Source organism: Alteromonas sp. ABH4_454 (genome assembly GCF_056311775.1).
In genome coordinates, this window is the sequence record NZ_CM149972.1 from 1 (window position 1) to 57,671 (window position 57,671).

The following is a 57,671-nucleotide window of genomic DNA, read 5'->3' on the forward strand; positions in this document are numbered from 1 at the left end:
GAAAGCAAAAAACCCGCCGTTAGGCGGGTTTCTCTTAATGGGACCTGGCAGTGTCCTACTCTCACATGGGGAAGCCCCACACTACCATCGGCGCTAATACGTTTCACTTCTGAGTTCGGAATGGATTCAGGTGGTACCGTATCGCTATGGCTGCCAGGAAAAAACTGGTAACAATTTGGGAAAGATAATATTAATTCAATCAGTGAGTAACTACTTTTCACTCTACTTACTTTAGCTTGTCTACAACACGCAAAAGCCTAAAGCTTTTTGGGCGTTGTATGGTTAAGCCTCTCGGGCAATTAGTACAGGTTAGCTTAACGCCTTACAACGCTTCCACACCCTGCCTATCAACGTCATCGTCTATAACAACCCTTCCAGAACTTAAAGTTCAGGGATGACTCATCTTTGGGCCGGCTTCCCGCTTAGATGCTTTCAGCGGTTATCCGTTCCGAACATAGCTACCGGGCAATGCGATTGGCATCACAACCCGAACACCAGCGGTTCGTCCACTCCGGTCCTCTCGTACTAGGAGCAGCTCCCATCAATCATCCAACGCCCACACCAGATAGGGACCGAACTGTCTCACGACGTTCTAAACCCAGCTCGCGTACCACTTTAAATGGCGAACAGCCATACCCTTGGGACCGACTTCAGCCCCAGGATGTGATGAGCCGACATCGAGGTGCCAAACACCGCCGTCGATATGAACTCTTGGGCGGTATCAGCCTGTTATCCCCGGAGTACCTTTTATCCGTTGAGCGATGGCCCTTCCATACAGAACCACCGGATCACTATGACCTACTTTCGTACCTGCTCGACGTGTCTGTCTCGCAGTTAAGCTAGCTTATGCCATTGCACTAACCTCACGATGTCCGACCGTGATTAGCTAACCTTCGTGCTCCTCCGTTACTATTTGGGAGGAGACCGCCCCAGTCAAACTACCCACCAGACACTGTCCACAACCCCGATAAGGGGCCAATGTTAGAACATCAAACATACAAGGGTGGTATTTCAAGGACGGCTCCACACAATCTAGCGACTGTGCTTCAAAGCCTCCCACCTATCCTACACATGTAGGTTCAATGTTCAGTGCCAAGCTGTAGTAAAGGTTCACGGGGTCTTTCCGTCTAGGTGCGGGTACACAGCATCTTCACTGCGATTTCAATTTCACTGAGTCTCGGGTGGAGACAGCGTGGCCATGGTTACACCATTCGTGCAGGTCGGAACTTACCCGACAAGGAATTTCGCTACCTTAGGACCGTTATAGTTACGGCCGCCGTTTACCGGGGCTTCGATCAAGAGCTTCGTCCGAGGACTAACCCCATCAATTAACCTTCCGGCACCGGGCAGGTGTCACACCCTATACGTCCTCTTACGAGTTTGCAGAGTGCTGTGTTTTTAATAAACAGTCCCAGCCACCTGGTCACTGCGGCCTCCATTTGCTTACCACGCGAAGTGTTCACAAACAGAGGCGTACCTTCTCCCGAAGTTACGGTACAATTTTGCCGAGTTCCTTCACCCGAGTTCTCTCAAGCGCCTTAGTATTCTCTACCTGACCACCTGTGTCGGTTTGGGGTACGGTTCATATAATCATAAGTTTAGAAGCTTTTCCTGGAAGCAGGGCATCAACAACTTCACTCCCTTGGGAGCTCGTCTCGTGTCTCGGCCTTGAAAACCCGGATTTACCTAAGTCTTCAGCCTACGCACTTTCACTTGGACAACCAACGCCAAGCTTGCCTAGCCTTCTCCGTCCCTCCATCACTGATTATATAAGTACGGAAATATTAATCCGTTTCCCATCGACTACGCATTTCTGCCTCGCCTTAGGGGCCGACTTACCCTGCCCTGATTAGCATGGGACAGGAAACCTTGGTCTTCCGGCGTGGGAGTTTTTCACTCCCATTATCGTTACTCATGTCAGCATTCGCACTTGTGATATGTCCAGCAAGCTTTACAACTCACCTTCATCCACTTACACAACGCTCCCCTACCCAGCATGTAAACATGCTGCCGCAGCTTCGGTATATTGCTTAGCCCCGTTACATCTTCCGCGCAGGCCGACTCGACTAGTGAGCTATTACGCTTTCTTTAAAGGGTGGCTGCTTCTAAGCCAACCTCCTAGCTGTCTATGCCTTCCCACATCGTTTCCCACTTAGCAATATTTTGGGACCTTAGCTGGCGGTCTGGGTTGTTTCCCTCTCCACGACGGACGTTAGCACCCGCCGTGTGTCTCCCGGATAGTTCTCATTGGTATTCGGAGTTTGCAAAGGGTTGGTAAGTCGGGATGACCCCCTAGCCTTAACAGTGCTCTACCCCCAATGGAATTCGTCCGAGGCTCTACCTAAATAGATTTCGGGGAGAACCAGCTATCTCCCGGTTTGATTGGCCTTTCACCCCCAGCCACAAGTCATCCCCTGACTTTTCAACGTCAGTGGGTTCGGTCCTCCAGTTGATGTTACTCAACCTTCAACCTGCTCATGGCTAGATCACCGGGTTTCGGGTCTATACCTAGCAACTAAACGCGCAGTTAACACTCGCTTTCGCTACGGCTCCGCTATTCGCTTAACCTTGCTACTAAATATAAGTCGCTGACCCATTATACAAAAGGTACGCAGTCACCCCGAAGGGCTCCCACTGCTTGTACGTATACGGTTTCAGGTTCTATTTCACTCCCCTCACAGGGGTTCTTTTCGCCTTTCCCTCACGGTACTGGTTCACTATCGGTCAGTTAGGAGTATTTAGCCTTGGAGGATGGTCCCCCCATATTCAGTCAAGATAACACGTGTCCCGACCTACTCGATTTCACTGTAAAGATTGCGTCGTGTACAGGGCTATCACCTTGTATCGCTCCTCTTCCCAAAGGATTCCACTACATTCAATACAGCTTAAGGGCTGCTCCCCGTTCGCTCGCCGCTACTAGGGGAATCTCAATTGATTTCTTTTCCTAAGGGTACTTAGATGTTTCAGTTCCCCTCGTTCGCCTCGTTACGCTATGTATTCACGTAACGATACCTGTAAACAGGTGGGTTTCCCCATTCGGACATCTGTGGCTCAAATGCATTTTGTCGGCTCACCACAGCTTTTCGCAGACTTACACGTCCTTCTTCGCCTCTAACTGCCAAGGCATCCACCGTATACGCTTCGTCACTTAACCATACAACCCCAAACAGCCTTTTGACTTCTGTCTAAGTTATGTCGCATGCATGACAAGCTAATCGGAAGAATTGCCTTGCTATCAATAAATTGATAACAAGCAATTCAGTCAAGTAGAGTAAAAAGTTCATCTTTCGATTTCTCAGTTACTCAATTTTGATTGATTACTATTAATATCAGCTTTCCAAATTGTTAAAGAACATTCGATGTTTCCTGCAAAAGCAGTACTTTCATCTTTAGAGTAAAAAACCCTAATCAATGCTTACTGAAACAGTAAATATTCATTAGGATTTCGGGTCCAACGTGACACGTTTCTACCTTTGTTACCTTCCTTTCTTAAAGCAAGGAAATGGTAGGCTTGGGCAGACTTGAACTGCCGACCTCACCCTTATCAGGGGTGCGCTCTAACCAGCTGAGCTACAAGCCTTCAGTACTTCGCTTATGCAAGCTCAGTATCAAGTAGATGGTGGAGCTAAGCAGGATCGAACTGCTGACCTCCTGAATGCAAATCAGGCGCTCTCCCAGCTGAGCTATAGCCCCATAAACTTGTGTCGTTCTTCATTTTAAACAAGACTATCTGTGTAGGCACTGCATCAAGTGCGTCTATCGACGTAATGGTAAGGAGGTGATCCAACCCCAGGTTCCCCTAGGGTTACCTTGTTACGACTTCACCCCAGTCATGAAACACAAAGTGGTAATCGTCCTCCCGAAGGTTAGACTAACTACTTCTTTTGCATCCCACTCCCATGGTGTGACGGGCGGTGTGTACAAGGCCCGGGAACGTATTCACCGCAGTATTCTGACCTGCGATTACTAGCGATTCCGACTTCATGGAGTCGAGTTGCAGACTCCAATCCGGACTACGACATTCTTTAAGGGGTCCGCTCCACATCACTGTCTCGCTTCCCTCTGTAAATGCCATTGTAGCACGTGTGTAGCCCTACACGTAAGGGCCATGATGACTTGACGTCGTCCCCACCTTCCTCCGGTTTGTCACCGGCAGTCTCCTTAGAGTGCCCAACTTAATGCTGGCAACTAAGGACAAGGGTTGCGCTCGTTGCGGGACTTAACCCAACATCTCACGACACGAGCTGACGACAGCCATGCAGCACCTGTGTCTGAGTTCCCGAAGGCACCAATCTATCTCTAGAAAGTTCTCAGCATGTCAAGTGTAGGTAAGGTTCTTCGCGTTGCATCGAATTAAACCACATGCTCCACCGCTTGTGCGGGCCCCCGTCAATTCATTTGAGTTTTAACCTTGCGGCCGTACTCCCCAGGCGGTCTACTTAGCGCGTTAGCTTCGCTACTCACGACTTAAAGTCACAAACAGCTAGTAGACAGCGTTTACGGTGTGGACTACCAGGGTATCTAATCCTGTTCGCTACCCACACTTTCGCACATGAGCGTCAGTCTTTGGCCAGGGAGTCGCCTTCGCCACTGATGTTCCTCCAGATATCTACGCATTTCACCGCTACACCTGGAATTCCACTCCCCTCTCCAAGACTCTAGTCTGCCAGTTCTAAATGACCATCCCAGGTTGAGCCCGGGGCTTTCACATCTAGCTTAACAAACCGCCTGCGTGCGCTTTACGCCCAGTAATTCCGATTAACGCTCGCACCCTCCGTATTACCGCGGCTGCTGGCACGGAGTTAGCCGGTGCTTCTTCTGTTGTTAACGTCACGGCTAGCAGGTATTAACTACTAACTTTTCCTCACAACTGAAAGTGCTTTACAACCCGAAGGCCTTCTTCACACACGCGGCATGGCTGCATCAGGGTTTCCCCCATTGTGCAATATTCCCCACTGCTGCCTCCCGTAGGAGTCTGGGCCGTGTCTCAGTCCCAGTGTGGCTGATCTTCCTCTCAGAACAGCTAGAGATCGTTGCCTTGGTAAGCTTTTACCTTACCAACTAGCTAATCTCACTTGGGCCTCTCTTTGCGCCGGAGCCGAAGCCCCGTTTGGTCCGTAGACATTATGCGGTATTAGCAGTCGTTTCCAACTGTTATCCCCCTCGCAAAGGCAAGTTCCCAAGCATTACTCACCCGTCCGCCACTCGTCAGCGATGTGCAAGCACATCCTGTTACCGTTCGACTTGCATGTGTTAGGCCTGCCGCCAGCGTTCAATCTGAGCCATGATCAAACTCTTCAATTAAATATATCGAAATATGAATCGTCGTTGTGACACTCTTAACGAGTGCCCACACAGATTGTCTTGTCTAAATTTTTAAAGAACATTCACTAGAAGCCGTTGCTTCTTAGTGACTCACCCTGTTCGAGTGAGGTGCGCATTTTACATCGTTTATTTTCGATGTCAACCATGTTTTTAAACTTTTTATTTGCTTGAAAACTTGGTTTCGCACTTGTTGCTAAGTTGGCTTTGTTTTTCTCGAAGCCCCCTCAGAACGTGGAGCGCATTATAGATACCTCTTGAGAAAGATCAACACTTAAATTGGTTTTTTTTGCTTTTTAAGGCCATTTTGATGTTAACCGCTCATTTCTGCATCATTTCTCTGGGCTCAATGCATCTTTAGACTAGTTTTTTCACATTTTATTGTTCAAATTGTTACAAATGAGTAAACTATGTACAGCCTCCAGCACCATAATAAACAATAGAAAGGTAGGTATATGAAAGTAGGCTTTATTCAATGCGCTGTTATTAGCGCTATTTTTGCAATTGCAGGGTATTTGTTATTTTCTTCTGCTAGTTTAAACGTCCATGTTCCACTTACCGTATCTGCAGCTCTGCTGATAAGCGGTATCGTTACTCCTTGGCTAGCGTCTCTTATTCAAAGTCCATCTTCCTCAGATGCCAGAGCACACACCAATAACGGATCAGTCGAAACTTTATATGTGGGTAATTTACCCTATAGAGCAAATGAAAACGCTGTAAAGGAGTATTTCAGTAGCTTTATTGAAGTGCAGTCGGTTCGTTTAATGAAGGATCGCAAAACTGGAAAAAGAAAAGGTTACGGTTTTATCGAGGTTGTCACAGACGACCTTAGTAGTGTTATTGATAAAACTAACGACTCAATCTTTCAGGAACGAACGTTAAAAGTTCGACCTGCGAAAGACAAAGTTGAACACGCTTAGTTCTTAATTCGTAGTTTTTAGTTATGTAAAAAAAGCCCGGTAAGCTTTCGCTTCCGGGCTTTTTATTGTCATGAACATTAGCTCTCGCTGGTTTCAGCAGATTGGGGAAGACCTTCCAACAAGGTTTGATTAAATGAACGAAATCTATTTATAGCGGATATAAGGTCAGGAACCTGAACATCTTCCATCTCGTTAATAATACCAGCTATTAACGCATTATAGTCTTCACTACTTTCTAACTTACTTTCTGCGTTAGCAAAGGTATCCATCATCTTCTCTAGATATTGAGCGATTGGACTAACCACATTACCGTACTTCGCGTTTTCGCTTTTATCTTCGATATAGTGCTGAATATTTTCGTATGTCTTTAGCACTTCGGTTTGCGTAGTCCTATTTAACTGTAGTGCGTAACCAACCAACTCTTTATCATCAAAGCCTAAACTCAGTGCTTCTTCAAATGCCTTGTCTATATCACCACTATAGAAGGTATCAGCTAGATCCTGCACCTGCCCAACTAAATCAGCTATCGATTCCAACTCATCTTCATCAAGTTCTCCTTTCAATGAAAAACTAATGCCGCTTCGCTCGAAATATTGATAAGAAGTTTGCTCAGTGTAAGACGCTGAAAAATTGCTTTCACTTTGCTCACCACTACCGTCAGATTGCTCTTGAGATGCCTGAGCCTGAAAATTAAGTTGCTGAGAAGCCTGGAAAGAACGCAGGCTTTCAAAACTAAAGCTCACTTCATCACCATCTTTAGTTCGAATCATCAAACTACCGCTTTTTTCGTCCGATGCTGCAACAGCTTCCACCGAAGACAGCTGGACAGCATTAGGCTGCTGGCGTCCAAAGATATCGGTTTCTAGATCATCAATACCCGTATCAATGAGATCCCGGCTTTTCGTTATACCTTGCTCAATCTCTTCATTCATAAACCCAGCAAGATCTTTTTCAGCCATTGCGAAGCCGCGGCTTACTCCTTCTCTTGCTTGGCTAAATAGCCCGGTCAGCTTTTCTTCGCTGGCACCTCCATCGGCTGCGCCGCGAATAACGCTGCCCACGAACTTAAGTACGTTTCGGGCTACTTTTTCAAAATCGAATAAACCGTTCGACTTTTCTTCAAGATTTTTCTCTTTCGTTTCTTGTGGTCTTTGCCCATCTATTTCCAACGCTTGATTAATATTGCTACTTACCACGCGCAAGCCGATACTCGTCTGGCTACTTGAAACAGATACTGAAGCCGCTTGTTGCTTCGAGAATTCAGCGGCTTGCTGCAATCCGTCTTGCTGCAGCTGCTTTTTAAGCGCTTCATTCGGGTGAACCGTTGCCTTTTGATCCGCTTTCTGATCAACCTTTTGGTCTCCCATAAAAGCTTTAATTTGACCCACGTTCATAATTTGATCCTCACTATCCTCATTCTTATTATCGGCAAAGAATCAATATTGTTTAATATTAATACAGCATTTTTTTCTAAAAGCTATTTAAGCAATTACGCATATTAATAATGAAGAAGTCGGGAGCGCTTGTTGCAGTTATTTTTTAAGGGACTACAATTCGCGACCTCAACAATGAATGGAGAATTTTATGACCACCACTGAACAACAACGCTATCACGATCAGTTAGACGAAAAAGTAAATCGTCTCACCGCGTTGCTTTCTCCATTCAATGCCCCGGCGCTTTCTGTATTCCCCTCGCAGCCAACACACTACCGCATGCGCGCAGAGTTTAGAGTATGGCATGAGGGCGATGACTTATTTCACATCATGTTCAATCAGGAAACGAAAGAGAAGTATCGCGTAGATAGTTTCCCTCCTGCTTGTAAAGCAATAAACGATGCGATGACACTTTTGCTTGAAGAAGTAAGACCAAACGAGACTCTAAGAAAAAAGTTATTTCAAATCGATTACCTTTCTGCGTTGTCTGGTGAACTTGTTATAAGCCTTCTATACCATCGTCAATTAGATGAAGAATGGCAAGTGGCAGCAAGAGAACTAAAAACGACACTTGAAACTCACTTTCCTAAAGTAAACATCATTGGTCGCGCTAGAAAGCAAAAGCTTATTATCGACAACGATTTTGTAATTGAGCGTTTACCAGTAAACGGACGAGAATTCGTATTCAAGCATATAGAAAATAGCTTCACTCAGCCCAATGCCGAAGTGAACTGTAGCATGATTGAATGGGCTTTAGATTGTGTTAAACCACTCTCTGGAGACTTACTAGAAATGTATTGTGGTGCCGGTAACTTTTCACTTCCGCTAGCACTTCACTTTGATAATGTCGTAGGTACCGAAATAGCTAAACCTTCAGTGCAAGCAGCTCAGTTTAATATTGAGCAAAACGAGCTGAGCAATGTAAAAATTGTAAGGTTAGCCGCCGAAGAATTCACACAGGCTATGAAGGGCGAGCGTACGTTTAGTCGCTTAGAAGGCATTGATTTAAGCACTTATAATTTCACCACTGTATTGGTTGACCCTCCAAGAGCTGGATTAGATGAAGACTCGCTAAGAATGATTCAGGATTACGATAATATTGTGTATATCTCGTGTAATCCTGAAACTTTGGCGCAAAACCTTGAGCTTTTAGGTGAAACTCACAACATTGCTCAATCAGCGCTATTCGACCAATTTCCTTTCACTCATCATATTGAGGCAGGCGTTCTACTTACACGCAAAGTCTAGTTTGCGTGTAAGTCATTTTCTACTACTCCTTGCCTTGTACAAGAACGTGATGGCTTACTGAGCCGTCAGTTCTTAGTTTTAGTAGTGGAAGGTAATCTGGGTCAGACATAAAATCGAGTGCGCTTTGTTTTGAAGGCCACTGTATTATAACGCGAATGGCGGGTTCTTCTCTCTCGCCTTCTAAAGTTTGATGATTCGCACTGTTCGCTAGATATTTTCCACCGTGCTTCGACACGACATCCGCGGCGAGTTTTACATAGTGCGGGATCCACGCTTCATCGGTAGGTGTAACTTCTAAAACTGAATAATACATATCTTGCTCTCTTTTCTTGAAATTAACTGGTTGAACCCAGCGTTATCGTATTGAGAGCTTAACAAGCTATATTCCGTGCAATAAGAAGGCTTATGCCAGAATCTGTTTCGTGAAATACTTGATAATACTTCAGCGCTACGCTTTCTGCGTAGCGCCTATTTGAACAAAGCGAAGTTGCGCTTTCACTCTTTCACCAATTTCACTTCTAAGCTTATCATCCGCTTCTAATGCTTCAGCTCCGGCACTGAATACCAGTCTTACCATGGCATCGGCTTGTAACTGGGCACAGGCGTATTCCACGCCTTGCTGTTCGATAATGTAGTCAGTAAGTTCATCGATGAAATGTTGAATTTCTCTGAACACTGCTAGTCGGTAAGCAGACGACGTACCGGTATGCTCTCGCAGTAATAAACGAAATACGTTTGTGTTGGCCGCGATGAATTCCATGAAGGTTTCCACAGAGGTATGAATGACGCCGCCACCTGAAGCAATGCGCCTTCTAGCTTGACGCATAAGCTGACGCAGCGCTAAACCCGCTTCATCCACCAGCGTTAAACCCAACTCGTCCATATCTTTAAAGTGTCGATAAAACGACGTGGGAGCAATGCCAGCTTCTCGGGCGACTTCACGCAAGCTTATTGCCGATAAACTGCGGTTTTCATCTAGCAATGAAAATGCAGCATGGATGATATTTTGGCGGGTTTTTAATTTCTGTTCTTGTCGGCTCACGATAGACTCACTTAATTACTCTTTTATAGTCTATCGCAACCCGAGCCTCTTGGAGAAGTTTAAATTAACTCATAGCCTAGAACAGGCTTCTCGACATTCCACCATCAAGCACAAAGTTTTGACCGACAGTGAACTTAGCAGCCTCAGAACTAAGCAGAGTAACGAATTGGGCCAAGTCATTTGGATCTCCTAACGAGTTTGTAGGAATGTCAAACAAGTCCAAGGTCATCTTGTGTACCATTTCAGGCGTAATATTATCCGCAGCGCCTTTTCCATATTTTTGTTCAATTTTTTCTTTGTGTGGTAGCGCTAATTCAATCATCCCTTCTGTCGCGTACATGCCTGGCAGCACATTATTTAAAATCACACCATGTTTTGCTAAATCTCTTGATACGACTGACGTGTAGTTTGCTAATGCCGAGCGTGCGGGCCCCGACATTAAGCGCATTTCCAGTGGATGTTTCGCGGCCACCGTAGCTATATTAACTATTCTTCCCCAGCCTCTTTCCTTCATGGGCTTACTGAATGTTTTTATAAGCTCTACTGGACCAATAAGACCAAGCTTTATTGACTCAAGCCAATTCTCTTCCTCTATATCGCCGTATTCCCAAATAATAGGGGGTGGAGATATAGTAATGATAAGAATATCCGGGGTTTCGCAAGCTGCTAACAACTTTGCTCTGCCCTCTTCGGTTGCATGATCGGCGACCACAGCAGTAACTTCTACACCGTATTGCGCTTTAATTTCTTCTACTGTGTCGCGTAATCGCTGCTCTCGCCTAGCAGATATAATCAGATTAACACCTTCTTGCGCTAATGCTATGGCACTAGCCTTTCCCATACCTGCACTTCCACCAGCAATTATTGCCGTTCTTCCCGATATATTTGTGTTCATAACTCGTCTTCCTAGAATTAGTAGCATCTGAAGTATCGAGTAGCATTATGGTGGGCTACCTTGACTCAAAGTAAGTGCAAGAGTGGCCATCTCACAGTGCCAAAAGGACAACATGCCTGCTAGGATGTATAGCTTCGTCAATGAACTATACCAATGACTACTTATTTATGCTCCCGCCAATATATGGGAGATACACCAGTCCAAGTTTTGAACGCTCTTGAGAAGTTAGAGGGGTCAGAAAAGTTAAGTTGAAGCGCGATTTCTGCAATAGAAAGTCTTGTCTTCAAAAGCATGTCTTTTGCAAAGTTAGCCTTTTCTTCATTGATGATCGATTTAAAATGTGTACCACATGAAGATAGTGCACGACGCAGCGTTCTTGGCGAAACGTAAAACAGTGCGGCAGCTTCGTCTAAAGAAAGGGAAAATCGATCGCTTTCTTTTATATGTTTCCGTAAAGCTGTTACGACATCACTACCCTGACGGAGATTACAAGACTGCTCTGCGCACAAACTATACATTGCCTTTTTTGAAAAAGAATCGGCTGTAGGTAAAGGAATGTTCAGTATCTCGCTATTGAGATAGATACGCGTTGAGGACTTATCAAATAAAATGGGTAATCCCTTGGGCAGAAATACATCACAATGGGTTTTCGGCGTCGCGCACTGCATTTCGATTTTTTTCACCGAATTATTTATAGGAAGGCAAAAATAAATAATGTTTAGTACGGCACTTACCGCCGCCGCAAGTAAAAAGTAGTGTGAGTGAGAAAGTGTGACCAGAGGCCTTACTTCTAAAAAGCTTTCGCTTACGTGCTCGTCAGTTTTTACAACAATAGCAACACTGAAAAGTGAAGTTCGTAAGTGAAGAAATTGACTTATAAACTCAAGGGCGTCTTTTAACGATTCGCTACTAAGCGCTCCATAACCAACAGTGCCTAACGTCGTTAGATTAATGCACTGGCCGAAACTCCAACCAATATGTTCGTTTTGGGTAACGTTTTGAACATTTTTGATAAACTGCTGATGTGCTTTGAATGACAGTTTGATATTTTCAGATTCAAAGTCACTTTCTTTAATACCGCACCCAATAAGTAGTTCCTCAGGATCATAGCCTTCGTCGCGTAACATAAGGTACAGGACCTTAGGAAAGTAAATGGGTAATACTGCTTCAGTGTGAGTAAAAACGTTTTTTCTCATTATTAATTCAAGTAGCCAGACATCATACGATATCCTAGACTGGCAAATGCCTTATGTTAACAGAGAGTTAACATTGTTCACCTGTTTTGAATTAACCTTGGCCAGAAATGACTACTCATTTGATGTTAACTATAAGCTTTGCAAAGAAGAGATAACCACATTGAAGAAAACTATCAAACCACTGATGCTTCAAGCCATCTCAAGCGATTGGCTTTTACAACTTCGAAGACGACTTTTTAAGATAAAGCGCGCAATGCTTCGCAGTTCAGCTCAGCTAGCAGTTTATTTAAAGATAGATGACCCTTACTCATTTTTGTTACTTCAGGCGTTACCGAGCATAGAGCAAAGATTTGACATAAAGTGTGTAATTAAAGTTATCGATTCAACTGATGATGTTATGTTTCCAGAACCCACTCTTTGGGAACAACATGCTCTCAAAGACGCAGAATTACTGGCTTCGCTGTACAACTTTTTGGCAGTGCCTACTCTCAAAAGCGAACTCGAGAAGCTCACTGCCGAAAGAAAGCGCGCATATACCATTGAGTTACAAAGTGCTATTAACGATGGAAGAAACTGGCCTGAACTTATTCGCACAGTCCTAGAGTTTTGGAATACAACTGAAGGCACACATTTAACTGACTTGGTAAACACTGCCGAGAAAAACAACGCAATAGAAGAACAAGTAAAGGCTAATACCGCTGAGCTAAGTGAACGTGGTCATTATTTACCCGCTACAGTTTACTATGACGGAGAGTGGTACTGGGGCGTGGATAGATTAGCGCATTTAGAGCAAAGACTTACCGAAGAGAAGTTGAAGTGCGCTAATGCAACGCCAGTAACTTTTAGCAAAACATACAACCTAAAAAGAGAGCGGCCAGGCATAACAGTACTGCCAATGGCTATACAGCATAATGAAGAAACGAGTCACAAAAAGCCTGTAGAGTTATTTTGGTCTGCTCGAAGTCCATACTCCCACATAGCACTATTAGAGGGAATATCTCTTGCGTGTACATATCAAGTTCCATTGGTTGTTCGCCCCGTTCTGCCAATGATGATGCGCGGCCTGTTTGTTCCTTTCAAAAAAGCACTTTACATATTTCTAGACACAAAACGCGAAGCCCAAAAATTAGGATGGCCTTACGGAAAATTGGCAGATCCACTTGGTGACGGTGTTAAACGTTGCTATGCACTGTTGGACTTTGCACGCGACAACGGACACTTTCTACAGTATCTGCTCGCCTTTTCAGAGTGCGTAAATGCCAAAGGCATTCGCGCAGAAACAGATAGAGGATTAAAGAAAATCGTTGAAAAAGCGGGATTAGAGTGGGAGCAAGCAAAACAACACTTGGACAATGAATCTTGGCTTGGCGAAGTGGAGAGAAACCAGCGTGACATGTATTCCAAGGGAAGCTGGGGGGTTCCGGTGTTTCGCTACGGCGATATTCAGGTGTGGGGACAAGATAGGCTTTTTGTTATAGAAGACGCAATTAAAAACGACCAGGCAGACTGAAGACCAGTATAAAATCATCTCTTTTATAAACAAGGGTTAAGCGTTAATTCTCACGTTTTAGCTACGTTTTTGCCACCCTCGGCTATAATTAAACTTTACACATGTAAGCAGAACTTATCTGGGTTTTGCTTGCCTGAAGCCTCGTAAAACGATAAATTAGCGAACAGTTGTAAGCCAAGTTGTATAAAATGAAAAAACCTCCTCTTATCCTAACGAATGTGCTGGTATTTATAATATCGGGCGCAATTGCATTTATAGGTGTGCCGCTTTGGGTGGCATATCAGGGTATCGATTGGGCAGAAATCGGTACCGCTATATTCCTATTCTATTTCACCGGTATGTCGATAACTGCTGGGTATCATCGCTTGTGGTCACATAAAACCTACGATGCCAACATTGTAGTTCGTGTCGTATTAGCGATTGGTGGGGCGATGGCACTGCAAAATAGTATTTTGCACTGGTCGTCAGATCATCGCGTTCACCATCGCCATGTAGATGACAACGACAAAGACCCCTACTCTGCAAAGAAAGGTCTTTGGTTTGCACACATCGGCTGGATGTTACGTGAGTATCAAGCTAAGCGTTACGATGATTACAGCAACTGTAAAGATCTACAAAAAGATAGCGTTGTGATGTGGCAGCACAAATACTACTTGCCTATCGTACTCGCTGCTAACTTTGGTATTACTGGTCTGTTGGGTTACCTGAACGGCGACGTTATGGGCATGATCTTGGTGGCCGGCGTACTTCGTCTAGTGCTAGTTCACCACGTAACCTTCTTTATCAACTCACTTGCTCACTTCTGGGGTAGTCAGCCTTATACCGATAAGAATACAGCACGTGATAATGGCGTTTTAGCATTCTTTACTTTTGGTGAGGGTTATCACAACTATCACCATATTTTTGAGTACGACTACCGCAATGGCATTCGTTGGTACCAGTTTGATCCTACTAAATGGCTTATCAAAGGGCTGTCTTATGTAGGTTTAACGTCGAACCTTCGCAAAGTACCTGAAGAGCGCATCGAAAAAGCTCTGGCGGCCATGCAGCTTCAAAGGGCAAGTGAAAAAGTGTCGTTACTACCGAATGCGGAAGAAATGATGCACACTATTCAAGAAGAGTACGACCTGCTAATGCAGCGGATGAGTGAGTACTACGCAACGAAAAAGCGCGTTATGCGCGTTAAGAAGCGTACACTAAAACGCAGCATTGAAGGGTTAGAGCTTGCTTACAAATATAAAGAGATGAAGCACGCCTTTGCTGTTCAGAAAGAAAAATGGACCCAATTGCAGAGTTTGTCGCTTCAAATGGCGTAGCATTACCTATTCTTTTAGCTGATCTGATTAAACCAAAAACCACATAAGTATCTGCTTATGTGGTTTTTTTTGATCTATAGTTGGGATGACACTTCAAGTAAGGTAGTTATACTAGAGTTTGTAAGGTTGGCATAAACAGCTTAGCTTTAGACTAAGTTCGGTGTTCAAGCTACATCATAAACTGAATTATGGCGGTTATTGTGATTTCAGACGCCACATCATAGAAGTAATAATACGGGAAGATAACATGGCAACGAAGCAAAAAACTGAAGCTCCGTCGTATCATTACGATGCGATTGTTATAGGCACTGGCCCCGGTGGAGAGGGTGTTGCAATGCAGCTTGCCAAGGCCGGTAAAAAAGTGGCAGTGGTAGAACGCTACGAAGCTGTTGGCGGTGGCTGTACTCATTGGGGCACTATTCCCTCTAAAGCGCTTCGTCACTCAGTCAGTCGTCTTATTGAATACAATACGTCTCCCCTATTTGCCGACAACCACTTAAGTAAGAGCCTTACGTTTTCAGACATCATGAGCCATGCTAGCGGTGTAGTTAAAAGCCAAACTCGCCTGCGTTCTTCTTTTTATGATAGGAACCGTGTTACGCTGTTTCATGGCGAAGCCAGCTTTGTCGATGCACACACCTTGGAAATAACACGAGAAGATGGCTCGAAGGACACAGTCACAGCAGCACAAATAGCAATAGCCACAGGTTCGCGCCCCTATTGCCCGAAAGATATCGATTTTAATCACCCCCGTATTTATAACTCTGACACCATCTTATCTCTAGATCACGATCCAAAGTCCATCATAATTTATGGTGCAGGTGTAATTGGGTCGGAATATGCCAGTATCTTTAGAGGCTTGGGAGTAAAAGTCGATCTGGTTAATATGCGAGACCGTCTATTGTCATTCTTAGATGACGAAATCTCTGATGCGCTAAGTTACCACTTATGGAACAACGGCGTACTTATTCGTCATAATGAAACCTACTCTTCTGTCGAAGCTACCGATGATTCAGTAATTTTAAACTTAGAGTCAGGTAAGCGCATGCGGGCCGATTGCTTATTGTTTGCTAATGGCCGTACGGGCAACACAGATACTCTGAAACTTGAGAATATTGGTTTAAAAGCTGATGGTAGAGGCCAACTTAAGGTTAATGAAAGTTATCAAACCGACGTAGACAATGTATTTGCTGTTGGCGATGTGATTGGTTACCCAAGTTTGGCATCTGCAGCATATAACCAAGGTCGATTTGCCGCTGAGGCAATGCTCGGCATAAATACACATTCAGCGTTAGTAGAAGATATTCCGTCAGGTATCTATACCATCCCGGAAATTAGTTCGGTAGGTAAGACAGAACAAGAACTTACTGCAGCCAAGATACCTTATGAGGTGGGAAGAGCCCAGTTCAAACATTTGGCCAGAGCGCAGATTGCATCAACACAAACGGGTAGCCTTAAAATTCTATTTCACCGGGAAACGAAAGAAATACTGGGTATTCACTGCTTTGGTGAACGTGCCTCTGAAATTGTTCATATCGGCCAAGCCATCATGCAACAAAAAGGTGAAGGCAACACCATAGACTACTTCGTTAACACTACATTTAACTATCCGACCATGGCTGAAGCCTATCGTGTTGCTGCCATCAATGGGCTAAATAGGATTTTCTAACAGATACAAAAAAGCCGGCGAAATTGTCGCCGGCTTATATGCGTTAACTAAAAATTAGTTACGGTTCGCAGCAAGCGCGTTAAGCGAGTCTTTATGTGCTACGATGTCGATGTGCATATTTTCTTGATCGAATGTCATTGTTGCAATAGCGTAGTCACCCTGACTTTCGCTTGCAATGTCGATCAGCTTTGCTTGTGCATCACGGAAACGAATGTTATTGCCGATTTGATCCGACATACATTGGTTATTCATTTCGAATGTTTTCGCATCCATGCAATCGAAAAGCTGGTTTTCACCAGATTCCGCATGCGCAATACCAAAGGCTGCTGATAGAGCTAATGTTAGTACTACTTTACGCATGTTTCTTCTCCTGTGCTACAGTTTACTACTGTCACTATTAAACATACTGTATATACATTAGATAGTCAAATTCAGATCATACAATTGTGACAAAAGTATTACAGAAAGAAATAATTGGAGAAAATTTTGAAAGGCCACGATGAGTTGGTGACCAAAGCAAAGAATTGCACACTGTGTGCGCCTCATTTACCTCACAAACCTAACCCCATTTTTAACACTTCACCATCCACAAAAATTCTTATTATTGGGCAAGCACCAGGGCTTAAAGCTCACGAAAGAAGTATTGCGTTTGACGATCCCAGCGGAGATCGCTTGCGAGAATGGCTGGCTGTATCTAAAGAAACTTTTTACAACCCGCGCTTAATCTCGGTGCTGCCCATGGGGTTTTGCTTTCCAGGGTACAAAAACGGCGCTGATGCCCCACCTAGAAAAGAGTGTGCACCTACGTGGCACGATGAGTTTATCAACTACTTAAAGCCTAAAGTCACGCTTTACGTAGGTCGATACTCGCAGCAGTATTATTTACCCCAGTACAAAACGTTGACTGAAGCCGTAAGCGCCCCAACAAACACACACTTTGTTTTACCTCACCCATCTGGCAGGAATAACAGGTGGCTTGCTAAAAACCCGTGGTTTGAGCTAACTATACTTCCCAAATTGGAGCGCGCTATTTCGTCAGCTTTATCTGATTAATCGTGTGTGTCGAGAAACGCTAGAAGAGCATCGAAAGGCATGGGCCTTGCGTATAAATAACCTTGGGCCTCATCACACCCTAGTTTAATCATGTAGCTTGCTTGCTCTCGTTTTTCCACACCTTCGGCAATGGTGAGTAAACCCAGTTTGTTTCCTAACGTTACTATGGTTTCCGCAAGCACTGCACTAGCACCCGGTTTGATGTCTTTAACGAAAGAACGATCGACTTTCAAACGATCTAGAGGAAGCTGCTGTAGATAACTCATGGAAGAAAAACCCGTGCCAAAGTCATCAATAGCGATTTGAACACCAAACTCTTTCAACGTACGCAAAGCATCAATCACTATTTGCGGCTCGTCCATTACCACACTTTCGGTTATTTCGAGCTCTAAAAGACTAGGGTCACAGTTGGCTTTGGAAAGTGCATGTTTCACTTTTTCAACAAATAGCCTATCTCGAAACTGGGGAATAGAAATGTTTACAGCAACCCTAAGGTGTCCGTATCCCTTTTCTTTCAGCTCTTGCAACCGGCGACATGACTCCTCGAGCACCCATTCACCGATATCAACAATAAGCCCAGAGTATTCAGCAAGAGGGACAAAAACAGCTGGAGAGATATAACCTCCCTCCCCATCTGGCCAGCGAAGAAGCCCTTCCATACCCACTACTTTTTCGTTGAGCAAATCTACTTGGGGCTGAAACCATAGTTCTAGCTTTCTCGCCGCAAAGTCATTTCTTAATTGGCGGATCATATCCAAACGCCACGTGGTCTGATCCTCAATATCTTTAGCGTAATACTCAAAGTTATCTGTCAGGTTTTTCTTAGCGCGGTTTAGCGCGATATTGGTGCGCTTTAAAATCTCAATGCCGATGTGACGCTTGCTTTCTAACTTGCAAAACCCGACGGTTACATTCACGGGTAGCGTGTGGTCACCCACTTTAAAGGATGATTGGAAAAGTGCGTTGATTGCCTCGGGACAGACAAGCTCATCGGGGCCGATAAGACCAAAAACATCAGCACCAATACGTCCTTTCTTGACTCGGCCGTCAAATGAGGTTTGAAAACGATCGCTGATTGCACGTAATAACTCGTTGCCAACTTCTTGTCCTAACCCATCATTAACATCGGAAAAATGATTGACGTCGATTAGCGCAACACTAAAATTATCACCTGCAAACAAGTGAGGCTTGTCTAGCATATTAATGAATTCATTACGGTTTGGTAATCGGGTTAACCAATCTCTGAACGCTGCATTTCTTAATTCGTGGAAGAGATTGACGTTTTCATAACCTACCGAAATGCTAGATAAGAATACTTCTAGAAGGTTTTTATCCAATTCACTGATTTCGTGAGTTTGCCTGACGTATACGGCGGCTTCGAACCCAGCGCGACTTATATAAAGTACAGAACAACTCGCCTCAAATATGTGCTTTTTAAGCCGTAAACATCGGCTTATATTTTCTTCAATGTCAATGTTGTTAACGTCTACAACCGGGTGATTGATAAATTTCGCATATTCACCCGCGGCACCAAGGACATATACTTGCTCGTCGTCTTGATCCAAAAGGGAACCGGCTCTGGCACATAATAGCCCTTCAGAATCGAGACCAATAAGAGAGCTAATTTGCGTGACAACCCCTTCGCAAAACTCTTTAACCGAATGCTCTTCAAACAAATTCGCCGACGAGGTAATTATCTTTTCTAAGCCAGCGCGACTTTGACTTATGGTTATAATTTGCTGGTAAGAGCGCAGCGAAGAGATAATGGTCGTAAGTAGCTTGGAGCGCGTAAGTTCCGTTTTCGTTTTGTAGTCGTTAATATCGTAAACTTTAATGACTTGCTCTTCAGGTGCATAACCTGGCTGCCCTGTACGCAAGATAATACGAGGCTCGTACAGTTTCATGTCTTCACGAATATATTTAACGACATCAAAGCCTGCATCGTCAGTTTCCATAACAACATCAAGCAAAATAATAGCGATACTGTTACCGAATTCGTGAAGTTTTTCTTTGGCTTGCTTTGCAGAATAAGCGTGGATGAAGTTCAACTTGCGATCGTTTACGATGAGATCAGATAGCGCCAGACGCGTTACCGTGTGAATTTCTTCATCATCATCGACGATAAGAATGTTCCAGTCTTTGCCTAATAATACAGGCTCTGTAACTGAATCATCATCATCTAAAAAAATTAACTCGTCGTTATCGTAATCCATTGCCGACATTACCGCTCATTTCCCCGATACATACAAAACAAGAATGCACGACTTACTGTAATAAGGAGACAATCGCATTGATAAATGGGTTACGCAATGCAATAGTGCTCTCATGTTACATGCTAATTTACATTCAATTATTTAAATCAATATGAAGATTACACCTCAGCATTTGCCCCCTGAGATTAAAAAAACTCAGAACACGGAAGTCAGTAACGCTAAAGCGCCTAGTGACCAACCCGCTGCTGATAAAATGGCGAGCTCTATCAAAGCGGATGCGAGCCGCCAACGCATGTTGTCATGGTTTGCTAGAGTGGGTATTAGCCCTTCTATGATGTCTCCTGATCCTAAAAAGCAAAAACATGCGCTGGAACGAAGGAAACAAATCCTAGAAACTCAAAAAGCGAGCAATCTTCAATCTGTTTTAAATATAGCACTAAATGTTTCAATCAACGAAAAAACTAACGATAATCTTGATGCAGATTGGTTTTTCGCCTTTAGCACTATGGCTGAGGAAATTTACAGCCAACCAATGCAAGAATTGTGGGGCAAGATTTTTGCCGTTGAGGTCGCCCATCCCGGTAGTTTTTCACTTCGCACTCTGCAGTTGCTTAAAACGCTCACGCACAGAGATGCCAAAGTATTTAATAAAGCGGTTAACGTAGCCAGTCGAAAAAGTAATGATACCGTGCCGCGCATATTAGTGGGGTATCATAAACGTAAAGGCCTGCTTTCGTTTCTTCGAAAACCCATTCCAGAACAATTAAATTTAGCCTCTGTTGGACTTAGTTACCCAGACCTATTGTCGCTGCAGGAAATGAAGTTAATTTATGCCAGTGAAATCGAGAGTGGAGAATATGTAGAGGGGCAACAGGTCACGTGGCGATGTGTTAACGAAAATATTACGCTGACGTGCAAAACGTCGGGAGTTGCGTTGGTATATTATAAATTCACTCCCGTCGGAAGTGAGCTTTACAAACTGGTTACTAAATCCTCTAACGAAAGGTATTTACAAGAATTGAAAAAAGTATTGGGCGAGGTATTCAACATAAGTTAAATACCGTCACCAAACTCGTGTAATCCACATTCGCGCTTTAACCCGAAGAAGCGGGTATCTTGCTCACTCATACCTTCTTGCAGCGACTGCGTTGTATGCCAATCGCCAATTGAAACATAACCTTGCTCCCAAAGCGGGTGATAAGACAAGCCGTTATCTTTAAGGTAGTAGTGGAGGTCTTTGTTGCTCCAATCGATAATTGGGTATAGCTTGAACTGCTGTCCCACTTTTTGCAGAACAGGCAGTTTGCCGCGAGTATCAGATTGACTTCTGCGCAAACCTGCGAACCAGGTACCCGCATTCAGTTCACCCAACGCACGCTGCATTGGTTCAACTTTGTTCATCTTGTTGTATTTTTCAATACCTTCGATGCCTTGTTCCCAAAGCCTACCAAAGCGCGCTTCTTGCCACGCAGATGACATTTTTGCGCTGTAAACGTGCAAGTTTAAACTAAGCTTTTCAACCAGCTCATCAATAAATTTGTACGTTTCTGGAAACAAATACCCAGTATCAGTAAGCACAACGGGGATATCCGGTTGTGCTTGAGTCAGCATGTGCAGCATAACTGCCGACTGCGCTCCGAAACTCGAAGACACAATATGAGTATCGGGCAAGTTGTCCAGCGCCCAAGCTACTCGCTCTTGCGCTGTCATTTTTTCCAACATATCGTTGATATCAGCAAGGTCTTCCTTGCTGATATCAAGCGTAAGTGGTTGCTGCTTTTCTGCTGTATTATTCGTCATAGAAATCCCGTGCGGAGTCTACTACTGGTTTTACAACACCAGCGCGAACAACATAATCACCAAAGGCCTCGCCACTCTCACGCTCTTTAGCCCATTGACCAAGTAGCGTATCTAACACTGCCATGATTTCTTGTTCGCTAATGTTTTCTCGATACATACGTGGGATACGCGTACCTTCTCGGTTGCCACCTAAGTGCAAGTTGTACTTGCCTGGACCTTTACCTACCAAGCCAACTTCAGACAACATCGCGCGACCACAGCCATTAGGACAGCCAGTTACGCGGAAGATAACGCTGTCTTCTTCTAAACCGTGTTTGGCAAGCAAGCCTTCTAGCTCGGTAACAGCATCTGGCAGGTAACGCTCAGCTTCTGCCATCGCTAGCGGACAAGTTGGCAATGCAACACAGGCCATTGAATCAAGGCGCTGATTAGAAACACTTGGCGCAATGAGGCCATGCTCACGAGCTAAGGCTTCTACTTTGTCTTTGTCCTGGGGTGGAACACCAGCAATAATCAAGTTCTGGTTTGCGGTTAAACGGAAATCGCCTTTATGTATTTTGGCAATCTCTGCACAGCCCGTTTTTAGCGTTTTACCTGGGTAATCCAAAATACGACCATTTTCGATAAACACAGTCAGGTGGTATTTGCCGTCAATGCCTTCAACCCAGCCAAAACGGTCACCACGGTCCGTAAATTCGTAAGGTCGGCTATCTTGGAAAGTCACGCCTGCGCGCTTCTCAACTTCAGCTTTGAAGTTGTCTACGCCAACACGCTCTAAGGTGTATTTGGTTTTCGCGTTCTTACGATTAACACGATTACCCCAATCACGCTGCGTGGTAACAACCGCAGCGGCAACGTCTAGCGTGTTTTCCAGCGGTATAAAACCAAAGTCAGAGGCTTTACGCGGATACGTACTCTTATCACCGTGGGTCATTGCTAGACCACCACCAACAAGCACGTTAAAGCCAATTAGCTGACCATTTTCTGCAATCGCAACAAAGTTAAGGTCGTTTGCGTGAACATCAACATCGTTTTGCGGAGGAATAACCACGGTAGTTTTAAACTTACGCGGCAGATAGTTATCACCTAAAATAGGCTCAACAGGCTTTTCAGTGGTCTCAACTTTTTCACCATCTAACCAAATTTCAGCATACGCGCGAGTTTTGGGAAGTAAGTGTTCACTTATCTTTTTAGCCCATTCAAATGCCTGAAGGTGAAGCTCAGATTCAACTGGATTAGACGTACATAGTACGTTTCGGTTTACATCACCCGCCGTTGCAATAGAGTCGATGCCAGCTTTATTTAGCATTTGATGCATAGACTTAATCTTAGGCTTTAACACACCGTGAAACTGGAAAGTTTGGCGAGTGGTTAAACGAATACTGCCATACATGGTGTGGTCAGCGGCAAACTTATCGATAGCTAACCATTGGTCAGGCGTGATAACACCACCCGGTAAACGAGCGCGAAGCATCACATTATGAAGCGGCTCAAGTTTTTGCTTTGCACGTTCTGCTCGAATGTCACGGTCGTCTTGCTGGTACATACCATGGAAGCGAATAAGCTGGAAGTTATCAGCTGTGAAACCACCGGTAAGATCATCTTTAAGATCGGTAGTGATGGTACCGCGCAAATTATTACTCTCGCGCTTTAGACGCTCGTTGTCAGCCAGTTTGCCCTCAACGATAAATGGTGATTTTTCGTTACTCATTAATAGACATCCTTCTGATAACGTTTCGCTTTTCGTAACTCTACAATGTAGGCTTTAGCATCGGCTTCAGATTTTCCGCCGTGCTCCTGCACAATATTGATTAAGGCGTTTTCTACATCTTTCGCCATGTGCATTGCATCACCACACACATAAAAGTGTGCGCCCTGCTCTAGCCATTCGTACACTTCTTTACCATTTTCTAATAAGCGGTGCTGAACATATACTTTTTCTTCTTGGTCACGAGAGAATGCAAGCGTAATTTTGTCTAGCAGACCTTCTTTAACGTAACCTTGCCACTCTACCTGGTATAGGAAATCTTGCGTAAAATTAGGGTTGCCGAAGAACAACCAATTTTTGCCCTCAGCGCCTTGCACATCACGCTCTTGCATAAAAGATCTAAACGGCGCAATACCTGTACCCGGTCCTACCATGATCACTGGCGTATTAGGATCTTCCGGCAAACGGAAGTTATCGTTGTTTTCAACGAAAACTTCTACCTCACCATTTTCTTCTAAATATTCGCACAAGAAGCCAGACGCACCACCTTGATGACGGTGGCCAAACGCTTCATAGTCGACGTGAGCTACCGTTAAGTGCACTTCGTCTTCCACGTCAGCTTGGGCTGATGCAATAGAGTACAAACGTGGTGTTAATGGGCGCAATGCATCAACAAGCTGCTGTTCAGACAGCTTACCTGGGTGGTCACGCACGATATCAATGATTTGACGCTCAGCCATGTAAGTACGCAGCTGCGCTTTATCTTCCATCAAGGTCGCTAACGATTCAGAGCCGGTCGCTTCTTGATAAGACTTAATGAAATTAGGGTAGCTTAAGGTTAATTCAAGCTTGGACGTTAATGCATCAGTTAACGACATTGTCGCATCACCTACAGACACTTCAGCATTACCATCTAACGACAAAATACTAATAAGTTCTGATACCAAAGAAGCGGCGTTCTTAAACCAAACACCTAGCGCATCACCTGGCTTGTAGGTAATTCCACTATCTTCAAGACTTATTTCAATGTGACGGATATCTTTAACTGAATCGCGACCCGTAATCTTCTGGGCATCAATCAACGTTGCCTTGAACGGTGCCTTTTTGGTGTAAGTCTGTGCTGCTACACCCTGCACTGCTGCGCCAGTTTGCGCCGCTACCGCTGCTTGTGGAGCCGCACTAAAATCATCTTTTAATGATTCAATAAGCTTGTTTAACCATGCTTCGGCTTCAGCTTCATAGTCAACATCACAATCAAGGCGCTCAACAATAGGCTTACCACCTAACTTACCCAAGCGCTCATCGAAGTCTTTACCTGTTTGGCAGAAAAACTCGTAACTGCTATCACCTAACCCCACAACGGCGTATTTAGTGTTCGCAAGCTTCGGGGCTTTTTTACCCGCTAAGAATTCGTGCAGTTCGATGGCATCATCAGGTGCATCGCCTTCACCGTGGGTACTTACAAATACCGCTACGTGGGTTTCTGATTTTAAATTGCGAGGCTTGTAATCAGCCATGCTAACAAGCTTGCTGTTAAAGCCTGCTTCCTCTGCTTTGGCTTGACACTGCGCAGCCACACCTTTCGCATTACCTGTTTGTGAGCCATACAGTATAGTTAGCGTTGGCGCATCACCCGCTACGGCAGGCGCGCTTTGCAAAGCAGGGGCAACCGAGCCGCCTTGCGCAGCCGCCATGCCTGCTGCATAGCCACTTACCCAAGTAAGTTGATCACGATTTAAGCCTGCAATGGCTTGCGTAATGGCATTCCACTGCTGTTCGTTTAATACCGCGCCTGGCGCTGAGTTCGAATTAGAATCTTGTGACATAGTCTTTTAGCCTTTTATCAATGGCGCTAAGGCTAACGGCTTTCTTCAAGAAGAGAAAAGAATAAATGAAACTTTTTTATTACTGAAAGTGCTAATGACTAAGTGAATAAGTAATAACGCACCTAAACGTTACCCACGAAAAATAAAAAAGGCGTGAACTGCACAAGCAGCCACGCCTTTAAAAACAGATAGTTAGTGCTTAAAAATGAAGTTCTAAGCCTGCGAATACACCGTCAAATTCCATGTCAGCGTAAACATCATCAAGGTCTTCAATATCAACTGTTACGTTTCTGTAACCAACTTGAAGCGTCATATCGACTGCTAAACTTTCAATAAATGAATATTGAACTGCCGCTTGATAATCACTTAGCTCATGGTCATCGAATGATAAATAGCTACCTTCAAAATATGCAGATAGCCCAGTGAACGGAAGCCCTAGCTGAACTTTCGAATATGCCATAGGCACTATGCCCGAAAATTCAGCCGAGCCACTGGTATCACTTGCTGTATCGACAACAAACAATGCACCATCGATGTACTTAGCATTTACACCAAGATCAAAGCTTACCAAGTCGTTATCGAATAACTCGTAGTACAAGATGAAATCCGTTGCATCAAGCTCGATATCAGTATTGACCACAGTACTTTCTGTAAACAACTGATCATCAAAAGTAAAGTTGGCATCAAGCGCAGTAGTGCCTGAATTATCTAGCGTAGTGTGATTTACCTTCACATTCGGTAAAAACGGCACTGGGTGTTCAAAGGCAATATATAACGCCGTATTGGTTTCATCGTCAAAGTTGAAATCAGCAGTGTTGTTGCTATCTGCAAAACCGCCTTGCGTGTCGGTTTGCCAAACTTGAGCTCCAACGTAAACGCCTGCGATAGTGTCTGCTTGAGATGAAACTGAAAATAATGCGCATCCCAATGCGGCAGCTATAAGACCTTTTTTCATTAATTATCCTTGATTAAGAAGTTCTGATATTTCAATTAAAGCAGCGTTTGCGCGAGAAATATAGTTAGCCATAACTAAAGAGTGATTAGCTAACATACCAAAGCCACTGCCATTTAAAATCATCGGACTGTAAACAGACTGTTGTGTTGCTTCCAGTTCGCGAATGATTTGCTGAAGACTGACTAATGCATTCTTATCTTCAAGCACATCGTTAAACTCAATTTCTACAGCTTTAAGAAAGTGTAGAAGAGCCCATGTTGCGCCACGCGCTTCATAAAAATTATCGTCTAACTTCCACCAGCTTGTCTGTACAACGCGTTGACTGGTGCTAGGTGTAGATTGCTTCGCGTTAGCGTCACCAGCTAAATCTGTATTAACTCTAGCAGATCCTACGCTGGCGCTTAATCTTTGTGAATAGCTACCCAACCGTTTTTCAACCTGCTTCAACCATTCTCGCAGGTTATCGGCTCGGGTATAGAACTGACTGTCTGAATTACGTGTGTTTGCCAACTCGTCTCGGTACTTTTTAAGAAGTTCGATACCCTCAGCATAGCTAGATTCAGACGAAGGTAATGCCCAGCTTTTATGGTCCATATTGAATTTAGGGTGAGCTTTTGTCAGGTATGGGTTTTCAATTGATTGAGATTGAGAACGGCTAAAATCCTTACGCATTGATAGCGCGAGGTCTCGTACCATTTCTAATGCTCCAAACTCCCAAGCCGGCATATTATCTAAAAAAACACCGGGTGGAATGACATCATTTGAAAGATACCCACCAGGCTTATCTAGCAAGGTTTCCGACACATCAATCATGGTGGTAGTTAGTGTGTAACCCGCTATATTTGTGGGGTTTTCAACGGGTGAGTTCTGCTCCAAACGCTTTCTGACATCAAATGTATCTGGAGATAAACTCCAATACCAACCAATTAACCAGAAAAGTAAAAAAATCACCACAGCGACAATCGCTATTCGTTTTGAGTTAATAGATTGTCTCATATAAACACCAACCTTCCTTTTAAATAACAAATAGCCGACGATGGTCAGCTATTTGAAACAACTAATATTATGTGAAAAATGCGAAACCTTTATGACGGTTAACGACATAACACCATCTTTTACTACGTTAACACAATATAAATTTATTTATGCTAATTATAAAGTATGATGCATGTTTGTATCATTTTGCTGCTTATAAGCAGCAGAGTTGCGATTTTTCAGCGCATATAGTGCAATACCGATAAGAATAATTGGCCAGAAAGCGCTAACGCCCATAACGAGTAGCGCTAGGAAGCCGGCGCCAAGCGCTAACAGAATCGTTCCAACAACACTTATTGCGACAACAAAGCCAACAACAGCAAGGGCAACCCCAATTAGCGAAAGCACGGCCACGTTTTCCCAAGGGCTAAGCAGTTCGTCAGACATGACAAGATGCATACCTAGCCAGCTATCTACAAGGCTACCCAAACAGTTAACCAGTACAATGGCAATAACCAGTGCAATTAGAAAGTTTTTCATTACACTAATCTCGGTAGTAGGATAACGGCAGCCACGTAAGCCACTAGCGTGATGGGGGTTGCGATAAATAAACCCGCTACCGCCGCCGCTCTTACCCATACTGCATCGATATCAAAATAACGTGCAACACCTGCACACACACCTGAAATAATGCCAGAATCAAGGTCTCTATAAATTCGCTTCTGTGATGGTACTTTCATCATCTTCTCCAAAAATGTTTCTTTCGATATCTACAATATAAGTTGGCGGCGCCTAAGGTCGCTTAGGCGACCTTTTTCTTCTTAAGCTCTGCCAGTTCCTTTTCTATCGCTTCGTCTGCTTCCATTGCATCGAACTCAGCTTGTAATGATGTTGCCTCACTCGACTTCGCTAAGTCATATGCATCTACTTGCGCTTCAAGGTGGTCAATGCGCTGTTCGTAGCTTTCAAAACGCATCATTGCATCGTCTATTTTTCCTTCGTGATCAGCTTGCTTCACTTTCAAGCGTGTTTGCGCTGAATTTTTGCGCTGAACTAAGGTTTTTTGCTTAGCTTTGGCTTCTGCCAATTTACTGTTCAGTCTTGCAGTATCGCCTTGAATCTTTTCGATGCTTTCTGCTAGTTGCGCTTCTTGCTCTTTAAGAGAGTCAAGTTTCGAAACATACTTCTGCTTTTCTATAAGCGCCGCTTTTGCCAAAGACTCTTTGTCATTGTTCATCGCGATCTGCGCTTTATGCTGCCAACTATCAACTTGTCTGTTCGCTGCTTCCATATGACGCGCTAGCGTTTTTTGCTGAGCAATAAAGCGCGCCGCGTCGGTGCGAACTTCAACCAGGGTTTCTTCCATTTCTTGAATAATCAAACGAATGATTTTTTCAGGATCTTCAGCTTTATCTAACATCGCGTTGATGTTTGCTTGAACAATATCGTTAATGCGTGAAAACATACCCATGATTCTTTCTCCGTTAAAAGTAGTGTTGTGGCTTCCAGCATCATTTATTCTCTTGTACACACTGCTAGTTGCCGCTGACTGAGTTCTCCTCAACACTTTTAGTATTACAATGACTATGCCATTTATTTAAATTATTGATATATATGTTTTTTATTAAATTTTGAGCTTAAAGCTGCTTTTTAACTTTACGTTTAGATACGATAAATTAGTGTATTTAACCAACCCTATTGTTAAATTGACCACTTCCGGTTTGGCGGCATTTACACTGTGTCCTTGTAAACTTATTTCATTACTAAACATGCATAAAAAAAGCGCCCGTAGGCGCTTTTATCGATGCTGATTGACGGTTAATCAGCGTCTTTATCTGTATCTTGGTTACCAGCTTCCGTTACAGCTAAGTCGGTAACACTCACTTTCCCGTTTCCACGTACCTCTTGAGGGCTCAACTCAAAATGATAGGTAGCGTTAGCCACTGCTTGGTACACATCAGACTTTATTTCTTGTGTAGTTGTAGTTACTGCATTTGAAACTACATGCGTCAAAAATGTTTGAAGCACTGACTCTTCTGCATTTGCTACACCACTTGCCATGCTTGCTGTCAGTAAAGTTGCTGCGATTAGTGAAGTTTTCATGTTATCCCTCTAAATTTAGTCAGTGCAACAACACGTTGTCGTCGCGATACTTAGAGGATTGCGAGAGGTGTGCCAACTCCTTAAAAAGAACTTAACCAGCTGATTTATATGAACTTAAAGAAAAGCCCGCAAAAATGCGAGCTTCGGATACAATTGAACAAATATTAAACTTTGGTCAAAAATACTAAGTTGTTAGCCTTTTTGACTATTGTACTCAGCAACTTCTTTTTGCGCGCTCTCTACAACATCTAAAGCATTTAGAAGTAAATTAGGATCTGGATTCTTACCTGTACCATTCTGGCTTAAGTATCTTCGCCAAATTCGTCCACCCGCTTGCCCTTGATAAAGGCCCAGAATGTGGCGAGCTGCATGCCAAGGCTTAAAATACGGGTCCTCTTGGCGCTCAATGTACTCCTGCATTTGAAGTACTATTTCACGACGTGACAGGCTTTGTGCATTAGTGTCACCAAATATGTCTTTATCAACGGTAGACATGATATAGGGGTTTGCGTAAACCTCGCGGCCAACCATAACACCGTCAACGGTCTCTAGCTGTTGCTGGGTTTCGGCGAGTGTTTTAATACCACCGTTAATGCTAATTGATAATTCAGGGCGCGCCTGTTTTAGTCTGTGAACCCTAGGGTAATTTAAAGGCGGAATTTCTCGATTTTCTTTTGGGCTTAAACCTTGTAGCCATGCTTTTCTTGCATGAACAATAAAGGTGTCACAGCCTGCGTCTGCCACTATATCGATAAAACGAGCAAAGTCTTCATCTTCGTCCATGTCGTCAATACCAATACGGCATTTCACAGTTACGGGAATATCTACTGCAGCCTGCATAGCCTTAACGCAGCTTGCTACCACTTCAGGTTGCGCCATCAAACAGGCACCGAAGCTACCGTTTTTTACTCTATCGCTTGGGCAGCCTACGTTTATGTTGACTTCATCGTAGCCGCGCTCTTGTGATAATTCAGCACACTTAGCCATGTCAGCGGGATCGCTGCCACCTAGCTGAACAGCGATTGGATGTTCTTCTTGGTTGTAGCCAAGGTAATCGCCTTTACCGTAAATAATCGCGCCTGTAGTGACCATTTCAGTGTAAAGCAGCGTGTGCTTAGACATTAATCGTAAAAAGTAGCGACAATGCCTGTCTGTCCAATCCAGCATTGGAGCGACAGAGAATCTTCGGTCAAGAGTTTGAACAGTAGTATTCAATTTAAGCCCATGTTTTGTATAGATAATATTTAACTTTTTTGAGTAAGTACCAAAAGCGGTACTTATCCCTTTTATTCCTTATTTTCACTGCATCGGGGTCCAAAAAGAGCCTTTTGGAGGCCCAAGTTTTTAGGCGGAAAATAAGATGGCGTATTATAGCATTACTAAGACGACGAGAAAAAATATCAATGTCTATCGCGTGAGAGTAAGAAACAAAGAGTCGGGAGTTATTACTTTTTCAATTACATTGAGGCTGCCTTCATGTTCATTAAAAGCCGATGTTCACAAAAAGTGAACACATAAAAAATGAACGAATATTGCAGTCTTGCGGTTGCCGCACCCCTTAGATATCGAGTTAGCGCTGTCTACAAAATCCTACTAGTTAACGCCTTAACTTTTTCTTAGATTCGAAGCGCTGCCTCAGCCTCACTTAATAGTGCTTTTAGTATCCTTGCACTATTAAATTATTAACAACCCTCTGAAAAATTTGCTTTTTTTAGATAGATATTTACCACTATTATGCTTTTAGCGTATTTCAAAATGAGCAATTAGTGGCTATTGTATAAGGTAATAACCGTAATTATCAGCACAATTAAAAATGTGATCGCAGAATACTCGCTATTAAAAGCAAAAGTACTGCACCTTCCGGAGACATTTTATGGCGGACAAGAAGCCGAAGGATCAGCAAGCGCAAAGCGTTAATGAAGCACAAAACGCTCCTCAACCAGCTGACGAACTTGCTCAACTTAGAGAAATATTATTTGGTCAAACAAATCGTGCTTTCCGTGCAGATCTCTCTGCCCTTGAGTCGCGAGTAAATGATAGCTTCGCTAAATTAAACACACACCTTGATAACCAGTTCAATGATATACGTAAACTTATCGATAATCAGATCACTGAACTCTCTAATCAGCTAGCCAGCGCTAATGACAACAACAGTAACGTGCAAGAACAGCTTCAGCACACTACCGATAAGCTGCAAAGTGAACTGGAAATTGCTGAAACATCAGCAAAGAACGACAACGACGCTTTAGAAGCTCATGTAGTGAAAGAATTGGAGTCACTGGACAACTTGTTTAGCAAGCGTCATCAAGAATTGTTAGAAAAGCTTCAGCAAGTTACTAGCGAGCTTTCAGAGAGTAAGACAGACAGAAAAACACTGGCAAACTTACTTTCAACCATGGCTACCAACCTCGCTACCGATCATTAATTAATGAGTGACAAAGTGCCGCCGTCTGAATTGCCGGACAACTCTCTTGAAAAAGTCAGAGAGCTACTTATTGGACGAGATGACAAGTTCGTTCAACAGAAGCTTGATCGCGACGCAAAGGGCTTTGTGAGCAATGTTGTTTCTGAAGCGTTACTTGAACGAGAGACTAAAGATGGCTCGGTTAACAAAGTTCTTGTTCCCCTTGTCGAAAAATCCCTGCACCGCTCTATCGAAGCTAATAGTGAAAAGATTGTAGGCACACTTTACCCATTAGTAGGTACATTAGTAAGAAAAGCCGTTTCATCATTTCTTGTAGAGTTTGTTGAGCGAACCAATGCATTAATCGAAAATAGCTTTAGCCCCAAAAGTATCTCGTGGCGCTTTAAAGCCTGGCAGTCTGGCGTTAAGTACTCTGAATATGTAGCGTCGCAAATATATCAGTATCAAGTGCAACAACTGCTGGTCATTCACCGTGAAACCGGCACTTTACTTCACAGTATCTCGTCCGATCCGGAAAAAGAAAAAGATGCAGATCTCATTTCTTCGATGCTTGTCGCCATCAATGACTTCGTTGCGGATGCGTTTGGCGTAACAGCTACCGAATCTGAAAACGAGCTAGGCGAGATAAAAACAGAAGATTTTACACTACTGATTAAAATTGGTCCGCAAGCACTGCTGGTTGCTGCAGTTACTGGAAGTATTCCGCCTGAAGTACGGGGTAAACTTCAGCAGGCTCTGGAGGAATTTCATCAGTTTTACCAACAACCTTTAATTCATTATGAAGGCGACAATGCTCCTTTTGAGGGATGCGAAACTATTCTTGCGGATTGCTTGATCAGTGAAAGGAAAGAAGGTGAAGGTAAAAAATCGAAACGCATGATAGGCGCTGTCGTGCTAGTGGTAATCTTTGCCGTGCTAGCAGTGCTGTCGTTTATGAGATTGTCTCTAAGTGTTATCAAAAGCGATATGCACGAGCTTACTCCTCCGCCAGGTATCGTAGTTACAGATACTTATATTTCTCACGGGAGAATACATGCCAAAGTGCTACGGGACCCCATAGCCACCGACATAGAAAAGTGGCTAAATGAAAATGACATTGATACGGAAAAGGTCACAATAATTGAAGAGCCCTTTGTCTCTCTAAAAACCAGCATGGTTGAACAAAAGCTCGAAAGGCTCATTACCAGCTATCCACTCAGCGAAGCAGAAAGCATTTCAGTTGATAAAGGTGATAACGGCAGATTCTTGATATCAGGAACTGTATTTAACACCACCGCGATAGAGCTTACTCGGCAAATAAGTGCAATCCCTGGTATATCGTCGATTTCTATGGACACTAATGCCCTTAAAGTGAAACAGGTATACGATGTTGATCAAGCTGTGGTTCAAAAAGCGACTTTAAATCGACTCGTTAATAAGGTTTCTTCACAAAGTGTACTTTTTGCTACTAACCAAGAGGCGCTTTCTGAAGTACAGTTAGCAAAATTAGAAGCCCTAGCAAATGACATAAAACAATTATTAATGCTCGCAGATAGAACAAATACTATTGTGAGTATCGTTGTGATGGGGGCCAGTGACAATTCGGGCTCAAGCGCACGCAATCGCGCCTTAAGCCAAAAACGAGCAGAGAATGTTGTGAATTCATTAATTTCACTTGGTGTAGAAAGTGATATTCTTATACCCGTAAGCTTAGGAGAGCTACCATTGCAGAAAGCATCGATGGGGCGTTCAGTTATGTTAAATGTTTTAATATCCAGTGAGTAATAGTAAGGAAGCTTTGCGGTGATACAGAAAAAAGTTTGTATTCTAGGGCCCACTGGTGTTGGTAAAACAAGCCTAGTAAAGCAGTTTGTCGAAGGTATTTTTTCTGAAAAGTACAAGACTACTATTGGCGTAAAAATAGACAAAAAACAAGTCAATAAAGAAGGGCGCGGTGTCCAGCTTCTCCTCTGGGATTTAGAGGGTATCGATAGATACTGTGGCTTTAATCCTCGCTACCTTCGCGGCGCCAGTGCTTATATTATCGTGGTTGACCAAACTCGCTCTCAGTCTTTACTTGAGGGTATAGAAATTCTCGAGCTCGCCCAAGAGCACTACCCTGACATTCCCGCATTTTTCGTAGTGAATAAAACTGACCTCCCAACTAGCTGGCATTGGAGTGAGGAAGAATTGAATAATTACGCACGAAGATTTTCTTCACTTACGAAAACAAGTGCGAAGACCGGTGAAAATGTAGAAAACTTATTCAGTACAATTGCGTTTTGGTAGGAGATTGCCATGGATATCCATTTATTAAATGCGCTAGGCATAACTAACTGCGCGCTGTTTAAGTGCAATTCTGAGAACGATATCACGTGTTTAACACCGGAACTTCCATGGTTAAATAATGTTGTTGCGCTTGACGATAACAACAAACTGCAAAAAAAACACATCTCATCTATTTTTTTAGACGATTTCTTTTTCGACGCCGATGAGGTATGGAAAGGAGAAACGTCATTCACCCTATCTTCCGGTTTTTGGACCGAACAAAACGAAAATCAGCTTTTGCGTCTTGAAGCCTTGGCGATCAATGGCGGAGCCGGCTCCCGCTATCTAGTGGTTAAAAACGTTGAAGAGCAGTTTGATGAAAAACAGCAGACGCTCCAAGCAGCTCGTGAATTACTGTTACGCCACCATGAAATTGTAGGGCAGCATGAATACATTAGGCATAAATTAAATAATGTACTGCGCAAAAACACCCGTCTTCAAAAGCTAGTACCGCCTATACAACAAGCTATTCATAATTTAGAAACAGGCGTAGTTATTTTAGATAATGAAGGTGCCTTGATACTTGATAACAAAGCTTCACATAGGCTTTTACTTTGCAATAGCACAACGCCAAGCTCTATTCGCATCGGTGAGTTGATTAAAGACATTGACGCGCCGTCTACTTTTTTACCGACTTTGGTACAGAGGAAAGCCCCCTGGCAAGGCGAAATATACTGGCAGCCAATAGACGATTACAAAGTTTGGCTTCAGGTAACTATCCATCCTGTAATGCATGCAGATGAACTTACTCACTGGGTTTACTTATTTACTGACATTACGCATATACACAATAAAGAAGAAGGTGTGCTTACCGCCAGTGGTATGGATTCACTAACGAAAGTTGCCAACCGCAATTCGTTTACCAGCACGGTAAGGCGGCTGATACAGGAAGATACCCCTTTTAAGTTGTTTATCATTGATATTTGCGGTTTCAAAAAAATTAATGAGATGCTGAGCTACCAATCTGGGGATGAGATTTTAAAGTCATTTGCTTTACGGCTACAAACCTTCGTTGGTAACAGCGGATTCATTGCAAGAATCGGCAGTAACGAGTTTGCCCTCGTAAAACGAATAGATACTTTTAAAGATGTAAGCACTACCGAGTATGCTAGACAGCTTGTAACTAAGCTAACTCAGCCCTACACCGTACTTAACGGCAACGAGCCCAACTTAGGTGTTAATATTGGTGAGGCGAGTTTTCCACAGGACAGCTTTTCATCAGAAACGCTGTTGCAATGTTCAGATATTGCACTTCAAGCCGCTAAATATCAGGGAAGGAACATCGCCCTCGCTTACAGCGAGGAACTTCACGAGCAGCATCGTGCCATTAATGAGCTTGAAACGAAGCTTCGCGGTGCCATAAAAAATAGCGAGCTAAAACTCTTCTTACAGCCCATCGTCGCTCTCTCTTCTGGTAAAGTCGTAAAGTGTGAAGCGCTCGCTAGGTGGATAACGCCTGAAGGTAAGTTTATCTCGCCAGAAGTATTTATTCCGTTGGCAGAAAAAAGTGAACTCATTTTCCCCTTTGGCGAATGGCTAATTAATGAAGCCTGTAATGCTATTGAAGCGTTACAGGCAGCTAATCTAAACATTAGATTGGCAATTAATATATCAGGTCGCCAAGTATCAGATTTAACTCTGCTAAATCAAATTAAAAGCGCACTGGAAGAACACCAACTACAAGGTTCGAACTTGTCTATCGAATTAACTGAGAGCGTATTCGTTGATAGCCTAGACACAGTATCTGTTTTGCTTAATGAGCTTAGAGCTATGGGAATTACTGTATCGATAGACGATTTCGGTACGGGTTTTAGCTCACTCGTATATCTGAAAAAACTGCCCATTGATGAGCTTAAGATTGACCGTTCTTTTGTGAGTGAACTAGAGAAAAATACCGACGATCAAGCTATCGTTCAGGCTATCCTTGGGCTTGCAAATAATCTGAATATCAAAATCATTGCAGAAGGCATTGAAACGCCACAGCAACAGCTGTTTCTAAAAAATCATCAATGCGCTTACGGTCAAGGGTATTTATATCAACGACCCGTTGCGATTGATGAATTCATCTCGCTTGCGCAAAAGTTAAAGTAATTACAGTCTTTTAGGCAATAATGATACAGAAAGCCGGAACATGTTCCGGCTTTTTAATGTACTTTTGAGTTTAAATGAGCACGCTTAGATTAAGCCCATATGTCCCGCATGGAACTCTAAATGCTCTTCAATAAACGATGCGATGAAGAAATAACTGTGATCGTAACCTTCGTGCATATTAAGCGTAAGTTGCGTATCGGATTGTTGTGCAGCATGAACCAAAGACTGAGGCTTTAGCTGTTCGTGCAAGAACTCATCTTTTGTACCCTGCTCAACCAACAAAGGCACACTATGGGTTTTGCTTGCTAACAGCAAAGATGCATCGTAGTCCTTCCACGCTGCCTTGTCATCACCTAGGTATCCGCCTAGTGCTTTTTCACCCCATGGACAATCTGACGGATTCGAAATAGGACTAAACGCTGATACCGAAACGAATTTGTTTGGGTTACGCATGCCGATGACTAACGCACCGTGTCCGCCCATAGAATGTCCGCTAATTGCCCGCTCTTTAGTTACAGGAAATTCGCTTTCGATAAGCGCTGGCAGTTCATCAACAATATAGCTATACATGTTGTAGTGTTTGTCCCACGGAGCTTGCGTTGCATCTACATAGAAGCCCGCTCCTAAACCGAAATCGTAAGACCCTTCTTCATCATCCGGCACTCCTTCTCCACGAGGCGAAGTATCAGGTGCAACAATGGCCATACCCAATTCTGCTGCAAGCTTCATTGCCCCCGCTTTTTGCATAAAGTTTTGATCGGTGCAGGTTAATCCAGATAGCCAATATAATACCGGCACCGGCTTTTCTTTAGAGGCAAATGGGGGTAAAAAAATTGCGAAAGTCATATCGCACTGTGTGGTTTCAGCTTTGTGGGTGTAGCGCAAATGCTGGCCCCCAAATGCTTTATTTTCGCCAATAAGCTCCATTTCAGCTCCTTAAATTCGTAAAATTGCACCTTTATTGTGGAATCAGTAAAGGCTCTATCGGATTTTAGATCAAGTTCGTTTACACTAAGCGCCTAATTTTTGAGGTAAGTACAATGGTAAAAGCCCTGTTGCATCATATTGTTGGCACTATTTCGGTTATCTGCTATTTCCTGAATACAGTTTTGTGGTCAACGCCTATATTCATCTTAGCGATATTTAAGTTAATTCCTATAGCCCCGTGGCGACGCTTCATCTCTTATTTGCTCGATGCCTGCGCTACCGCATGGATTGGTGTAAACAACCTTAATCAGCGCATCAGCGGCCGAACCAAATGGCAGGTAAACGGACTAGAAAAACTCACCCGAGATGATTGGTATCTCGTCGTTGCTAACCATCAATCTTGGGTCGATATCCTTGTTCTTCAACGTGTATTCAACCGAAAAATCCCTTTTTTGAAGTTTTTCCTTAAAAAAGAACTAATTTATGTGCCAATTCTTGGGTTGGCATGGTGGGCGCTCGACTTCCCATTTATGCAGCGGTATTCAAAGTCTTTCTTGGCTAAAAACCCGCATCTCAAGGGAAAGGACATGGAAACTACACGTAAAGCGTGCGAGAAGTTTCGCAACAAGCCCGTTAGTATTATGAACTTTGTAGAAGGCACCCGCTTTACGCAGGGAAAACACGATAGGCAGAACTCGCCTTTTCAGCACCTTCTTAAGCCCAAAGCAGGCGGAATTGCCTTTGTATTATCGGCCATGGGTGACCAGCTACATAAATTGATAGATGTCACAATAGACTACCCTAACGGTGTTCCTTCTTTTTGGGACTTCGTGAGTGGAAAAGTGCGCGACATCCGCGTAAATATAAAGGTTATGCCTATTAAAGACATTATGGAAAATGGCGTATTTAACGATAGTTACTTTGATGATCCGCAAGTTCGTGCCCGTTTTCAAACATGGCTGAATGAACAATGGCACGCCAAAGATCAGCTTTTAGATTCACTTAACGCAACTCAGAAACCATTATGATCCGTGTAGTACTCGCGCCTTTTATTTTTGTTTTGCACACCACGCTGCAAATTCTCAATCTCGCTCTATGGGGCGGACTAATTATTCTACTTGGCTTGGTAAAGCTGCTTTTGCCAAATGGAAGAATTAGAACTGCCTGGAACAAGGTTATGCATGCCCTAATGTTTAGCTTTGGGCGTATTAGTGTGCTGTTAATCAGGCTATTTAATAAGGTTAATATTGAGTGTTCGGTTCATGGTGAGCTTTCAAAAAACAGTTGGTATCTAATTATCGCTAATCATCTGAGTTATTTAGATATTATTCTGCTTATTGAATTTGCCACACACCGCATTCCCGCGCCTAAGTTCTTTCTTAAGAAAGAGCTCATCTGGTTACCCTTTGTTGGATTAGGCGCTTGGGCGCTTGATATGCCCTTTATGCATAGATACACCCGCGCATATTTGGAAAAAAATCCGGACAAGAAAGGCAAGGACTTAGAAACCACTAAAGCGTATTGTGAAAAGTTTAGAACGGTTCCTACTACCGTCATAAACTTTGTGGAAGGAACGCGTTTTACAACCCAAAAGCACTTGTCTAAGCAAAGCCCTTACGAAAACCTACTGCCACCAAAAGCGGGCGGGGTTTCTTTCACGCTTTCAGCTATGGGTGAGCTATTCACTAACGTGCTAGATATCTCGTTACTTTACCCAGAAAATAAACGTCATCCCATGATGGCAATGCTAAGCGGTCAGATGACAAAAATCGTTATTGACGTAAACGTGACTCCTGTACCAGAGCTCCAACAAGAATCAGAACGCACTGAGTCTGAGTTTCGTCTTTATTTCCAAAACTGGTTAAATGGTCTGTGGGAAAATAAAGACAACCGTATAAAGAAACTGTTGGAGTCGTAAATAATGGAAGTCAGTGCTTCAGTACGCGATCATTTCATTCATTTGGTTAAAGACGTTTTTCCTAATTTAACCACTGAAGATCCGCTTTATAATTTGCTCGCTCTAGGCTCTATACTATTCGTAGCAATCCTAATCTACGTGATTGCGCGCCTGCTAGTGCGCCCTCAAATTGCTAACTGGGTATATAAGTCGAATAATAAGTGGGATAACGCGCTACAAGAACACGGCTTCTTTAGGCGTTTGATGCACCTTTTTCCGGCGCTCTTTATTTACGTTACCACCCCCGTTCTCATTGACGATGAAGCTGTCATACACGGAATGATGATTAAGAGTGCCCAACTATACATGCTGTATAGTGGGCTATTGGCTTTGTATGCCATGCTAAGCACGGTAGAAGATGTTTACAATGCTTCAGCCTTATCTCGGCGCGCTCCTATTACAGGCTTCATTCAAGTAACGAAACTTGCCTTCGCTATTATTACCATACTGCTTAGTATTTCTTTAATTGTAGACAGAAGCCCGCTGCTTATTGTGTCTGGCTTAACAGCCATTGCTGCTGTACTGCTATTAATATTCAGAGACACCATTTTAGGCTTTGTTGCCGGTATTCAAATTGCCGCCAACCGCATGTTTAATACGGGCGACTGGATTGCCATGCCTAAGTATGAAGTAGATGGTGAAATACTCGAAATAGGCCTTACTAACGTTAAGGTACAAAACTGGGACAAGACTATTTCAACGTTGCCGACCTATAGCCTTACCACTGAAGCGGTTAAAAATTGGCGGGGCATGCAGGAATCTGGTGGGCGTAGAATTAAGCGCGCTATTTATATTGATGTGCACTCGATCAAGCTTTGCGACAACGACATGCTAGAGCGCTTTTCCAAAATTCGTTATATCAACGAATATATCGACAAAAAGAAAAATGAGCTCCGCGCCTATCACAGAGATTATTCTATCGATGAGTCGGACCTGTTAAACAATCGCCGCCTTACTAACATTGGTACTTTTAGGGCCTATTTAGAAGCTTACCTACGTAAGCACCCAGACATTAACCAAGAACTAACCCTCATGGTTAGGCAGTTACCGCCTAATGAGCTCGGTTTGCCTTTAGAAATTTACTGCTTTAGTGTTCAAAAAGAGTGGGTCAAATACGAGAAAGTTCAGGCAGATATTTTTGACCATGTCATGGCTATGCTAGACCTGTTCGACTTACGCGCTTATCAGCGTGATGGTCATTTATCCTTGCTTGCCCATCGGGAACATAGCGTGTTTAACAGCACTGAAGGAAACGATGTTCAACAGAAACCGGCCCAAGACCGTATTGATGATAAGAGTGCTAATACGCCAAGAGAAGCTCAGGACAAAAACGAACACGACCGCAAAGACAACGACTAGTAGAACTGATATCACTATTGTTTAAAGGCGAAAAAAAACCGGCTGTAATAGCCGGTTTTTTCATAATGCTTATCGCTTAAGCCAGTGCGTAGGCCATCAGTAAGCAAAGTACTAAACCAGTAACGCCAAAAAAACCGTACTCGATTTTTTCCTGCATACCTTCAGCACCTGCTTTAGCAGTCATAAAGCCCATAACGATGCTGCTTAGCCCTAGCGTAAAGGCAATTAGCGCAACACCAAACATAATTGCATTAATCCAATCAGCCATTGTGATAACCCCTTAAAAATATTGGCGGTATTATGCACCAATAAATAAGATTTAACCATGCTTGGATTGGCTTAAATCTATCGCTATTGGTATTAATTGATCTTAGTCAAATCTACTAATTAGTTAGCAATTTCACTAAATAGTGAATTGGAAATTGCTCTAAAAAAACGCACACATAACCTAACCAACTGAAAAATATAAATTTTAAATCTTGGCAAGGCCATTGCTCAACTAAAGATATACCAGCAAATAACGCTAGTGTTTATTTGATAGTGACTCTACAACCCGTCGTAGCTCTTAGAACAAGGTTGATGTGTTACACCTAAATTAAGGAATGAACAATGTCTAACAAACTATTACTTTCAGTTGCTGTTACCAGTGCTTTGATAAGCGGCCACGCATTCGCGCATGACACAAGTTTTCAGAACAACAGCTGCGACATGGAGCTTGATGGCCATATTCAGTATTACCAAGGCGACCTTACGGTTCAGATGGACAATGGTTCGGTAATGACAATTGATGCTCAACACAATATGACCATCAACGGTGAGTCAATTTCGCTAAATAGCGAACAACAGCATTGGGTAAGTGAATACTACAACAACATTGATATTGCTATTCCTATGACCCTTACTATTGCCAGTGAAGGCCTACAAATTGCCAATGTAGCAGTAACTGAAGTGTTTACTGAACTGTTGGGCGGCGATCAAATGGGTGATGATTTCAATGAATTGTTCAACTCACTAGAGACCAAACTAAACACCTCATTTTATGATGACGCGGGTAATATCCGCGTAGATTCTACGAAATTTGACGAGCCAGGTTGGTTTGACGAAAGCTTGGAGCAAGAGTTTGAAACACAAATTGAATCTTTGATCAGTGAATCTATGGGCAGAATTCTTATCGCGGTTGGTACGCAAATGCTGTGGGAAGGCGGGGATATGTCTGAGTTTGAGCAAAAGATGGAGCGCTGGGGTGAAGATTTAGAATATCGCTTGGAAAGCCAAGCCGCTTCGCTGGAAGAAAAAGGCGATGCTTTGTGTAAAGTGCTGAAGAAAGCCGACTATGCCGAAGGTCAAATGCAGGCATCTATATCAGGGCTTGATGACTTGAACCTGCTGGATATTGACCCCAACGACCATCATGGTCACAACGAGCACAATGACGAAATGAAAATGTAGTCGAATAATTTAGCGAATTAAGCCTGCTACAATAAACGACTTACCTTTCTGTATCACTTACTTTGAAAACCGACTGAAAAAACAGTCGGTTTTTTTAGCGCTCGCTATCTAACTTTTTAATATTTCTCCTCACTCAGATTTCTGCTTTTTCAGTTAATGGTAGGCGTATTAACGACATCCGCCCCCCGATTGATGTACTCTTAAGCCCTAAATAAAGGGGGAATTTAATCGATGACTCAGAATGTAGTAATTAGTGGCTATGGCTGGTTAGCCGGCTATGTAGGCAACGCACTGTCAGGTAAGGTCAACATTATTGGCACTACTCGAAGCCAACAGAAACGCCTCGCGTTAAAGGAACAAGGTGTCACCGCTATTGAATATGCACTAGGCGATGATACATCAGTACTATGTAGCAACTTACAAAACGCGACGTTATTGTTGAATATTCCCCCTGGTAGAAGAAACACCAACCTCGAATCATTTACTGAAAATATGCTGCGACTTATTGATGCTGCACTAAGCGCAGGCGTCGCGCACATTGTTTTTATCAGTACTACATCAGTTTATGGCGATGCCACGAACGAAGTAGTTACCGAAGTTAGCACTACACAGCCGCAAACAGCTTCGGCCAAGGCACACGTGACTATTGAAAACCATTTAATGTCTAAGCGAGACCAAACTAATATCAGTATTGTTCGCTTAGCCGGTTTAGTAGGTCCAGACCGTCATCCCGCCCGTTCGCTAAGTGGAAGACAGTTGGATGCAGGAAATAAACGAATTAACCTTGTCCATGTGCACGACATTGTGTCTGCGTTAACCTCAATTATTTGCGACAAGCCACTAAACGACGTTATACACCTTTGCAGCTTATCTCACCCTAAACGCGGTATTTATTATGTAGATGCAGCTAACGCTCTGGGTATAGACACACCACACTTTTCTGGTACAGAAGCTCAGCCTGGCGGCAAGGTCATCGACGCTACGCAAAGCTGGGAAAGGCTTAACATTACGCCTACCTATGGTGACCCCTATAGCATGTTTTAAGTCTTATATTGACTCATTTTCTAACACAGTTCTCTTGGGATGAAGTGCGTTTAACCTAATGTGTTAAGCGAGTCACTATTCAAGAACAGTGAGTGAAAAATAAAGATTCTGTTGAAAACAAAAACGGCAAGCTTCACGCTTGCCGTTTTCTCATCTAACGTTACTGCTATTGCACGGTAAATTTAGTAATTTTTGTCGTGAACCTTATTAACCAAAAAGGCTCAACCCGAAGTATTTCACCGCCACCGTGTTTACAAAAATCACAAGTAGAATTAGCGGAATAAACGTCTTCAATGAAACATCCACATACTTTTCAAACCAGCTGCCTTTATAGCCGCTGCTGCCTTCTTCCAAAGAAGCATTAAAATTAGCACTCTTCCAGCGATAAATAACGAACAAGCAGATTAGCAGGCCGTTTAACGGCAAAATAGTGTCGTAAAATACATCGTAAATTACGTCAAACAGCGATTTATCGGCACCTGCGTAGTGCATAAATGACGTCAGCATATCAACTTTACCAAACGACAATGCACTTAGAATTGCCAGCACAATCATAATGCTACCTAAAGAGCCTAGCGCCCATTTACGGCTTACGCCTTTTTCATCCATAAGCGCCGCAACAGGTACTTCAAAGATAGACACTAGAGACGTTATTGCCGCAAAGAATACTAGTAGGAAGAACAGGCTCGCGACAATCGAAGCGCCCATATAGCCAATGGAGTCTTGTAGTGCCAGGAAGATACTAGGCAGATAAGTAAAAATCATACCTACAGACGATTCACTTAACTCATCAGGGTTAATATCTGGGTTGAAAGAGAATATGGCAGGAAGAATCATTAAACCTGCGGTAAAAGCCACAGCAGTATCGGTTAATGCAACAAGCTTTGCAGCGCTTGGTACATCCGCTCGTTTATCGATGTAACTACCGTAGGTAATAAGAATACCCATACCCAGCGACAGTGAGAAAAAGGCTTGTGACAGTGCGCCGTTCACTACTTCTGCTGTAATTTTTGAAAATTCAGGAACAATATAAAACTCTACGCCTGCCATTGCGTTTTCGCGAGTTAGTACAAAGATAACAAGGCCGATAAGCATCACGAAAAGTGCTGGCATAAGCAGCTTCGCCGCTTTTTCTATCCCCTCTTTTACACCACCTTGAAGGATAAGGTAAACCACACCAACAACAGCAGCCATGTAGACGAAAATAGACTCTGAATTAATAAACACCCCAAAGGTATCGGGGTCTGCTAGTTTGTCTAAGTTTCCGCTAACTGCTTCAAATAAATAGCCAAAAAGCCATACAGTAATAACCATGTAGAAAACGGCAATCATAAACGGCGTGGCAATCGCGAGCCAGCCTGCAAGTTTCCACTTCTTTTCGTTACCACTGATAGCGCTGTATGCGCCTAACGGGTCTTTTTTAGCATGGCGACCTACCGACATCTCTGCCAACATAACCGGTAAACAAATGGCAAAAACGAAAATAGCGTACATTAAAAGGAATGCACCACCGCCGTTTTTAGCTGCGCCGACTGGGAACCCCACCAAATTACCAATGCCCACTGCAGAGCCTGCAGCAGCCAATATAAAACCTATGCGCGATCCGAACTGTTCTCTGGCCCCGCTCATATCCCTTCCTCTTGTTGAGTTATTGTTATAGCAGTTCGCTTATCACGCCTTGCGACATTCAAATTAGCCTTGTATACAACAATCACTTTTTGAAATCACAATTTGTACTTGTTGTTCGTTCTTGATTCTCGTCGGAATCAAGCCGAGCGAACTGGTATTATTTATTATTAGGATGGCGTTTGTTGTAATGACTCACATGTGGCGTCAACGCGTTGTATTGCTACCTCTATGGGCGTATCAATACGCTGCACCATTCCCAAAATAACATGGTAACAGCAGTGAAATAAAAAGTCTTGATGTTGGACTTGCAGAAATGAGGTTAGACCGTATCACCAAGTTACCACTTCACCATTCCAGTCGATAAAATGGCAAGTCTGGTCCCGATTGAGCGCTGAAAGGTGGTGAATAAGTTGCTTTGCAGTGAACTCTGGCGTAAAGAGTTTTTTAGCCGCTACATTTTTTTGAAATGGCTTCGACAGCCCAGTATCAACGGTACCTGGGTGGTAACATACCAGCATGACATCTTTCAATCTGCGCTTGTACTCTACAGACGCTGTTTTGACAAACATATTGAGCGCGGCTTTCGAGGCACGGTAGCCATACCATCCGCCAAGCCCGTTGTCTGATATACTCCCAACTCTCGCGCTTAGGCAAACAAGGGTTGAGCCTTCTTTACTCATAACGTTGACTAAATGCTTAAGCCATATAGCGGGAATAATGCTGTTTGTCGCAAAATACGCAGTCAAGGCTTCCTCGCTGACATCTTCTAAGCGCTTTTCGGGGTGAATACCTTCGCTTTCGTTATGCAAAAAACCGGTTGTTATTACTACCGTATTTAACACAACCTCTTGCTTAGCAAGTTGCTTAACAAAGCCGCTGATGTGCTTATCATCCTGTTCAGCAATTTGATGATAGGAGACGTTCTCTGAATTATTACTTTCAGTTGCAGCTGCACGACTTACAGCGAACACTTTTGCGCCCGCACTGCGATATTGCTCTATAAGCGCAGACGCTATGCCACCAGATGCGCCCACGATAAGTACGTTATTTTCCATTCGGCTCTCCCGGTACACAGCGGTCGCACTGACGTTTTTTTCCCGTTAAAAGGTAAGAAATGGTATATCTATGTTTTGCGAATACATTGTAGAAAGCATCAGCGGCATAACGGATAACAGGCCAGCGAAGCGGTGCGTAGATCCATCCCATACCTACTGCCTTCCACGCTTCATGGGTAACATCAAGTCCGGTAATTAGGGTACCATCCTCGCGAAGTCCGTGAATTCTGGCGTTAAGCGCATGCCAATCCATGGCAGGATAGCGAGTTGCAAAATCAGGGGCCTGAATGTCGACCAGGGTGAGTTTGTTATCCTTGTCTCTTTTGCGTAAATGACGCATTTCGGCTATGCACAAAGGGCAATAACCATCGTAAAAAATAATCACTTCTACCTACCTCTGCTAAATAAGACGCTTATCGCTTAAAAGACGATTTCGCCCATGCAAACATGGAAAAACAAAAAATACATCGCGTTTGCCGTGCACTATCAGCACTCTTGTCGCGGCCAGTTTAAAACCGTTTTAAGCCGTCGCACGTTATTCTTATTTAATATTCGTTTATACGATAAAAAAACACGCTTGGATGACTTGTGTTGTGCCCTACCCGCACCCACACTACAAGCAAAGATCATGAGAGGTTTTATTATGGCAAATTTACAAGTAGCCACTTTAGCAGGCGGATGCTTTTGGTGTATCGAGTCTGCATTTAACACTGTCGAAGGTGTAGAAAAAGCAATTTCTGGCTATGCTGGAGGTGAAAAAGCCGATCCAACCTATGAAGAGGTATGTACGGGAAACACTGGTCATGCAGAAGTGGTACAAGTAACCTTTGATGCAGACAGCATCAGCTACCGTGAAATTCTAGAGATTTTCTTCGCGCTACATAACCCTACTCAGCTAAACAGACAGGGTAATGATTTGGGTACTCAGTATCGCAGCGCAATCTTCTATCACGACGATGCACAAAAAGCGGAAGCTGAAAAAATTATTGCACAAATCACAGAAGAAGAAATCTGGCCTGACCCGGTAGTCACTGAAGTAGTAGCCTTGAATAACTACTATGACGCCGAAGACTATCATCAGGATTATTTCAAAAATAATCCGCAGAACCAGTATTGTTCTATGGTGGTTGCACCTAAACTTGCAAAATTCAAAAAGACTTTTGCTTCTCGCCTTCGCAGCGATGCATAGGTAAAGTCAGCTTTTTTAGCGACGTTTACAGGTTGGCTAGAAACGAAAGGGTTGCTTGGTAGCAACCCTTTTTCGGTTTTAATAACATCGTAAGTAGATAGACGCTAATCAAACCAAGCGTCATTGATTTCTATCGAAAATAGCAAGGGCGCTAAATCTTCATAACGCGTCTTATGCGCCTCACATGTCGCGTTTTTCATATAATTCTTTTCCCACGGATCGTTAATGATCCATAGCGTACTATCAATAGTGACTAACCCTTCCATCGACGAGTTATCCATTGTGTACTGTTCGCAACTCTGATCACTGGCAACATCAAAAATAATGGGAATGCGCTTTGTCGGTTTGCTACCAGTGGTATCAATTACCCATAATTCATTGTCGTTTCTTGCCGCGCCAAATAAATATGATGCGCCCGTTGAGTGCGTATATAAAGCCAAGCCATTTATAGGGTGATTACCCGAGGTAAACGAAGGAAGTTGAAGGTCTGGTTCACTTACAGTTGCAAAATCGCTCGATGAGAAAAAGTTTTCATCAACAGACAATGTAAAGATCCTTGGCTGCCCCGCTTTGTCTTTTTCTAATGACAAATACAAAGTGCCGTCTTCCGCCATAGTCAGGCCTTCAATACCATCGTTAGGAAAGTTACCTACTTCGAACTCTTTCGGAAACTGGAGCGGACGCACATCTGACATTTCTACGTCACCATTGTCCTTGCGGGTTAATTTAACCAATAGGCTTGGGTAGTCTGTAGAGCCTGTATCTTCGTACTTGGTTTCACAACGAGGGCTCAAGGCTCCTGTACGGGTTGCATCCTCTGTGACGGTGTAAATGACATTAGCATCTCTAGGGTCTACCGCTAACGCTTCTAAATCTGGTTGTTCGCTCAAGTAGCTATAGAAGCAGCTTCGGCGCACATCTCTTGAGAATGAAAAACGCTTACTAGACGCGCTTAGCGTTGCCGTTTCTGGTGAAATGCTATGTAACTTCAACTGCTGCGTAACATCCGCACTTGCATCTGCAATGGTAACTAACTGTCCGTCTAGCACGACTAGCCCGGATGTTTGGGGGTCAAACATAACTTTTCCAGATTCATCAAGGATCCACTTCCCTACTGTTGTTTCTGTCAAGTCGGTAGGTTCTGGACTGATAATGACATCTTTGGGCTCGCTGCATGCGGTGACCAGCATGGCGGTTAAAACGGTGGCGGATAAATACTTAAGCATAATATGAAGTCCTCTCTCGACTCGGCGTATCGAGAGCAAAAGCTAAAACTGAAAAAATTGTAAGGGAGTATATCGAGCATACCGTTTACGCACAAAAAAGAGTAAGGTTATAACGGTTATTTACATTGCGACTGCGTTTGTGGCTTGTAAAAGACACTATAAATATTATAAAGCTTCTTAGTATTGAGGCAGAAAAGTTTTAGATAGTAAATCGAGTATTGAAGGAGAAAGTCATTCCTACGCAGCACTTGCCCCAAGTCATAGCAGGGCCAATAGTAAGAAAAGTGACGCCTACTGAATGCCATATATGGGTAGTCACCAGTAACGCCGAGGCACCATCACTGAAACTGTCGGTCTGTGACCAGACCATAGCGGGTGAGTGTCAAAGTGAAACGGTACGCGTAGGCACTTATGCTTTCATCCACCTTATCTCTTTTTACGCGGCTGATACTTTTAAAGACAGAGCGCGAATTAGCTATAAACTGTTATTCGACGATCCGTCTGCCCAAACCACCTGGGAAAATGAACAGCGCGCAATACTCTACGATGGTCAAACTTCGCCAAGCTTTCACTACACAGAAACGCCTGAAACTATTTTGCACGGCTCATGCCGCAAACCCCACTTTCATGACGATGATGCGCTCGCGCAGGTTGACGTGCTTCACAAGAATGCGTTTGAAAAGGATGACGGTTTTCCCGATCTTTTGTTGATGACGGGAGATCAAATTTACGCAGATGATGTCGCTGGCCCTATGCTGAAAGCCATTCACAGAGTGATAGAGCGCTTAGGCCTTTACCATGAAGCGCTTGAGGGCGCAGTGGTGAGCAATACGAGTGAACTTGCAACCCATGAATTTGGGTTTTATGAACGTGAACAGCTTCTGCCGCAAATAGCGACCAACACAGTACTATCTTCAATATTCTTTGGCGCCAAGAAAAAGCCTGTGTTTACGTCGGTAAATGCACAAAACCATTTAATTGGCAGTGCAGAGATCATCGCTATGTATTTGCTGGTGTGGTCCGACACGCTTTGGGCTGATACGTTGCGCTCTGATGGCTCTATAGATAAAGAGGGTATACCAGAAAAGTACTCAAACATTTTCAATAAAGAAAATGACGCGCTTACCGGGTTCGTTAAGCAATTACCCCAGGTACGTCGAGCACTAGCGCATATTCCTACCTATATGATCTTTGACGATCACGACGTTACCGACGACTGGAATTTAACTCGGGGCTGGGAACAAGAAGTCTATGGAAACCCTTTATCAAAACGCATGATCGGCAATGCGCTTATCGGCTATTTGCTTTGCCAAGGCTGGGGGAATGCACCAAAAAAAGTAGCGCCACTAATCGCTAAAGTACAAGAGTCAATGGGAGAAAGCGGTTTAAACTCGCACGATGAAATCATTGACGAACTGTTGGATTTTGATCAGTGGCATTACCGTTTAGATACCACACCTCCTATTGAGGTTTTAGACACCCGCACGCAGCGTTGGCGCAGTGAATCAGATATGAACAAGCCCTCGGGGCTAATGGACTGGGAAGCACTGTGTGATTTCCAGCATTCTATTATTGGCAAAGAATCTGTCATTGTTGTCTCTGCCGCCCCCATCTATGGGGTTAAAGTTATTGAGGCCATTCAAAAAATATTTACGTTTTTTGGCAAGGCGCTCACTGTTGATGCTGAAAACTGGATGGCACATAAAGGCACTGCCAACGTTATGTTAAACATTTTCAGGCACTACAAAACCCCGCCTGAATTCATTATTTTGTCGGGCGATGTGCACTATTCCTTTGTGTACGATGTACGCCTGCGCTTTAGGCGCAACAGCCCTCACATCACCCAATTCACCTGCAGCGGATTGAAAAACGCGTTCCCGGATGGGCTAATTAAATGGCTAGATAGATTAAACCGCGTGCTGTATCGCTCCAAGTCTCCCTTGAACCTTTTCACAAGACGTCGAAACATGTCGGTAAAAGCACGAGAGCCTAGCAAGGGTTATGGCGAATTATTCAACGGTTGCGCCATCGGTGTATTAAAAATTTCACAGAAAAACGCCGATGTTCAGTGCAAAGCTTTGTTGAGCAACGGTAAAGAGGTAGAATTCCCAGCTTCTAAAGACGATTAGTTCAAAAGAGGTATCTAATGAGTGATAGCGCACTGTCCATCGGATTATTTTACGGCTCAACAACCTGCTATACCGAAATGGCAGCAGAAAAAATCCAAGCGCAGCTCAATAGCCTTTTTGACGAAGACATTGTTGACCTTCACAACATAAAAGATGTAAACCTGACGCGCACAGCCGAATACGACATCATCATATTTGGTATTTCAACGTGGGATTTTGGCGAGCTTCAAGAAGATTGGGAGTCTCATTGGGAAGAGGTTCACGGCTTAGATCTAGAAGGTAAAACCATTGCACTATTCGGCCTTGGCGATCAACTTGGTTACGGCGAATGGTTTCAAGATGCGTTAGGCATGCTTCACGATGCAATTATGCCTTCAGGTTGTAATATTGTGGGGTACTGGCCTAACGAAGGCTACGAGTTTACCGCCTCTAAAGCCTTGACCGAAGATAAAACCAAGTTCGTAGGTTTATCTCTTGATGATGAAAACCAATACGACAAAACCGATGCTCGCATTGAAGCCTGGTGTGAACAGCTACTGGTCTCAATGGCATAAAACTTTAATCCACTTGGATATCAGCGTTGGAAAATAAAGGTCGTCTTCATCAGCAGTTCTATCGCAACGGCCCAAGCCATCGGGACGGTGCCGACGTGTCGTTTCAAGATATTCGTAAACTGTTTAACTTCGCAACAATCACGGTTGGCAGGTGGGTGACCGCGGAAGAGCAGCAGATCGCTGCCAATTTATTTTTTGATGCGCTGTACGATCTGGTTGCGATCTTAAATGTTAATGAGCAAGTGCTGTCTTTAAACGGCTCTCTCTCCCTTGCTTTTGGCAGTGGGGGGCAAAAACACAGTAGCGCCCACTACAACAGCGCAAAAAGGCAGCTAGCGCTAGCAAAAAACGCGGGAGCTGGGGCCCTTGCCCATGAGTGGTTTCACGCATTTGATCACTACATTGCGCCTCGTATGTTCGAAGGCATTGCTGCCGGCAGCTTCGCCACGCAGGCATGGCTAGATAACGCACCTATGAACGCCCATCCATTGAATCAAAAATTAAGCGATTGCTTCTCGCTATTGTTCTTAAATGATCAAAAAAGGCCTAATGAGTACTTTGTGCGATCCGTAGAAGCTGATCGCGCGCTAAAAATGTATTATTATGCTATGCCTCAGGAGATGGCTGCCCGAGCATTTGAAGCCTGTATACAAGATCACGAGATCAAAAATGCGTTTTTGGTACAAGGCACAAAAAAATCAACGGAAGCTAGACTTGGCATTTACCCTCATGGTAACTTGCGTACATCACTCAATCAGGCATTGATGTTGTATTTTTACCAATTAGGTGTCGCTATTTCACGCAAACAACCCTAATTTGTTGTTTTATCACCGTGAAACTGAGTATTTTTTCAACAACAAGTGTTAATGAGCACACTGTTTTTATACAAAAGTCTGTATATTTTTGTAACAAGCAGTATACTAAATGGCTCGAACGTAACAGAAGAAAGAAGACGAGATGAAAAGAAAGAAGCATACCTCGGCTGAAGACGAGGCTCAGATTGATATGACCCCCATGTTGGACATCGTGTTCATCATGTTGATTTTCTTCATCGTAACGACCTCGTTCGTGAAAGAGAAAGGTTTAGACGTAAACCGTCCAGAAGATAATCAAGCGAAAAACGACAAGCCTTCTAAAGCGCTTTCTATCCGTATTGATGCTGATGGCACTATCATGATGGGTGGCCGTGAGGTTGATATTCGTCGTGTGGTTGCGAACACGCAAACATACCTAGCAGAAAACAACACTGATTCTGCTGCTATCCAGGCTCACGAAGACAGCGAGCACGGCACAGTGGTTGAAGTGATGAACCAAGTTAAAATTGCTGGTATCGACAAAGTATCTGTTTTGGTTAAAAAGAGCAGTTAAAACGCTTTATTAATCAAATACAAATTAAGTAAAAGCCACCTTCGGGTGGCTTTTTCGTATCCTCTCTTATACCAAAGTATCTCTTGTGCTATCGCACGAATTTTGTTCAGATCGTACCATTCGGTGTGTCTGGATAAACCATGTTGAAACTCGGTTCCAGACTCGGATGTCACTGGAGCCATTATGCACAAAAAACTTATTTACACTGCTGTACTTGCAGCAGTAATGTCAGCACCCCAGGTGTCTGCAGCAAAAATCGAATTAAGCGAAGCCTTTAACTACAACGCTTTCATCTTTGAAGATTACGAAGGTGAGCGTTCTGACGTTGAAGGTACGTTAGCCGTAGGTGGAAACCTAACGGTTGAAGACTTTGATGTAGGTCTTCTACTCCCTACCGATCTTTCTTCTAGTGCAATTTATGTAGGTGGCGATCTTTCTTATACCCGAGGCCATGTTCACGCAGGACAAACCACAGTTTCAGGTATGGTTACTGCTAATAGCGTAATGTTCGATGGAGCACTAAACAGTACCAGTGCTACCACAGTAACCTACGGTAGTGTCGAAAACGGCGGTATATTCAGTAAAGGTGACGTGACATTAGAGAAGGCTGGCGTTAATAACGGGGACATCCAGTCTGAGCAAGCCGTCACCATCCGTGAAGCGGGTGTGAATGGCTCCATAACCTACGGTACAACGCTTACCGTGGATAATGCTGGCTATACTGGGAGCGCCATGCAGTCTTCCAGTAATACAGTAAACGTCGACAATCTCGATTTTAATTCCATCGCTACTGAAGTAACGGCGCAGTCTCAAGACTTTGCCTCGATGAGCGTGAATGGAACAACGACACTGACCTGCACCGACGCTTCAGATCCAAATGCGTTAGTCAGTTGTAATGACAGTAATATTGATACTCTCGACACCATCGTATTTTCCGGCTCCGATGATGTGAATATCTATTCGATTAGCTCTGACTGGTTCAGCGCAGCTGACAAAGACATTGTTTACGATTTCTCTACCACTAGCTATAACATTATCAATGTGTATGGGGATACGGTAGAGCTGTTTAATACAGGCTTCTTCAATACTGCATTTACGCAGGAAAACGAATACTTTACAGAAAATGGCCAGTATAGAGACAATGATAACAATGAAGGTCAACGTCATGATGGCCTTTATACCAACAACATCTTGTTTAACTTCGTTGATGCTAAAGATCTCACCCTGCACAGTGTAGGCGTAAAAGGTAGTGTGTTGGCGCCATATGCAGAACTAAGTTTCTACAATGGTCATGTGGACGGCAACGTTATTGCGAATCGTTTGGAAACGCCGTTCAAAGAACTGGTTAATGACAATGGCGAAACCTACGTCGCGCCAACAGGACAAATAAATAACTATCAGTTTGGCGCTATTAACGTTAGTGAACCTGCTTCAATTGCCCTTTTATTTGGCGCAGGGTGCTTCATGCTGGCTAGGCGTCGACAAGTTAGCAAGGTCTAAAAAGGATAATTAGGCCTTTGAACGGAAGCGGCTTTACAAAGCAAAGCCGCTTAATCTTGGTGAAGACAGCAAAAGCTCATCGCTTGTTACACCATTACCCTGCCCTTCTCGCCATCTTATTTGAATACCCGCTTCAAACGCTTGATATTCGACCGCAAACGCTTTTCCAATATAGCCAGCCACAATCCAGTTGTGGTCAATACGATATTGCCCTTCAGCCATAAAATTGCCGCTTAAACCTGTGTCTGAGTTTTCTCCAAAGATCTCATCTAAGTCTTCAAGGCGAAACGCTTCTCCTGTTGGAAAACGTAAATCATCGTCTTGTTTAACACGAGAGAGTGCAAGTGAACTACGCAGTTTAACCTGCCAATTATGTGCCTCTAGGGTTAGCAGCTCAGAATAGCCGCCAATACTGACAAACTGACTCGGGCTAAAGTAGCCCCCGTTGCCTACAGTAAAACCGCTTAAATTTTTATCGTAACTCGTATAGCTTAAGAATGGCCCTACACGCCAATAATCAAGGCGAGGAGATACATAACTCGCTATGTCGTAGCTCACGTCACCACGAAGTGACAACGCGCTGTTATCAGCAACGAGTTCGCCTTCCAATCGGCTTATTTGTGCAGTTCCCGCAACCGACATATTGTCAGCAATGGAATGGGCGACCAATCCACGAATACCGCTTTCTATCACATAGCCCCAAGACCTTCCCCGGTTGGCATAAAAAGTTCCGGTCTGACTCAATAGACTGTCTTCTTTCGCTTTTCTAAATAGCGTAGCCGCAACGGTTGTATTTGCTAAAAACTTGGTCGCCGAGATTTGCCCGGTTACTTTAGCGCCAACGGGTTGCTCGAACATGGCATATTCCAAATTCGCGTAAAAGTTGAAGTCTGGCGCTTGATAATAGGCTTCAGCCCGAACACCTGTGTCTTCGAAACCGCTTATGCCCGAAGATGCACTTTCTAATTGCCTGTCACCGAACCAGTCACCAACTTGAGGAGAACCGCTGTAGAACTGCTTATAGTCTAATGAAACTTGCCAAAGCCAGTTTTTATAGCCGCTGCCAATGCCGATGTATTGTGACAATACATCAAAGTTACCAAGCCCCTCGCCACCACTTCGGCTGCGGGTATTTATCCCGTAAACTGCACTTAGGCCTTCTTTAGTTTGTGCGGTAACCGCTTGTGGGTCGTCGTTTTGATAGGCTAACCAAAATTGTTTTCTAGGCCACGCGTTGCGTATCGTGCGCGCTTGCAAAATGCTTTTCACTGCACTGTGTTTTAAGGCCAAGCGATTTAATGTAGTGTCATTACTTTGATTCAATGAAACCAATTCATTCGCAATAACCGTATTGCTTGGCGTTTTCGATAGCACTTGCTCGAACGCCGCCGTTGCGGTGGAAATGTCTTGTATTTCTTTTGCAGCCCAGCCAATTAACGCACGTTCCTCTATGCTTAAAGGCCGCAAACGTTCGAGGGCTTCGCCAGCTTGTATACTTTCTTTGTAACGCCTTGTATCGTAAAACTGGGCCTGTCGACTAGCCAGGCCATCTGCACAGCGTCGAATGAAGACTTCTGTATCAATACTGCACGCCAAGTCGAAAGCGTTTTGCTCAGCAACATCGCTGTTTTGCGCGCTGAGTGCCAGATACTGGCCTTCATTATCTTCTACTATCCTAAACAGCGCTTCGGCAAAGTCATAATTTTTTAAATCATATTGCTGCCACGCCGCGCCTTGTAGTACCTCTTTTACGTAGCCATTGTCGTCAGACTTAAGAAACTGTGCCAGCCTTGTTGTATCACGCAGCGTCAACGCCTGCTGGAGCTTGATACCTGTAACGCTGTCAAGACCTTGCTGTGCTGATTGTTTATCGATATCGCGAACAGACGATTGCAAAGCTGCAGTAAACTGTTGGCTAGCGACCTCTAACATGCCTTTGTCGATAGCAGTCCACCCCATGAGCAAGTAAAAGTCAGTGCGCTTTAACTGATTACTTAACGCAACAAGCCTTTCTACTTTTTGCTTTGGCGTTGTCGCTCTAGCTTTAGGCGTTAATTGCGCAAACCTCTCTAGTGGAAGCGCTTTTGAGGAAGGTTTGGCAACCTGTTTTTGGGGTGTTTCGAGCGAATCATTGGGCCTAGAGTCAGCCTCAGGTTTGTCTGACTTATCTACTCTCGGTACTGAAACTACAGGCTTAATAGTACCTTTAACTCGGCCATTAATTCTATTTAGCTCAGCTTCGACTTCTTCCGGCACCTTCCACTGGGGGTAACGGGCTTTTAAACGCGTAAATTCTTCGTTCGCTCGCTTAATCTGTCGCTCGTTAATGTGATACCAAAGCCCGGTTAAATCGGGCTGTTCCTGTTGTGCCGGAAGTATGCCTAGATCTTTTTCTTTGTAGGTCGTTTTAGTTTGCCCGTACGCCTGCATCGACCCAAAGGATGTGAGCAATGCGCCGATGGCTAGACAGAGTGACGTGCGTGTAAACCTTTCTTTCACGATGCATTATCCAAAACAGCCAACATAGAGAGCAGCGTTAGGCTTGCTGAGTAATAATCCATGTTACGGTCGATAGAAGGCCACTTAGGTTTTTGTGCCGCTTCTGGTTTCATTAGGCTGTTTACCGCAATCTGAACCGACTTCATGCCCTTAGACATCTCGTACTCAGCTGTTTCCTCACTTAATAGGTTGATAGTAGCTGGCGTAGGTGTAACAGCCCACCATGCATAATATGGCGCTAGTAGCTTTTCGATTAGCTGATTATTTTCACGAAATTTCGGTGACCATGAAAGCTGCAGTGGAATGCGGATGGCATTAAAGCCGAATTCGGGCGATATCACCTTGTCTAGGCTTACTGCGCCAATATTCTTATTGTCTGAGTCAGTACTGTTGGGCGTAAAACGCACCCAGTCACTTGGTAACTTGTAAGAAGAAAATTGCATTTTAGACAGCAAAGCAAAGCCCGAATTATAGAGTTTCTCCCAGCGTGCGGGCGTAGCCGATATTTTTGCCAAATCAGTGATAGCGGGAAAAACCCAGTAAGACAAATTCAGCTGCAAACTGATATTGCCTGCTTGTTCGGACGTAAATCCGTATTCACCAGGTAACAATACAACGCTGTTGCTTTGGGTTATCAACAACTTCTGTTCGACAGCACCCACAATTGCTTTAGCGTCTTCCAGATAGCTGCTTACGCCCCACCGTTCATTCGCACGTAATAACGCCCACGCGATAAGAATTTCGCCATCAGAGGCGTTATTAGGGTCATCAATACAAGCAGATGAATTATCAACACAAGGGCGATAACGCCAGCTAAACAAGCCGTCGTCACGCATTAGTGTGCTTTTAGTCCAATGCCACAGTGCGTTGAAGGTGTCTTTATCGTTTGCGGCAACGGCAAAGAGCATGCCGTACCCCTGCCCCTCGCTATGTGATACCTCATCATTTCCGGTATCAACTACCCGCCCACCATCAATAAACAGCGCCTTATACGCAATGTACTGAGACTTAAATTCGCTATCTTCTTCAGTAGAACATGACATTAACAAAAGCGTGATACCGAATAAAAATGTTGCTCTTAAAACGCTGTGTATATTTACCATGAGTCTTGCACTTGTTTGTTTCTGCGTTTTAATAATAGATATATAAACAAGCTCACCACAAACACTATAGCTACGAAACCTATTAGCCAATACCACGGGTTATTAGATAGCCATAACCTTAAGTGCAACCAAGTATCATCAGCTTCGCCAACCTCATATTTATCGCTTACTTGCATAACCAAAGATGGCGATAAAGCATTTTTCCAGGCGAAGAAGTCGCCAGCCATTTGCCCCCACATTGACAAGCTAACCAGGTCGGTAACTCTCGCCTGAAGCAATTCAGGACTTTGCGCGGCAATAATGAACATAGTATCCGTCTGGGATGAAGTTGGATGCTCTTGGGCGGTCAACACTGCCTGTTCACCTAAATCACTCTCTTGTACTGTGTGCCCATCTACACGCATTACCTTGAAAGACATGTCGTCAGTAAGCGTACGTATGCGGTTGTACAAATTATTTTGCAATCGATAAGACCAGCGTTTTGTTGCCTCTATCGCAGTGCTAAATTCGGTTTGCTCAATTTGCGAGAGGGTTTCTGGCGTGCCTAAAACAATAGCAGAGCCATCGGTAGAGACGTCATTTCCTTCTCTTATATGCAGGTTTAACAAAGGAACCTGCGCTACTTGTGCAAGTTTAGCCGTTAGCGTGAGCGCGGTACCTAGATAGTTATCTGAT

Annotated in this window: 48 protein-coding genes, 2 tRNA genes and 3 rRNA genes (1 of these 53 running past the window's edge); 22 read left to right on the forward strand and 31 right to left on the reverse strand. The window is 43.7% G+C overall.

What is annotated here, in order from left to right; genetic code table 11:
- Window positions 1-42 precede the first annotated feature (42 nt).
- The 5 genes from rrf to ACYX4W_RS00025 all read right to left on the reverse strand — a co-directional run bounded on the left by rrf (window position 43) and on the right by ACYX4W_RS00025 (window position 5,304).
- Window positions 43-158 (reverse strand): 5S ribosomal RNA (rrf, locus tag ACYX4W_RS00005).
- Window positions 159-278: 120 nt separating this feature from the next.
- A 23S ribosomal RNA gene (locus ACYX4W_RS00010) occupies window positions 279-3,154 on the reverse strand.
- A gap of 349 nt (window positions 3,155-3,503) precedes the next feature.
- Window positions 3,504-3,580, reverse strand: a tRNA-Ile gene (locus tag ACYX4W_RS00015).
- Window positions 3,581-3,617: 37 nt separating this feature from the next.
- Window positions 3,618-3,693: transfer RNA gene (locus ACYX4W_RS00020), tRNA-Ala, on the reverse strand.
- A gap of 78 nt (window positions 3,694-3,771) precedes the next feature.
- Window positions 3,772-5,304: ribosomal RNA gene (locus ACYX4W_RS00025) — 16S ribosomal RNA — on the reverse strand.
- The 16S, 23S and 5S rRNA genes sit together here with 2 tRNA genes alongside, the layout of an rRNA operon.
- 473 nt (window positions 5,305-5,777) lie before the next feature.
- Between ACYX4W_RS00025 and ACYX4W_RS00030 the strand changes: the two genes are divergently transcribed.
- Complete coding sequence (locus tag ACYX4W_RS00030; protein ID WP_269918397.1) at window positions 5,778-6,242, forward strand: RNA recognition motif domain-containing protein; 465 nt, start codon at window positions 5,778-5,780, stop codon at window positions 6,240-6,242.
- A gap of 77 nt (window positions 6,243-6,319) precedes the next feature.
- Here the strand turns inward: ACYX4W_RS00030 and ACYX4W_RS00035 are convergent, their stop codons facing one another.
- The gene (locus ACYX4W_RS00035) at window positions 6,320-7,636 is read right to left on the reverse strand and encodes a DUF5610 domain-containing protein (RefSeq protein WP_476074312.1); all 1,317 of its coding nucleotides are present in this window, start codon (window positions 7,634-7,636) and stop codon (window positions 6,320-6,322) included.
- Between the two features lie 190 nt (window positions 7,637-7,826).
- On the opposite strand from ACYX4W_RS00035, the gene trmA reads away from it, so the two are divergent.
- Window positions 7,827-8,924, forward strand: coding sequence for a tRNA (uridine(54)-C5)-methyltransferase TrmA (trmA, locus tag ACYX4W_RS00040; RefSeq protein WP_476074313.1), 1,098 nt, complete (start codon window positions 7,827-7,829; stop codon window positions 8,922-8,924).
- 22 nt (window positions 8,925-8,946) lie between these two features.
- Here the strand turns inward: trmA and ACYX4W_RS00045 are convergent, their stop codons facing one another.
- From ACYX4W_RS00045 to ACYX4W_RS00060, 4 genes are all read right to left on the reverse strand, one after another.
- A complete protein-coding gene (locus ACYX4W_RS00045) occupies window positions 8,947-9,237 on the reverse strand; it encodes a DUF1330 domain-containing protein (protein WP_476074314.1) in 291 nt (96 codons plus the stop codon).
- Window positions 9,238-9,372: 135 nt separating this feature from the next.
- The gene (fabR, locus tag ACYX4W_RS00050; protein ID WP_461853095.1) at window positions 9,373-9,966 is read right to left on the reverse strand and encodes an HTH-type transcriptional repressor FabR; all 594 of its coding nucleotides are present in this window, start codon (window positions 9,964-9,966) and stop codon (window positions 9,373-9,375) included.
- Window positions 9,967-10,042: 76 nt separating this feature from the next.
- Window positions 10,043-10,861: an SDR family oxidoreductase gene (locus ACYX4W_RS00055; protein ID WP_476074315.1), complete on the reverse strand. Its 819-nt coding sequence runs from the start codon at window positions 10,859-10,861 to the stop codon at window positions 10,043-10,045.
- A gap of 161 nt (window positions 10,862-11,022) precedes the next feature.
- Window positions 11,023-11,988, reverse strand: coding sequence for a helix-turn-helix domain-containing protein (locus ACYX4W_RS00060; protein ID WP_476074316.1), 966 nt, complete (start codon window positions 11,986-11,988; stop codon window positions 11,023-11,025).
- Window positions 11,989-12,103: 115 nt separating this feature from the next.
- On the opposite strand from ACYX4W_RS00060, the gene ACYX4W_RS00065 reads away from it, so the two are divergent.
- The 3 genes from ACYX4W_RS00065 to sthA all read left to right on the forward strand — a co-directional run bounded on the left by ACYX4W_RS00065 (window position 12,104) and on the right by sthA (window position 16,552).
- Window positions 12,104-13,567 carry a DsbA family protein gene (locus ACYX4W_RS00065; protein WP_476074317.1) on the forward strand — a complete coding sequence of 488 codons (1,464 nt, stop codon included), beginning with the start codon at window positions 12,104-12,106 and terminating at the stop codon, window positions 13,565-13,567.
- Between the two features lie 188 nt (window positions 13,568-13,755).
- A complete protein-coding gene (locus ACYX4W_RS00070) occupies window positions 13,756-14,883 on the forward strand; it encodes an acyl-CoA desaturase (RefSeq protein WP_476074318.1) in 1,128 nt (375 codons plus the stop codon).
- Window positions 14,884-15,130: 247 nt separating this feature from the next.
- Entirely contained in the window at window positions 15,131-16,552 is a 1,422-nt protein-coding gene (sthA, locus tag ACYX4W_RS00075) for a Si-specific NAD(P)(+) transhydrogenase (protein ID WP_476074319.1), read from the forward strand.
- 54 nt (window positions 16,553-16,606) lie between these two features.
- On the opposite strand, the gene ACYX4W_RS00080 is transcribed toward sthA, so the two are convergent.
- A complete protein-coding gene (locus ACYX4W_RS00080) occupies window positions 16,607-16,912 on the reverse strand; it encodes a hypothetical protein (RefSeq protein WP_025254039.1) in 306 nt (101 codons plus the stop codon).
- Between the two features lie 114 nt (window positions 16,913-17,026).
- Here ACYX4W_RS00080 and ACYX4W_RS00085 point away from each other — a divergent pair, with 114 nt between their 5' ends.
- Window positions 17,027-17,605: a uracil-DNA glycosylase family protein gene (locus tag ACYX4W_RS00085; protein WP_476074320.1), complete on the forward strand. Its 579-nt coding sequence runs from the start codon at window positions 17,027-17,029 to the stop codon at window positions 17,603-17,605.
- On the opposite strand, the gene ACYX4W_RS00090 is transcribed toward ACYX4W_RS00085, so the two are convergent.
- Complete coding sequence (locus tag ACYX4W_RS00090) at window positions 17,602-19,827, reverse strand: bifunctional diguanylate cyclase/phosphodiesterase (RefSeq protein ID WP_476074321.1); 2,226 nt, start codon at window positions 19,825-19,827, stop codon at window positions 17,602-17,604. The genes ACYX4W_RS00085 and ACYX4W_RS00090 overlap by 4 nt on opposite strands.
- A gap of 244 nt (window positions 19,828-20,071) precedes the next feature.
- On the opposite strand from ACYX4W_RS00090, the gene ACYX4W_RS00095 reads away from it, so the two are divergent.
- A complete protein-coding gene (locus ACYX4W_RS00095; RefSeq protein WP_476075422.1) occupies window positions 20,072-20,875 on the forward strand; it encodes a TIGR03899 family protein in 804 nt (267 codons plus the stop codon).
- On the opposite strand, the gene ACYX4W_RS00100 is transcribed toward ACYX4W_RS00095, so the two are convergent.
- The 10 genes from ACYX4W_RS00100 to dusA form a co-directional block, all read right to left on the reverse strand.
- Window positions 20,872-21,618: a phosphoadenylyl-sulfate reductase gene (locus ACYX4W_RS00100; protein ID WP_476074322.1), complete on the reverse strand. Its 747-nt coding sequence runs from the start codon at window positions 21,616-21,618 to the stop codon at window positions 20,872-20,874. The two genes, ACYX4W_RS00095 and ACYX4W_RS00100, sit on opposite strands and share 4 nt — an antisense overlap.
- Window positions 21,608-23,329, reverse strand: coding sequence for an assimilatory sulfite reductase (NADPH) hemoprotein subunit (gene cysI / locus ACYX4W_RS00105; RefSeq protein WP_476074323.1), 1,722 nt, complete (start codon window positions 23,327-23,329; stop codon window positions 21,608-21,610). Before cysI ends, ACYX4W_RS00100 begins: the two co-directional genes overlap by 11 nt.
- Window positions 23,329-25,152, reverse strand: a complete 1,824-nt coding sequence (locus ACYX4W_RS00110) for an assimilatory sulfite reductase (NADPH) flavoprotein subunit (protein ID WP_476074324.1) — start codon at window positions 25,150-25,152, stop codon at window positions 23,329-23,331. Before ACYX4W_RS00110 ends, cysI begins: the two co-directional genes overlap by 1 nt.
- A gap of 199 nt (window positions 25,153-25,351) precedes the next feature.
- Window positions 25,352-26,107, reverse strand: a complete 756-nt coding sequence (locus tag ACYX4W_RS00115; RefSeq protein WP_474804847.1) for a TIGR04219 family outer membrane beta-barrel protein — start codon at window positions 26,105-26,107, stop codon at window positions 25,352-25,354.
- A gap of 3 nt (window positions 26,108-26,110) precedes the next feature.
- A complete protein-coding gene (locus ACYX4W_RS00120) occupies window positions 26,111-27,103 on the reverse strand; it encodes a DUF2333 family protein (protein ID WP_269918385.1) in 993 nt (330 codons plus the stop codon).
- A 156-nt stretch (window positions 27,104-27,259) separates the two neighbouring features.
- Complete coding sequence (locus ACYX4W_RS00125) at window positions 27,260-27,622, reverse strand: hypothetical protein (RefSeq protein ID WP_474804843.1); 363 nt, start codon at window positions 27,620-27,622, stop codon at window positions 27,260-27,262.
- Window positions 27,622-27,822 (reverse strand): PspC domain-containing protein, encoded by a 201-nt coding sequence (locus tag ACYX4W_RS00130; RefSeq protein WP_025254029.1) that lies wholly within the window; start codon window positions 27,820-27,822, stop codon window positions 27,622-27,624. The genes ACYX4W_RS00125 and ACYX4W_RS00130 overlap by 1 nt, the downstream gene beginning before the upstream one ends.
- 62 nt (window positions 27,823-27,884) lie before the next feature.
- Entirely contained in the window at window positions 27,885-28,553 is a 669-nt protein-coding gene (gene pspA / locus ACYX4W_RS00135; protein WP_474804840.1) for a phage shock protein PspA, read from the reverse strand.
- Window positions 28,554-28,900: 347 nt separating this feature from the next.
- Window positions 28,901-29,185 (reverse strand): hypothetical protein, encoded by a 285-nt coding sequence (locus tag ACYX4W_RS00140; RefSeq protein ID WP_474829971.1) that lies wholly within the window; start codon window positions 29,183-29,185, stop codon window positions 28,901-28,903.
- Window positions 29,186-29,377: 192 nt separating this feature from the next.
- A complete protein-coding gene (gene dusA / locus ACYX4W_RS00145) occupies window positions 29,378-30,400 on the reverse strand; it encodes a tRNA dihydrouridine(20/20a) synthase DusA (RefSeq protein ID WP_476074325.1) in 1,023 nt (340 codons plus the stop codon).
- A 658-nt stretch (window positions 30,401-31,058) separates the two neighbouring features.
- Between dusA and ACYX4W_RS00150 the strand changes: the two genes are divergently transcribed.
- The 4 genes from ACYX4W_RS00150 to ACYX4W_RS00165 are packed head-to-tail and all read left to right on the forward strand — an operon-like array spanning window position 31,059 to window position 36,008.
- A complete protein-coding gene (locus tag ACYX4W_RS00150; RefSeq protein WP_474804833.1) occupies window positions 31,059-31,610 on the forward strand; it encodes a hypothetical protein in 552 nt (183 codons plus the stop codon).
- 3 nt (window positions 31,611-31,613) lie between these two features.
- On the forward strand, window positions 31,614-33,374 hold the full coding sequence (locus ACYX4W_RS00155; protein ID WP_474804831.1) for an OmpA family protein: 1,761 nt from the start codon (window positions 31,614-31,616) through the stop codon (window positions 33,372-33,374).
- Between the two features lie 18 nt (window positions 33,375-33,392).
- Window positions 33,393-33,878 carry a Rab family GTPase gene (locus tag ACYX4W_RS00160; protein ID WP_474804829.1) on the forward strand — a complete coding sequence of 162 codons (486 nt, stop codon included), beginning with the start codon at window positions 33,393-33,395 and terminating at the stop codon, window positions 33,876-33,878.
- Between the two features lie 9 nt (window positions 33,879-33,887).
- Window positions 33,888-36,008, forward strand: coding sequence for a putative bifunctional diguanylate cyclase/phosphodiesterase (locus ACYX4W_RS00165; protein WP_474857464.1), 2,121 nt, complete (start codon window positions 33,888-33,890; stop codon window positions 36,006-36,008).
- Between the two features lie 84 nt (window positions 36,009-36,092).
- On the opposite strand, the gene fghA is transcribed toward ACYX4W_RS00165, so the two are convergent.
- Window positions 36,093-36,935: an S-formylglutathione hydrolase gene (fghA, locus tag ACYX4W_RS00170; protein WP_474857463.1), complete on the reverse strand. Its 843-nt coding sequence runs from the start codon at window positions 36,933-36,935 to the stop codon at window positions 36,093-36,095.
- A 113-nt stretch (window positions 36,936-37,048) separates the two neighbouring features.
- Here fghA and ACYX4W_RS00175 point away from each other — a divergent pair, with 113 nt between their 5' ends.
- The 3 genes from ACYX4W_RS00175 to ACYX4W_RS00185 are packed head-to-tail and all read left to right on the forward strand — an operon-like array spanning window position 37,049 to window position 40,251.
- Complete coding sequence (locus ACYX4W_RS00175) at window positions 37,049-37,963, forward strand: acyltransferase (RefSeq protein ID WP_474804820.1); 915 nt, start codon at window positions 37,049-37,051, stop codon at window positions 37,961-37,963.
- Window positions 37,960-38,853, forward strand: a complete 894-nt coding sequence (locus ACYX4W_RS00180; protein ID WP_474804817.1) for an acyltransferase — start codon at window positions 37,960-37,962, stop codon at window positions 38,851-38,853. Before ACYX4W_RS00175 ends, ACYX4W_RS00180 begins: the two co-directional genes overlap by 4 nt.
- Before the next feature lie 3 nt (window positions 38,854-38,856).
- Window positions 38,857-40,251, forward strand: a complete 1,395-nt coding sequence (locus ACYX4W_RS00185; RefSeq protein ID WP_474804814.1) for a mechanosensitive ion channel family protein — start codon at window positions 38,857-38,859, stop codon at window positions 40,249-40,251.
- A gap of 76 nt (window positions 40,252-40,327) precedes the next feature.
- On the opposite strand, the gene ACYX4W_RS00190 is transcribed toward ACYX4W_RS00185, so the two are convergent.
- Window positions 40,328-40,519, reverse strand: coding sequence for a hypothetical protein (locus ACYX4W_RS00190; protein WP_014950735.1), 192 nt, complete (start codon window positions 40,517-40,519; stop codon window positions 40,328-40,330).
- A gap of 341 nt (window positions 40,520-40,860) precedes the next feature.
- Between ACYX4W_RS00190 and ACYX4W_RS00195 the strand changes: the two genes are divergently transcribed.
- Together ACYX4W_RS00195 and ACYX4W_RS00200 are read left to right on the forward strand one after the other, a co-directional pair.
- Window positions 40,861-41,700 carry a DUF2884 family protein gene (locus tag ACYX4W_RS00195; RefSeq protein WP_476074326.1) on the forward strand — a complete coding sequence of 280 codons (840 nt, stop codon included), beginning with the start codon at window positions 40,861-40,863 and terminating at the stop codon, window positions 41,698-41,700.
- Between the two features lie 231 nt (window positions 41,701-41,931).
- Window positions 41,932-42,744, forward strand: a complete 813-nt coding sequence (locus ACYX4W_RS00200; protein ID WP_476074327.1) for an NAD-dependent epimerase/dehydratase family protein — start codon at window positions 41,932-41,934, stop codon at window positions 42,742-42,744.
- Between the two features lie 207 nt (window positions 42,745-42,951).
- Here the strand turns inward: ACYX4W_RS00200 and ACYX4W_RS00205 are convergent, their stop codons facing one another.
- The 3 genes from ACYX4W_RS00205 to ACYX4W_RS00215 form a co-directional block, all read right to left on the reverse strand.
- Complete coding sequence (locus ACYX4W_RS00205; RefSeq protein WP_474804806.1) at window positions 42,952-44,373, reverse strand: sodium-dependent transporter; 1,422 nt, start codon at window positions 44,371-44,373, stop codon at window positions 42,952-42,954.
- 329 nt (window positions 44,374-44,702) lie between these two features.
- Window positions 44,703-45,428, reverse strand: a complete 726-nt coding sequence (locus ACYX4W_RS00210; protein WP_476074328.1) for an SDR family NAD(P)-dependent oxidoreductase — start codon at window positions 45,426-45,428, stop codon at window positions 44,703-44,705.
- On the reverse strand, window positions 45,418-45,813 hold the full coding sequence (locus tag ACYX4W_RS00215; protein ID WP_474804800.1) for a thiol-disulfide oxidoreductase DCC family protein: 396 nt from the start codon (window positions 45,811-45,813) through the stop codon (window positions 45,418-45,420). The genes ACYX4W_RS00210 and ACYX4W_RS00215 overlap by 11 nt, the downstream gene beginning before the upstream one ends.
- 258 nt (window positions 45,814-46,071) lie before the next feature.
- Between ACYX4W_RS00215 and msrA the strand changes: the two genes are divergently transcribed.
- Window positions 46,072-46,617 (forward strand): peptide-methionine (S)-S-oxide reductase MsrA, encoded by a 546-nt coding sequence (gene msrA, locus ACYX4W_RS00220; RefSeq protein WP_474804797.1) that lies wholly within the window; start codon window positions 46,072-46,074, stop codon window positions 46,615-46,617.
- Between the two features lie 104 nt (window positions 46,618-46,721).
- Here msrA and ACYX4W_RS00225 read toward each other — a convergent pair whose 3' ends face one another.
- On the reverse strand, window positions 46,722-47,843 hold the full coding sequence (locus tag ACYX4W_RS00225; protein WP_476074329.1) for a hypothetical protein: 1,122 nt from the start codon (window positions 47,841-47,843) through the stop codon (window positions 46,722-46,724).
- A 248-nt stretch (window positions 47,844-48,091) separates the two neighbouring features.
- Here ACYX4W_RS00225 and ACYX4W_RS00230 point away from each other — a divergent pair, with 248 nt between their 5' ends.
- The 5 genes from ACYX4W_RS00230 to ACYX4W_RS00250 all read left to right on the forward strand — a co-directional run bounded on the left by ACYX4W_RS00230 (window position 48,092) and on the right by ACYX4W_RS00250 (window position 53,394).
- Entirely contained in the window at window positions 48,092-49,972 is a 1,881-nt protein-coding gene (locus ACYX4W_RS00230) for a metallophosphoesterase family protein (RefSeq protein WP_476075423.1), read from the forward strand.
- A 17-nt stretch (window positions 49,973-49,989) separates the two neighbouring features.
- Window positions 49,990-50,526 carry a flavodoxin FldB gene (fldB, locus tag ACYX4W_RS00235; protein ID WP_476074330.1) on the forward strand — a complete coding sequence of 179 codons (537 nt, stop codon included), beginning with the start codon at window positions 49,990-49,992 and terminating at the stop codon, window positions 50,524-50,526.
- Window positions 50,527-50,552: 26 nt separating this feature from the next.
- Window positions 50,553-51,341, forward strand: coding sequence for a CLCA_X family protein (locus tag ACYX4W_RS00240; protein WP_476074331.1), 789 nt, complete (start codon window positions 50,553-50,555; stop codon window positions 51,339-51,341).
- Between the two features lie 142 nt (window positions 51,342-51,483).
- A complete protein-coding gene (locus ACYX4W_RS00245; RefSeq protein WP_014950746.1) occupies window positions 51,484-51,894 on the forward strand; it encodes an ExbD/TolR family protein in 411 nt (136 codons plus the stop codon).
- A gap of 183 nt (window positions 51,895-52,077) precedes the next feature.
- Window positions 52,078-53,394, forward strand: coding sequence for a choice-of-anchor A family protein (locus tag ACYX4W_RS00250; RefSeq protein ID WP_476074332.1), 1,317 nt, complete (start codon window positions 52,078-52,080; stop codon window positions 53,392-53,394).
- Window positions 53,395-53,427: 33 nt separating this feature from the next.
- On the opposite strand, the gene ACYX4W_RS00255 is transcribed toward ACYX4W_RS00250, so the two are convergent.
- The 3 genes in view from ACYX4W_RS00255 to ACYX4W_RS00265 are tightly spaced (each overlapping or abutting the next) and all read right to left on the reverse strand, a layout consistent with a single transcriptional unit that may run on beyond the window.
- A complete protein-coding gene (locus ACYX4W_RS00255) occupies window positions 53,428-55,893 on the reverse strand; it encodes a cellulose synthase subunit BcsC-related outer membrane protein (RefSeq protein WP_476074333.1) in 2,466 nt (821 codons plus the stop codon).
- A complete protein-coding gene (locus ACYX4W_RS00260) occupies window positions 55,890-56,996 on the reverse strand; it encodes a family 8 glycosyl hydrolase (protein WP_476074334.1) in 1,107 nt (368 codons plus the stop codon). The genes ACYX4W_RS00255 and ACYX4W_RS00260 overlap by 4 nt, the downstream gene beginning before the upstream one ends.
- Window positions 56,990-57,671, reverse strand: the 3' end of a protein-coding gene (locus tag ACYX4W_RS00265; RefSeq protein WP_476074335.1) for a cellulose biosynthesis cyclic di-GMP-binding regulatory protein BcsB. It continues 1,595 nt past the right edge of the window; the window shows 682 of its 2,277 coding nt (coding positions 1,596-2,277); its start codon lies beyond the right edge, outside the window — the gene reads right to left on this strand; the stop codon is at window positions 56,990-56,992. The genes ACYX4W_RS00260 and ACYX4W_RS00265 overlap by 7 nt, the downstream gene beginning before the upstream one ends.

Bases quoted from the DNA above. Each gene is read 5' to 3' on its own strand.
- ACYX4W_RS00030 (WP_269918397.1), top strand. From the start codon at position 5,778: ATGAAAGTAGGCTTTATTCAATGCGCTGTTATTAGCGCTATTTTTGCA.
- ACYX4W_RS00035 (WP_476074312.1), bottom strand. From the start codon at position 7,636: ATGAACGTGGGTCAAATTAAAGCTTTTATGGGAGACCAAAAGGTTGAT.
- trmA (WP_476074313.1), top strand. From the start codon at position 7,827: ATGACCACCACTGAACAACAACGCTATCACGATCAGTTAGACGAAAAA.
- ACYX4W_RS00045 (WP_476074314.1), bottom strand. From the start codon at position 9,237: ATGTATTATTCAGTTTTAGAAGTTACACCTACCGATGAAGCGTGGATC.
- ACYX4W_RS00055 (WP_476074315.1), bottom strand. From the start codon at position 10,861: ATGAACACAAATATATCGGGAAGAACGGCAATAATTGCTGGTGGAAGT.
- ACYX4W_RS00060 (WP_476074316.1), bottom strand. From the start codon at position 11,988: ATGTTACGCGACGAAGGCTATGATCCTGAGGAACTACTTATTGGGTGC.
- ACYX4W_RS00065 (WP_476074317.1), top strand. From the start codon at position 12,104: ATGCCTTATGTTAACAGAGAGTTAACATTGTTCACCTGTTTTGAATTA.
- ACYX4W_RS00070 (WP_476074318.1), top strand. From the start codon at position 13,756: ATGAAAAAACCTCCTCTTATCCTAACGAATGTGCTGGTATTTATAATA.
- sthA (WP_476074319.1), top strand. From the start codon at position 15,131: ATGGCAACGAAGCAAAAAACTGAAGCTCCGTCGTATCATTACGATGCG.
- ACYX4W_RS00080 (WP_025254039.1), bottom strand. From the start codon at position 16,912: ATGCGTAAAGTAGTACTAACATTAGCTCTATCAGCAGCCTTTGGTATT.
- ACYX4W_RS00090 (WP_476074321.1), bottom strand. From the start codon at position 19,827: ATGTCGGCAATGGATTACGATAACGACGAGTTAATTTTTTTAGATGAT.
- ACYX4W_RS00095 (WP_476075422.1), top strand. From the start codon at position 20,072: ATGGCGAGCTCTATCAAAGCGGATGCGAGCCGCCAACGCATGTTGTCA.
- ACYX4W_RS00100 (WP_476074322.1), bottom strand. From the start codon at position 21,618: ATGACGAATAATACAGCAGAAAAGCAGCAACCACTTACGCTTGATATC.
- cysI (WP_476074323.1), bottom strand. From the start codon at position 23,329: ATGAGTAACGAAAAATCACCATTTATCGTTGAGGGCAAACTGGCTGAC.
- ACYX4W_RS00110 (WP_476074324.1), bottom strand. From the start codon at position 25,152: ATGTCACAAGATTCTAATTCGAACTCAGCGCCAGGCGCGGTATTAAAC.
- ACYX4W_RS00115 (WP_474804847.1), bottom strand. From the start codon at position 26,107: ATGAAAAAAGGTCTTATAGCTGCCGCATTGGGATGCGCATTATTTTCA.
- ACYX4W_RS00120 (WP_269918385.1), bottom strand. From the start codon at position 27,103: ATGAGACAATCTATTAACTCAAAACGAATAGCGATTGTCGCTGTGGTG.
- ACYX4W_RS00125 (WP_474804843.1), bottom strand. From the start codon at position 27,622: ATGAAAAACTTTCTAATTGCACTGGTTATTGCCATTGTACTGGTTAAC.
- ACYX4W_RS00130 (WP_025254029.1), bottom strand. From the start codon at position 27,822: ATGAAAGTACCATCACAGAAGCGAATTTATAGAGACCTTGATTCTGGC.
- pspA (WP_474804840.1), bottom strand. From the start codon at position 28,553: ATGGGTATGTTTTCACGCATTAACGATATTGTTCAAGCAAACATCAAC.
- ACYX4W_RS00140 (WP_474829971.1), bottom strand. From the start codon at position 29,185: ATGAAAACTTCACTAATCGCAGCAACTTTACTGACAGCAAGCATGGCA.
- ACYX4W_RS00150 (WP_474804833.1), top strand. From the start codon at position 31,059: ATGGCGGACAAGAAGCCGAAGGATCAGCAAGCGCAAAGCGTTAATGAA.
- ACYX4W_RS00155 (WP_474804831.1), top strand. From the start codon at position 31,614: ATGAGTGACAAAGTGCCGCCGTCTGAATTGCCGGACAACTCTCTTGAA.
- ACYX4W_RS00165 (WP_474857464.1), top strand. From the start codon at position 33,888: ATGGATATCCATTTATTAAATGCGCTAGGCATAACTAACTGCGCGCTG.
- fghA (WP_474857463.1), bottom strand. From the start codon at position 36,935: ATGGAGCTTATTGGCGAAAATAAAGCATTTGGGGGCCAGCATTTGCGC.
- ACYX4W_RS00175 (WP_474804820.1), top strand. From the start codon at position 37,049: ATGGTAAAAGCCCTGTTGCATCATATTGTTGGCACTATTTCGGTTATC.
- ACYX4W_RS00180 (WP_474804817.1), top strand. From the start codon at position 37,960: ATGATCCGTGTAGTACTCGCGCCTTTTATTTTTGTTTTGCACACCACG.
- ACYX4W_RS00185 (WP_474804814.1), top strand. From the start codon at position 38,857: ATGGAAGTCAGTGCTTCAGTACGCGATCATTTCATTCATTTGGTTAAA.
- ACYX4W_RS00190 (WP_014950735.1), bottom strand. From the start codon at position 40,519: ATGGCTGATTGGATTAATGCAATTATGTTTGGTGTTGCGCTAATTGCC.
- ACYX4W_RS00195 (WP_476074326.1), top strand. From the start codon at position 40,861: ATGTCTAACAAACTATTACTTTCAGTTGCTGTTACCAGTGCTTTGATA.
- ACYX4W_RS00200 (WP_476074327.1), top strand. From the start codon at position 41,932: ATGACTCAGAATGTAGTAATTAGTGGCTATGGCTGGTTAGCCGGCTAT.
- ACYX4W_RS00205 (WP_474804806.1), bottom strand. From the start codon at position 44,373: ATGAGCGGGGCCAGAGAACAGTTCGGATCGCGCATAGGTTTTATATTG.
- ACYX4W_RS00210 (WP_476074328.1), bottom strand. From the start codon at position 45,428: ATGGAAAATAACGTACTTATCGTGGGCGCATCTGGTGGCATAGCGTCT.
- msrA (WP_474804797.1), top strand. From the start codon at position 46,072: ATGGCAAATTTACAAGTAGCCACTTTAGCAGGCGGATGCTTTTGGTGT.
- ACYX4W_RS00225 (WP_476074329.1), bottom strand. From the start codon at position 47,843: ATGCTTAAGTATTTATCCGCCACCGTTTTAACCGCCATGCTGGTCACC.
- fldB (WP_476074330.1), top strand. From the start codon at position 49,990: ATGAGTGATAGCGCACTGTCCATCGGATTATTTTACGGCTCAACAACC.
- ACYX4W_RS00245 (WP_014950746.1), top strand. From the start codon at position 51,484: ATGAAAAGAAAGAAGCATACCTCGGCTGAAGACGAGGCTCAGATTGAT.
- ACYX4W_RS00250 (WP_476074332.1), top strand. From the start codon at position 52,078: ATGCACAAAAAACTTATTTACACTGCTGTACTTGCAGCAGTAATGTCA.
- ACYX4W_RS00260 (WP_476074334.1), bottom strand. From the start codon at position 56,996: ATGGTAAATATACACAGCGTTTTAAGAGCAACATTTTTATTCGGTATC.